Raw genomic sequence first — 57,671 nt, 5'->3', positions numbered from 1 at the left:
GCCGTATACCATAGTTTAAGGTCAGATTCAGTTTTTTGAGCCTGCATTAAAGCTACCGTCCAAAATGCCATTAAAAAACATAACGACATTAATTTCAAGGATTCTGGTTGGTTTTTCATTTGACTTCTTTAAATATCTACACTACAATTTTTATACTATTCAATACCAACCGCCCTAAAACCACCAACTTTGAACTGTTGACTCTTGCCATTTTGGGTAATACTTACAGGAACTTCATTATGTAAATACAGTTTACCATCTTTCAGTTCTAAAACCACATTACCTTTTTCAACTGAAGCAATCACTAAATCTTTTGTTTTCAATTGTGTACCATTGCCCATAAATAGGACTACATTCTCATTTTTCTCTGTACCAATCAATGCATACGTAGCATTTGTACTTACTTCACCATAAGTTGCTGTTTGATTATTGACCGTAGAGAACACCAAATCTTTTCTTCCAGAGGTATGTGTAATATTTAATCCAACAAAACCTTTACTGTTATTTTGGTCTTCAAAACTTGAAATCTTCTCTATACTTTTTCCTTTGGAAGATGTAAAAGGTTCATATACCGACACAAATGGATGCTCCCAAGCCTCGCCATGTTGTCTTGCCGTCAACGTTAAATAAGGGGCTTTATCTACATCATATGGTAAACCGTGGTTACCCTTAAATCCTTTATTAGGTGGTGATTTAATGGAGAATACCTCACGACCTTCTGTACCTTTCATCCAAAGGTTCATGAAAATATCATCTTCACTATCTGGCATATCTATTTTCCATTCGGCTTGATAGTCGTCTTCTAACTTTACGGATTTTTTATCCCACATATAATCTAGCGCGTACAAATGTCCGCCCGCAAAGCCCATTTCCTCACTGGGTAAAAGTGTTAAGGGGTTTCCATCCGCATCCATCACCTTCATGGTCTGACCCAAATTATGGTAGTAATAGTCATGAAATTTATCACCCTTGCGTTGCTTCTTCGAGCGAAAAATATCAACGTAATATCCTGTTTCCTCACCTGTTTTTACAATACTTACCAAACGTGATTGGTCGCTTTGCGTTTCGGGCTCCAAGAAATAGACATCAGAATAGGTAATATCTTTGTAATACCCCTCTTTCTGTCCTGAAATTGGGTATTGTCCCATCAAATCAAATGCATGATAGCTGAGCATTTCGGTATAGGATGATACACCATCTACCATGACCGTATTGTGTGCCGGAAATTGAGAATAAAACTCCAAATACACCGGTTGTAAATAGCCAGCTCCTTTACCTGGATCAGAACCTTGTACCAATCCTTTTCCGTACAATTCCATGTTAATTCCATTTGCATGCATGTGATTTCCCAGTGATGCATTTAAAGAAACCATCATTCCGTTTTTGCCCTTACCCATGCGCTGTACGTGCCAACTTACATTAGGAGCATAAAAGGTTTGGGTAATATAATCGTCCAAATTTCCTTTTTTGTATTTCGGATTGATTTCTAACGGTTTACTGGCAAAGAACGAACTTATATCGGCTCTTTGCTTTTTCTTTTGCCCTGCTTCATTATCCGCAAATAGGCGGTACATTGCGGTAAATTCCTCTTCTAGCTCTACATTATTATTCTTCTGGGCAATACGGATCATATCGTTCATTGGTTCTGAACTCAGCGGACCATAATAACTATCACCAAAGGCAACCGTTTGCCCATTAGGAAATAGATACTGTGGCAGCATTTTTACCGCATCTTCCATTATGGGCATGTATGGTAAAATATTATGATCAAAGGTATTATTGAAGTCTTCTACAAAGTGGGTTAAATCTTTGGTGACACCCATAGAATACCCAGGACACTCTGCCCAAACTCCATTTTCCTTATCATAACCATAATCCATAAATTTGATCAACGACCATTGACGAGCAGAGGTTACGTTCAATATATAATCTATGTAATATTCCCTGCCTTTTTTGTCTTCATAGAACCGGTCATCTTGCAAAACCATTGCAGCTTTCAATATGATTTTTGCTTGGTGTAAATTCCAATTATTCTGCGGTACACCGTTCTTAATGATCTGGTCTGTCCAACGTTTTATGGTTTTATCGTACATGGCAATATGCTGCGGATATTTTGCTTCTATATACGGATGTAAAAAATCATAGAGTTCAGCTATTTCAATCAGAACATTTTCATGTATCACCTGAAAATTAGTAAAACCTACAAGGGTCTGTATGTGACCGTTCAACAAATCTATGGGCTCACTTCTATATGACATGCCCTCCATATATTTATGAAAAACATCGAAGGAGAATTTAGCATACTCCTCTTCATTTTCTAACCAATTGATGAAGGCGGCATCACGTGCAAGACCTATTATTTCTTCGTTTATCGAGTAGATAATTCTACCGGTCTTAGCAGGGTGTACCCACTCAAATGGTTTGCCCTCTTTACTTCTATTGGGCAAATACAATCCCCTTGGGTCATCCATATAAGGCAAAATATCTTCTAAATTAGGTTTACCATAGGGAGTGGTATAATCTCTTGCTCCTACAAAACGAACCGTAGGCACTGGTGCTTCACCATCGGCATGTGAATAATTTACCCCGTTTACATAAATGTTGGTCGCCTTGGTTTTCCAATGCATTTGCAGTCTTGAAACCATCCACTCCGGATCTGATTGATGGCGCTTTACATGAGTATCAATTCGATTATGAATGCCCTGTAACACCTCTTTTGCCCAGGTTTCTTTTTTAATGGTTTTTTGAAGGTCTTTTTTCTCGTCTTGAGTAATATACAACCTTGGATAGCCTTGTTCTAAATTGGTCGGTAGTGGTATCTTTTCAGTACTCTGGGCAAAAGATATTGAGATACATCCTATTAGAACATTGGTACATATTACTGCTCTACTTTTAATTTTCAGCCTTTTTATAATTGTAAACATCATTGGATTTTATTTGGATTTTGAAACCTTAACCACTTCACCTTCACTTTTTATTTCGGGATTTTTGGTACCAGGAAATAAAAGTACTTTCGCTGCAGTTTCATTCTCTAATTTGATATCAGTGGCATGCATGACCGCATTTTTATTGAAGTTGCCATAGCCCTCCCAAACCGATAATTTTATCTCTAAATTTTCTGGTATGTAAGCTGGGTCTGCCGTTTTAATTATTACTTCATGCCCCGTACCATTAATTTTCGCCAATAGATTATTGGCCAAGCCATTTCTGCTATCTAAAATATTCATTTCTACATATGCCCCTTTGGCATCTGTATAGGGTACGCAAAATGCTTCTGCATATTTTGCATCTGCACTGCAATTAATTACTGTATCTGCATTACCTATGTTATATCCGGTAGCTACGCAATTGCGTACTACACAATCAATAATTTTATCGCCAGATGTGCTTAAACCCGTGCAAATACCTCTTCGCATTTGCGTAACCGTACAATTTTTTACTGTTGTATTCAAGGTTTTATGACCGTTGTATTCCGGATACATTCGGATTCCGTCTTCGCTTAAAGAAATAATCTCATTTGGCAGAATTTTGCCATCTCTACCTATAATTGTTCCTTCAACATAACCGGGTTTATGTTCATGTTTTGGCTTTAATGCGTAAAAATCCCTATCAAAAAGATAACCTGAAGTTTCCTTAAGAATGGCATTTGTTGTTCTAAGTAAACCGTCTACATGGCAATCTTCTATCAACGTATTCTCTGCACCTTGTAAAAAGATGGCATGCCCCATGGCTCTCATATGGACTGTACAACCTATTAATTTTGCATTTTTTGCGGGATAACCTACACGAATACCGTTCATTTTTCGAACATCACCCCCACCTAAACCATATAAACTTCCATAGCCCCATGGACTAGATCCTGCCGTACGGATTTCTATATCTTTAAGGGTAACATCATCACCAACTACATTGAATATTTTATTCTTGCTCTGCTTACCTGGTGTATCTCCATAGGTTTCAATATACAAACCTTCAAGCGTGACATTTTTACCAGAAACCTCAATGGCACAATACATGTCATTACCATCATTACTAGATTCTAGATCATTACGACTAAACAATTTTGTATCGACCATAAATCTTGCCCCGGTAAGGTCAAAGTAGCTGTTATTACCTGTAAACTCCATAAACCTAATTTTCTTAGCATCATCTATCTGATAATTGCCTGCTGCCAGTTTTACCTTTACATTGTCCTTATTCAAGTACTTTTTGAATTCAGAAAGTGTTTGTACTTCTATGATCTCCTGTTGGTTATCTACAACATAGATCATAAACGATGTTGTTATCGCAAAAACCGATAATAGAAATAGAACCTTACCTATTAATTTCATGTGTGTATTATTTATTATCTGTTAGTGGTATTACCATATTCCATGTTTTTGTGCCATTACCAAATCCTCCTGGACCATCCATTGTGGCAAAGAAAATATGGGTTGGCTCGCCATCTTCAACTAAAACAAACGGTCTTTCCAACTGACCTTGCTCAATAGTTTGTCCGTTATTCCAAGTTACTTCTCTGGTATATGCCAAGGGATTTTTATCCAATGCCCATTGAATTCCATCTTTAGAATGTGCTAGCACCCCACCATGATACCCATCTGTAATTGCACCCGTCATATCTTTCGCTATCATATGAAAACCATTATCATCGCTCCATACATGTGGGTCTTCCACTTCCCCAAATTTATATGCCGAGAAAAGTGGTTCATTACCAACAACGCTATATTTTTCATCAAAAGAATCTGCCGTAGCCACACCTATAAACTGGTCAGTGTGCGTAATTTTATCTTCTCTATAGCTTCGACCTTTAAATAACAATACCACAGAACCATCTTTTTTAATCAATGGCGAAGGATTTGAAGTAATATAGCTGTAAAAAGAATCTGGTTTTACATCTAAAATTGGAGTGTCTAACCGTTTCCATGGTCCATTTGGACTCTTAGAAGTGGCTAAACCTACCCTTTTACCCCATCTACCGGCTATGCACCATTTGCTATCTAATGTTAGCGCATCTGAATTTTCTTCTGTCAACTCTTCAAACGGATGTGTAGATCCCATATAATAAAGCAAATAATTCTCTTTATATTTCACAATCTTTGGATTATGACAAGACCTACCATCCCAATACTGTGCACCCCTAGCTCCAAGCGCAACATCTTTAAATTCATAAGGACCTTCAGCTGAATCTGAAACGGCATGTACAATTTCAGAAGCGATCATCCACCCAGGATGAAACTTTAAATATTTTGGCCATCTTGAAGCATACATATGATATTTTCCATCTTCTCCCTTTATCACAGAACTTCCCCAAACCCAATAATCTTCCATAATGAGTCCGCCTTCAACTGGTGCTACACCCAATTTATCTAAAATATTGTTTTGGCTATGAACTATAGAAACGAGTAAACAGCATATTACTAAAAGTCTATTTCGCATTATGATATTGGTGTAAATTTGATGGTCAGAATTCCCTCAACACTAGGTTCAGTAAACTCTATTCCAATTTTATAAGCAGGACCACCTTCCCTTAAATGTTCCACTGGTACTTTTTCATCTTTAATGTGAAATTCAAAACCTTTGCCCTTAATCTCGGCTTTTACTTGCTGGTTGGCCGTCTTTAAAATAACGGTTTTACCATCTAAAATTTCATACTCGTTTAAAGTCATTATTGCCGATCCAAAACTAACAGGCTCCGTTGCTACAAAATGATCTTCAATAATAATGGTGCCTTTACCAGACTTATTATTTGTTACCGTCCTTTCCAAGGTTTTTAACATTGGTAATTCATAGGCAGGTAAAATATCCATAACCACCTTATCTATTTGATCACTGAAATCTGTTTCCGTAATAATTCCCTTAAATTCAATTCCGTTAGACTGTAAGGTGTTGTTGACCATGGGTACGGGATGCCCCCAAGAACTTCTGGCTTTATTATCCGGAGAAAAAGATCCTGCCCTATATGATGGCGCACCTATGTCTCCTGCTATAATTTCATCGTTCAATACCAGGCTATATGTACCCACATCACTATGATTGTGATTTTCGGCATTATGACCTGCTTTTAGGGCAATTGAAAATGGAATTTCCTGTTTTCCCCTTGAAATGACCATTCCAAAATCATTGAAGTATGTATGATCAGGTAATTTCGATGGTTTCGATTTTTCAACAACTTGAAACATTTCCGGGTATTGCCAAGCGATCAATTGCTCTGCTGCTTCCTCCATTCTTATTTCGGTCGGTGGAATGGCACCATAATGCTTTGCAGATAAAACATCGGCGAAATTACTACCCTTTCTTGAGATGGATGAAACCCCATCTGAAAACGGAGAACAAACATTTTTCTGAATTTCAAATCCTTCGGGAAAATTGCCAACATTCTCCATTTTTTTCGCATTATTGAAAATAAATAAATCTATACTTCCATTGGTATAATCATGTAATATTTGAGCCAAATACAAATAATGCCCAAAGCCATAACCCCAATATCCCAAACCTTCTGAACAATACCCATCATCACCAAAACCGCTTAAATAATACGCCATGCTATTAAGCGCAGCACCTACAGTTGCCAAACGCTTCTCATAACTTTCTGAACTGGTGATCGTGGTCAACACCGTGCCACTGGTACAAACGGAATTCCAATTACTGGTACTCTTTATCCACTTATTATTCTCATCTAAATACTTTGTACTTTTTAAATAAGAATCCGTAATACGTCTTTGCAACTGTTTATGAATTTCATCTTGTAATGACTTAGGCAATTTATCTTCCAACAAATTTTCAGCCAATGCCAGTACACCCCCAAATTTTCGTGCACCCAAGTCAATGGATATTCGCCTACCTTCTAAAACTCCGTTTTCATCATCATCATGATTAGGGTGCAACCATGATTTCATACTCATTATAGCTTTGCTATACGTCTTGATCTGTGGTAAAAAACGTCCTTCGTTCTCCAGACATTCTGCAAGAATAAAGCGTTCTAAACGATCCATAGTTCTGTAATACCTTGGTTTGTAAATACCCCGGTTACCTTCTTTATTGGCAAGTCTATAAATACTGTCCGTAATGGGTACTTCGGGTTTTTTATCTAAAAGCTCCAATGCCTTCGTCAAGTATTCTTTACCTGAGCTCGTTTCTGCAATACTTTTCCAATACGCCCTATTCGATATTTTAGGCGCTGGCTGAAATGCTTCTCTTGGCATTATTTCTTTAAGCATTGCCAATTGCTTGTCAGTAGGATAAATAGTGTCTTTATCTGCAAGATCCAAATAAGCTTTGATATCCAACTTTTTAACTTTTGTCTTTTCTTGACCCGTACAGGAATTTAAAATGATAAGTGATAAAACCAAAATAAGTGCATATACTATGTGTCGTTTACGTTCTTCCATATTCGCATTAAAAAATTCATATAATCTTGCTGCTTACGCTGAACTACAAGCCCTGTTCTTATAGCATTAGCAATGTTACTTTTTTTACTTAAAAATGGCTTAAATCATAGTTCAATGTGTATAAATTATGATGCGCAACCTTTAATTCATTGCAATTCTGGGAGTATTGCAAACCGGAGATATATTTAATTGTAAACAAATAGATAGGGTACGTCATAGAAGTACCGTCAAATTACATGCTATTTTCTACTGAAAAGTAAAGTTATAGGTAAGTGCCAAAATTGGACTGTTGGATACTTCTAACTGGTAAGAGCCTAAAGGGAATCCCCCGAAAAAATCCTTATCTAAATTACCATCTCGCTGTGAGTAGAATCTACTATACGCGTTTTTCCTTCCGTAGACATTATAAACGGTAAACGTCCAATCTCCCACCCAGCGCGGATTCTTCTTTTTACTATAAGTTACCTTCCATGAAAAATCTAAACGATGGTACGTTGGCAACCGATTATTATTACGTTCCAAAAATATAGGAACATTAATATTTTCAAACTCAAAGACCCCATTTGCAATGGTATATGGCCTACCGGTCTGTCCCGTAAAATTAAAACTTACTGTATTATACTTGTCAGCAATGATATTGACCGAAGCATTAATTATATGAGGTCTATCAAAATCTGAACTAAACCAATTATTATTATTGATCCTGTTTGAAAGATTCTCCTCATCTGACCTTAACAAACTTCTAGACCATGTATAATTTAACCATCCGTTTACATTGCCCACCTTTTTTTTAAAACTCAGTTCTACACCATATGCTTTTCCTTCTACTTGGGCTACACTTTGCTCTATAGATTCTGCCAAAAAGAAATCTGCTCCTGGCCTATAGGTCAAATTGTTTTTAGAACTTCGAAAATAACCTTCTACACCTACCTCAATTTCATTATTTTTTAGGTCTTTATATACTCCAAGTCCATAAGCATTACTACTTTGTGGTTTTATAAAACTATCTGAAGTTTTCCATCTAGATGTTGGTAAGGGCGTTGTACTGTTGTACACATTCTGTAAATACTGATTTGCATTTGCGTAGCTTGCTTTGACAGAAGTACTTTCATCAATCTTAAAATTAACACCCAATCTAGGTTCTAGATTATTGTATGACTTTACTTTTTTACCTTTCTCAATTAAATTACTTTCTATGACCACTTCCCCTGCTTCATCGTAATTATTAAGAACATACGGTCCATTAAACTGAAAATAGTTGTAGCGTAATCCTGCAGATAATGTCAAATTACGTTTAGGTTTCCAATTCGCATTAGCATAGCCCGATAGTTCATAACTGTTTTCTTCAAGAAGATTTACGGGTAATACGCCGTTTGATAAACCAGGATCCAATTCTCCTGGATTAATCTTATAATTATTTAGTTGTACACCCGTATAATAATCCAGCTTATCAGAGACCTTTTTTGATACTTCAGAAATTAGGCTTAAATAATGTATTCCAGATTTATATTCTATTTCATTGGTGTTCTCCAATTCTGGAAAAATGTTTTTTGGCGAATAATTACTTGCAACAAAAATGGTTTTTAAACTTACCTTTTCATTGAAGGTATGTGACCAATTAAGTGTACCGTTCAACGTTTTAAAATCATACTGATTATTTTCAGCATTGATGTTTTCCACCTTCGTAATTAAATCAAGTTGATAAAAATCTTTACTGTAGAATCCCGTGAATGAAATTTGATCTTTTTCTGAAGGTAGGTACAAAAGCTTTATGGTACTATCATAAAACCTAGCTTTTGTATTCTTTAAGCGTTCTGAGAATATGGGCAGTAAAAAATCCGATAATCCGGCACGTATGCCAGCCATGACCATTAATTTATCTTTAACTAGTGGTGTTTCAACGGTTAGTCTACTAGATACCAAACCTACCCCTCCAGATAATTTAAACTTATCTACATACGGATTTCTCACTTTTATATCCAATACGGACGTTGACCTACCGCCATATCTTGCAGGAATATTAGCTCTGTAAATATCCACAGAGGAAAGAGCATCGGGCGTGAAAACAGAAAACAGACCGAATAAATGAGTAGGATTAAATACCGGTGCATAGTCATACAACAATAAATTTTGATCTAAAGACCCTCCTCTCACCGAAATTCCATTACTTATTTCCCCTGAATTATTTACTCCCGGCATTAGGGTTACGCTTCTTAAAACATCAAATTCACCTAAAGCCGCAGGCATTTTTTTTATCTCTTGAGCGTTTAACTGCAATACACCCATTTGTGGTGATTCCAATAATTCGTTTCTTTTTTTCGCCCTTACCACAACTTCCGACAATACTTCATTTTCTTCTTCAAGAAAGACTTCCAAGATCGTATCTTCTTCCAGTACTATATTCTGTAAGTTTTCATTAAAGCCTACATAAGAGATTCTTACCGTATATTCACCTTGTTTTAATTTGATGGTTAACTCACCATTTTCGTTTGATGCTCCTCCGCAAGAACAGGGCATGATAAAAATATTTGCATTAGGCAAAGGTTCATTGGTAAGGCTGTTCTTTAATTTTATTGTTAGGTCAAAATCTTGACCATACACATTCATACTTGTGATGTACAGTGCTAAAAACAGTAGATATGAAAAAGTTATTTTCATACTTCAGTTATTTTTAAATAGATTTTAGAATCTAATTCCATCCTTCTGGTTCCGTATAGGTCAAATAACGAGACTCTTCATAACAAGGTGCTTCATATACCCTACGATCCTTCGGTATTGGAGCGCTTTCGGGTAAAGGAATAATTGAAGGTTCCAATTCGTTTTCTTCAATTCCGTCACGACTCAAAAGAATTCTATTCAACGATGCTGCCGCAACCGTAAACCTTCCTAAAACAACCTCTTCTTCATCGTTTGGGTTAATGATGTTTCCTAATAATGCCGCTGGAGGTGGAGCATTTAACCCATTACTGTCATCAACAATATCCTTTAAAACCGAAAAGTATTTATAGGCTGAAGCAGAAATTGAATACTGTTGAAGCTCTATTAAAATCTTACTCTTATTATATAAAAGCAAATTTGCTACCGGTAACTCAAATGTACTACCGTTTATAAATTCATCTGCCAAGATATTGACCCGATTATTATAGCGTATTTGCCAACAATCAGATTCACAGAAATAGGTAAAATATGGCGGAACATTTTGTGCCCTCTCCGGATCTGTATATTCAACACACATACCATCCCTAAAAAAATTATACTCTGGACAAAAAACACAAATAGTATTCTTTTCAAAGGTTCTATATGTCCAATAGTAATAATTACCTTTTATTGAAGGATCAGTTGCGTTCACAGTAATTTGATGGCCGGGCACAAATTTGCCTTCACTAGCCACAAACTCAAGCTCTTTATCATATGCTACGGTTGAGTTTACAATAGGTACAACATTGGACATTGTTTCTGGTGTAGATATATATTCTGTACCATTTTGCAACCTTACGTATAACTGCCAAGTTTCACCTTCTAACGCAACAAAATCTAGCGGTGGCAAGTAAATTTCATTTTTTACATCTTCAACTAAAACTACTTCTTCATTGGTGCTACTGTTAATGAACCTTACCTCTGCTTTTTCTTCAAAGACATTTACATAACTATTTAAACCGGCATTAAACTCATTTAACCTGTAAATTTTGGCATAAGATGATTTCTCAAAATTGGATACAAATGCCTCAACGGACATAAGTCCATTTTTTATATCAAATTCTGGTGTTGTAGGGTTAGTACATCCTAAAAACAGGATAATTAGACTAACCCCAAATACAATTCTTGATTTCATCTTAACATAACCCTTATGTCATCTAATCCTAGCTTTTAAAACACCATTTAGGTCAATGATCCGTTTAAATAAATTACCTATATCTCTAGTTTTAAAACAATTACCTCTGAATCAGGTTTTTCTGTTGGCAACTCTACAACAATACCATCTGCGGCAGATTGAGTCTTTAATGTTGCCGCATTCGTCAACATAGAAGCGTTCTTAAGCTTAATTGCTTTGTTCAACTTCAACTTTCCATCTTCTGGCCAATTGAAAATGTGTGCGTAAATAACGCCATCTTTTGAGGTATACCTACCCCACTCCGGCATATCAAACGGACTAGCTTTTGCCCCATAAACTGCCTCGCCATTGGCATCTGTCCACTCACCCAATGCTTTTAACCTTCTAATACTTTGTGATGGAAACCTACCGTAACCATCAGGACCAATATTTAATAAGAAGTTCCCCCCTTTTGATACGATATCTACTAATTTTTGAATAAGATCTTCACTACTTTTCCATTTAGTATCGTCTGGTTTGTAGCCCCATGTACCGTTCATGGTCATACAAGCTTCCCAATCTTCAGCAATACCGGTTGCTGGTATCTCTTGTTCAGGTGTACCAAAATCGCCTGCAAAATTACCTTCACGATCCATGCCTTCCATACCTTTTCGTCCTTTGTCCACTCTATTGTTTATAATGGTATTGGGTTGCATTTCACGAATAAATCCGTACATATCCTTACCCATTTCCGTGGTATAATCTGCGATCCAATCACCATCAAACCAAACAATATCAATATCGCCGTAATTGGTAAGCAATTCCTTTACCTGTGGCTTTAGGTAATTTTTATAGTATTGAGGAAACTCTGGATTAACCACGGTTTGGTCTTTTTGGCCTGCATTATAGTTTGGAAATAAATTGCCTTGTGCTTGAGGATGATGCCAATCTACTATGGAATGATATACACCAAATCTAATGCCTTGCTTTCTTGAAGCTTCCGCTAATTCCCTAATAATATCACGTTTAAATGGTGAGGCATCCATAATATCATAATCCGATACTTTTGAATCCCACAGACCAAAACCATCATGATGTTTAGAAGTGATGACAATGTATTTCATACCGGCATCTTTCGCCATTTTCACCCAGTCATCGGCATTAAACAATTCTGGGTTGAACATTGCCGGAAACTTCTCATACTCTTCTATGGTATAATCTAATTTATCCATGGCCCATTCTGCGCCACCGCCTGCAATTTTCTCTCCTCTTTCCCCTCCAATTATTGAGTATGCACCCCAATGTATGAACATACCGAATTTGGCATCACGCCACCATTCCATTCGTTCATCATCAGATAATTGCACCACTTTTTTGGTTTGTGCACAACCCGTATTCATACTAGCTACCAGTACAAATGCCGTTAGTATTTTAGTTAATTTCTTCATGTCGTTGTTGTTTACTTAATTTGATTATTATTTTGTTTGAATTGTTAGTTTTTTCTCTGATTGATTACGCATGACCACTACCTCTAATCTGCCTTTATTTTGATGGTTTTGGTTCATGGTGAAAAAATCTTTTACGGTTGAAATATGTTGCCCCTCTACCGCAATGATCACGTCGCCTTTTTTGAGTCCTTTATTCTGTACCGCGGGACTCTTGTTCCAAACCCCTAAAACGATCACTCCTGCCGCAGAATTTAATCCATATGCAGATTGCTCTTGTTCAGAATCTACACTTTTTAAGCTGTTACGAAGCCATTCTACAGTAGGACTCTTATCTTCCACCAACGTGTTATTGGAATTAAGAACAGGAACTGTAGGAGTCTTCGCCTGTTTCTTTAATGCGGGAATTTGTACTCCAAACTCATTCATTGGAAAATTTTTAAACCCTATTGTCGATGCTAAAGAATCCGCAGTTACGGTAAAATCCAAGATTGAGGGATCTTTAAATTGTGGATCACCATAAGTACTATGAATATCCCTACTATAAATTTGAGATTTCATCATACTTTCTTCATTAGAAAATAAATTATAGTCCAAATCATCTCCCCAGCCCTTTAAACCTACATCTTGATATGCTTTGGCAACAATGTTGTGTTTAAATACATCTAAACTATTGGCAAACCATACATGCGGATGCAGTGAGTTGTTCACCAGAATATTGTTCTCTACAACTCGCTCAAAACCCTCTCTGAGCTTAATACCATTATTTAAACAGAGATTATTGTAAATATGATAATTAGAAGATCCATCGTCCAGATCAATGTCCCAACCGTGATCACATCTAAATCTATTTTGGCGAATGGTCGTTGTTTTTATGGCATCCCAAGTATACATTTTGGGGTGCTCTAAGGTCATGCTATCCATCACTTTTCTATTAGGGTGCCAAAAACGATCGCGCCCCCACGAATTAAAAGACCCATGGTCACTGGTCTCCAGTACGGTATTGAAAACATCATTTTTTTCAATTAAGTGACCGCCCCACGTGCCATCACCAATGTTTATACCTGCCCGTGGTACGTCATAAATACTATTGGAACGTATGGTGATATCCATAGCCATGGCAATTTGTACACCCGCTGTTTGCTTTTCGGTTCTACCGATACGATGAATTAAATTATTCTCTACCAAGCTATTTCTTGGGTATAGTTCATTTATTGGACCGGGTAAAGTATCCATCTCCGAATATGGAACAATTTCACCATATTGAAAAGCCGGTGACCTAACGGCAGAAGGATCACCTATAAAACTAATGGCACTGCCACCGCAATCATAGATATGATTTTCGGTTATTCTCAAGTTAGCATTATACTTACTGGCCAGAATGGCATTACCGCCTAAATCTTTAAGAATACTATTTGTTATGGTACAATTTTCAGTGCCTTCAAAGAACACTACTCCTCCGCGATAAATAGTCCAATCGCTTCGCAATAATGGCTCATACTTTTCCATAAAAGTGCGTTCCGTATGCTGTAAACCAATGTTTGATATAGTAACATTTTTAACCGGATTTTTGGTCGTACCAATAACCTGAATCAAACTTTTTAGGGTAGAGACCTCAACCTTGGCATTTTCCAAATTGATCTTAGTAGTAGGATAATAATATAACTTAGCATTCGCCTTATCTAAAAACCATTCGCCTGGTGCATCTAACTCTTCAAATACATTCTCCACCATACGGTATTCTTCATGTGGCCTTGATGGTCTGTTATTTTGATGCCCGCCCTCCAATTTTGGTGTACCATCTTCGTTCAACCCTATGATTTTATAATGAAACCCGCCCCATCTGCCATTATGTAATACATGAAAATACGCACCAATGGGATTTTTCCACGTAGCTACTTTCTCTTTACCAATAGCATCTGCAGCATGCCCTTGCCAGTACCCTCCATTCTCATCATAATTTGGGTATCTCGCCAATATTTGTGGTTCGCTATCAATGATCAATTGATCAAAACTTAAATTTTGGGGCACTTGTGTTACGTAGATATTTTCATTGAACTTCTGCCATTGTGCCACTAGTTTTCTAGATCCCTTAAGTATAACCTTAGCCGGATGAGCTCCAATTATGGAAAGTCCGTTTAAAGAGCTATCTATCACTATAGGCTTATCCAAATAATATTCACCTTCTAAAAGATTAACGTTTACATGCGTATTCAATGAAGTTGATTTAATTTCTTTCGCTTTTGTCAAAGCATTTGAAATTGTTGTGAAAGGACTGTCCATACTGCCGTCACCGGAAGCATTTACATTGACATCTACATATAAATCAACGGTTTTTTGCTCTGTGGTACATGAATACACAAAAGTTAAAATCAAAAGACAATATTTTCTCATAAATTTTATGTTATTCTATTGTTGGTTTTCCTTTAATATGACCTAAAGAATTTAAAAACTTGTCTGCTTCGTAAGTTGTCTTTTTATAATACTCATCTGTTTTTACTTTAGGATTAAAGAATCCATGACCTTGCCCTTCATAAATAAAAACATCACATCTACTACCTACCGCATCCATTTTTGACTTATACTCTTCTGCCACAGAAACCGGAATTAGATGGTCTTGAGCACCTAAAAACAGTAATGTAGGCGGAGCACCTTTTTCTATATGATGTATAGGCGAAATATCTAGATAGTTTTCACCCATTCTCTCATGCTGAAAACCACCTTCACCCGGACCATTGTCCACTACGGCATTGTACAATATTACTGCGCTTACCTTGGTATCTATTTTTAAATTGTCCGTGCTTTCATTAACACCTGGCAATAAAGCTACTGCCGCGGCTAAATGTCCGCCAGCAGAACCACCTGCCGTAACCATTCTTGTAGTATCTACTTGTAAATTAGCCGCATTCTTCTTTAAATACCTAACTGCAGATTTTGCATCTTTTACGGATTCATATGGTGTGGTACCATGTCTACTTTTTACCCTGTAATCTGCCAATACCGTTACCATGCCCCTTGAAGCAAAATACCCAGCTTGTGCCCTAAACTGGTCTAAGCTACCACCATTCCAACCTCCTCCAAAATAGAATACAATTGTTGGATATGCTTTTGCGGTACTCCAATTATCCGGAGAGTATAACTGCATTTTTAACGTATCGCCATCTACTACCTTATACACTAACTCTTTTAAGTCCTTACCAGGTATGGTTGTACTCCAATTGTTCTGTGCCGTTAAAGGACCACCAATTAAAATGACCAATACGATGAGGCTGCGAGTCAAAATATGATATGCCTTTTTATTTTTCATTATTACTACTTTGAAATTTGATAACAGCTTTTGCGTAACCTTTTGATAATCTAAATTCTAATTGCTCATCATTGACCCAGCTTTTCAATCCTTTACGTGTGTCAATTAACTCATTATCTTCATAGATATATAATATTGCCTCACTACTGTTTTTAGGTTTAGGTATATTCAAAACAACAGGCTGATCGTTCTGCAGTATTATTTCATTTTCTTTAATGTCGAATGAAAAAGTCACTGGGGCACCAGATGCCTGAATTCCCCAATTGTTATGTTCATACCTGTACATACCTGAAAGAAAAATAAAAGAAGGTTGCGCTTTGTTTTCTTCGGTTCTCGTTATGGACAACAATCCTTTTTGATACAGATCACCTTGATCATAAATAACACTTTCATTTTCATTTAGTACAATGTTATCTTGCGTAGCCTCATCTTTAAATTTTACTTGTATCTGTTGAGCAGTGCTATTTTCTATTTTTTCAGCATATTCAACTTCTAAAATAGGATTATCTTCATCTTTACCTAAAGGGTTAAATACCATGGCAAACGGATTCTCCCATGCTTCGGCATTTCGTTGAACGATCAATGTTGGTATTGGTTTGTTCAATAATTCTTTTGGAGAAGTACCACTTGTTATCGCTTTAGACTTGGGCGCCATTGCTGAATAAAGTGTTTGATCGGCACTGCCCTTTACCCAAACTTCCATTAAATCTGAGGTACCAGCTTCTGATGTAAAACTGAAATTAGCCCTAACCGCTTTGGCGGTTGTCAACTTCTTTTTTTCTATGAGATAATCATATGCCTTTAAATCACCTTGATGACTCCCTAAATCTTCGGTATCTTCCAATTTCAAAACCTCTTCATTTGAACTGATCTTTAATTCAGCTCCAAGGTTGTGATAAAAATAATCATGCCTTTGCCCATCACTACCTGGTTTTCTAGACCTAAAAACATCAACGACATAACCGGCTCCTGAAGGACCTTTTATCAACGATGTAAATCGTAATTGCCGAGCCTTGGTTTTAGGTTCAACAAATGAAACATTAGAAAAAGTAACTTGATCAAAAATTGGGGTTTCACCAGTTTTGGGGAAGCTATTTTCCAAATGAAATGGATGATGGCTTCTCATAGGTTCATAATCCGAAATACCATTGACTACCACCGTATTATGTGCCGGCATTCTGGAATAGTATTCTGTATGATCTTTGTGCCAATAACTTGACCCTTTTCCCATATCTGGTGCAAGTACTGACCCCTTGGCAAACAGCTCTATAGATATACCGTTACTATGCGCATGGTTACCATAAGATCCTGTTGTGGCAACCATCATAGCATTTGCTTCACTACCTAGTCTTTGGTTGAACCAACTTACATTTGGTGCATAAAATGTAGGCGAAACCAATGGAAGATCAAATTCATTTTCCTCCTCATTTGGCACCACATTATTAACATAGAAAAATAATTGAAACAAGTCTTTAGCTTCCCTTTTATAATCGCCCTCGTCAATCATATCGTTCAGTAAATTGGCAATTATGTTCCGTTTTTCGTTCGCACCGTATTTCTGATAGTTGGTAATCAATAACTCAAAATTTTCAGCAGGTAATTTTTTATGTGAAGAATCTCCAAATCCAATGGTATGCCCAGAAGGAAACAAATACTGAAAAGATGCCAAAGCTGCTTTTTCAACTATAGGAAAATTAGATAACTCATTGGCATTGGTAAAATGGTCCAAAAGGGTTATTATATTTAATAAGGTAGTAATTACATGCACTGAATAAGATGCAGACTCTGGCCATATACCGTTTTCTTGATCGTAAACCAACAATGATTCCTTTATGGAAATTTGTCTTTCGGTTGATGTATTAAAAGTATGATCTAAGTAATACTCCCTACCCTTACCATTTTTATAATTACTATTTGGTTCTAAAACCAAGGCCACATAAGTAAGAAAACGTGCTTGAAAAAGATTCCAGTTATTATTGGGCACACCATTCTTAATAATTTGATCACCCCATTTTTGAAACACAGCTTCTGCATTTGAAAGGTTTATTTTCTGTGCCTTTAAATGATCATATAAAAAGTCGTACGTGGTAATGAGATGTATCAGTATTTTTTCATGGATAACCTCAAAAGTTGCCAGCCCAGAAAGAAATTGTTGATTGGTATTTGCCAAGTCTATTGGGGCATCTCTGTAGTACATACCCTCAATGTAAGTAGCAAAGACGGGGGTAGCAAAATCTGCATATACCCTATCGCCCGTTAACCAATATAAAAAGGCTGCATCTTCTACTAAAGACATGATCTTGCGGTTAATACCTTCAATGATATGACCAGATTCTTTAGGTACTACCCATTCCCTTTTACCCGTCTTTTTATGTTCTAAATACAGTCCCTTAGGGTTGTCCGTATACGGAGTTATATTTTCTAACGAAGGAGATCTATATTCTGTTGCCCAATCTCTTGTACCAGAAAAACGAACAGTGGGCACAGGTGCCTTACCTTCTGAATGAGCAAAATCACCGCCTTCTAAATACACTTTATCATGCTTGGTTTTCCAGTTCATTTGTAAACGGGACACCAACCATTCCTTATCATTTTTCCAAAGGGCTATATATTTTTGTAACCGTTCTTTTTTACGTGCTACCAATTCCTTTTTCCATGGAACATTTTCAATGGTTTGAAGAAAAACGGCTTTGTTTTGATAGGTTGTATAAATTCTAGGATGAACACTTTTTTGACCATATACCATTACACCCCCAACTATAACAAATGCTATTGTCAACCATATACTTTGGAATATGTTCTGTATGCCTAATTTCATTTTCGTTTTACTTAACCGGAATTATATGCATGGTAAATCCGTTATTAGGTTTTATCTCTAAATCTAAAGTTTCTGTACTTGAAAGCTGCAATTCTTCAATTTTTACTTTTGTACGGGTTTCAACCGTTTCATCATCAGTATATAATTTTGCCTTATAGGTATCCCCTTCCTTTAAAAAACTGAAATCGATTTCCAATTGCTGAGGAGCCGTTCCATTGATTCCGCCTACAAACCATTCCAAGCCTTTTCTTCTTGCCAATACTCCAATCTCCCCTACCTTGGCATGCAACACTTTTGTTTCATCCCACGTTGTGGGTACATTATCAAAAAATTCCAGTTCGGGTTCATTGCCTATATGCTTGGTATCTCCCCATAGACCATCATTTTTCTCTAAAGAAGAAGCAGGCTTGTCATACCAATAAAGCAATTGCAGCGGACTAAATAGACAAACAGTTTTTGCCAACTGAGATGCATGCGAGCCCATTTTATTTACTCTGCTATTATAATAGCAAACCGTATTATCCGCTGCGCCTGCCAACATTCTTGTAAACATGGTGTTAAGTGTCTGCTCATTGGTAGGACTTTCCTCATCACCCTCAATACCTTCCTGTGTCAATAAATTAGGATATGTTCTTGAGAAACCTGTAGGTCTGTATTCATCATGTACATCTACAATAAATCCATATTCAGATGCCTTTTTGATAGCATTATGCAACCAAGCGGTAGCTTCTTGATCCCCAACACGGACAAAGCCAAATTTAATTCCTGAAATACCCCATTTTTTATACAGGGGCAGTATATCATCCAATTGCTTTTCTAAAGCCCTTCTATTGACATATAAGATTATACCAATTCCTTTCTCATCGGCATACTTGGTGATGGCTTCAATATTGAACGGACCTTTGGATCTTTTAGGATCCAAGGTTATGGTCGTAGCGTCTGATTCTTCATACATTTCATTACCGTACCAACCAGCATCGAACAACACGTATTGCATATTGTGTTCCGCAACAAAATCGATCGCCGTCATACCTCCTTCTGTTGTTAGCGTGGCTTCTCTCAATGCCTTTCCCGGGGTTACCCAAGAATCATCTTTTAGTTGATTAGGCTCACTTAAGTTTTGAAGTATATAATTGTTTTCTAATAATTCACCTTCATTTTTTGCCATCATTACCACACGCCATGGCGATTGAAATGGTAGGTGCTTCTTTACTTTAAACACATCATTCTTACGTTCCGAAATTAAAGCCCCCGTGATGGTATCCTGAATTTCTTCTTCCATTTTACCATCTAAAGTTGATAGCACACTGTTATTGGAAGCACCTTTAGAAAAACTTAAACGGGCATAATCTACCAAATTTGCTTCGGCAAGAGCTATTTTGAGGTTTTCATCAATTTCAATTAACAAAGGTCTTTCAATACCCGTTTCTATCTCTGATAACGGAATTTTTTTATACTCGCCTTGTGCTGTTAAAACTCCTTTTTCTCGCTTTGGAGTAGACCACATCATATGGTCTTTCTCAAAATTATAATAAATATTTTCATCTAATTCCAGGGTCTTGATGTCAGCTTGTACAGGAATTTCATAAGCAAAGGCCACACCCTCATCATACGCCCTAGCAATGAAATTGACAAGTGTTTTACCTTTCTTTAGATGGATTTTTATTTCTCGGTAATTATCTGGCACTTCGCTCAATTCTCCAAACCTTGTTGTCCAGCTATTTTCAACATTATTTTCATCGACTCTCAATACGGACCAATCTCCTTTCAAATCAAAATGGTTGGTAGAAATTTCCAATACGGAAGGAAGCAAGACTGGCTTACCTTCATACATAATATCAAATCCCAATCCGTTAGAATGGTCACTATGATAACCGGGGAAAACCGTAAATACATTTTTACCATTTGGTGATGTTACGGTATATTCCGGAACCTTTGAGCATGACAAAATCAATGCAAAAACCAGCAGTAAGCATATTGAAGTTCTATTTATTATAATTGAGTATAAATGCATTATTGGTCGGTTGTATGATTATTAAAAAACTCGTTGAAAAACAACAATTGATACTTAATTGAATTTCTCCAATAGTCCGGATTATGTTTTCCTGGGCGTTCTATATATTCATGCGGAATTTTTCTTTCCATTAATTTTTCGTGTAACCTCTTATTATCCTCGTAGAAGAAATCTTCAGTACCGCAATCTACTTGAAAAACCAACTTCTTATCACTGATCAAATGCACTAAATTGATTACACTATTGTTCTCCCAATGCTCAGGGTTTTCGGCAAAACTGCCCAAACGATCTGGTATTCCCCATTTTAAGGCGTAAGGTCTAATATCTACACCACCACTCATACTAGCGGCAACTCCCCAAACGTCATAGTGTTTAAAAGCTAGGTATAAGGCACCATGACCACCCATACTGTAGCCCGTTATAGCTCTTGCATTTGCATTTTTAACAGTGTTGTATTTATCATCAATTTCAGCGACCAGTTCTTTTGACACATAGGTCTCATATTTGAAAGTAGGGTCTATAGGGCTGTCCAAATACCAACTTTTTACATCTCCATCTGGGCAAACAATAATGATATTATATTGATCAGCATACGCCGTTAACTTTGGTGCTACTTTTAGCCAAGCTTTATAGTCACCGCCAGCACCATGTAATAAATAAACCACTTTATAGGTAGTATTCTTTTTTCCATATCCATTGGGAGTGATGACTACATTTTTAATGTCCTTGTTCATTGCCTTACTGTGTACGATCAATGTATCAACACTTGAAGCCGTAACCATTAAGGCCATATGAAACAGCAATGCCAATAAAAAATATTTCTTGTTTCCCATTCTTCTACAATTTATTTCTTCAATAGTATTTTCTGAAGTTCCTCTAAAGTTTTTCCCTTGGTTTCCGGCATCATAAAAGCAACAAACAATAACTGTAAAACCATCATTGCTGTAAAAAATAAAAACACCGCCCCAGCCCCAATTGATGGGTGACTAAATAAATAGGGTATTAATGAGGGTATCAATGCAGCCAAAACCCAATGCGTGGCACTACCAAAAGATTGACCGGATGCCCTTAAATGATCTGGAAATATTTCAGAAATGAATACCCAAATTACCGCACCCTGCCCTACGGCATGTGCTGCTATAAAAATGAATAAGAATATGGGTACGGCCATACCTGTCCAGTTAAAGAAAAATGCCATAGCCACCAAGCTCAAAGAAACTATATAACCTACAGAACCAAAATACATAAGGGTTTTTCTCCCCAATTTATCTATCAAGAACACTCCTAAAAGCGTAAAAACAAGATTGGTTACCCCTATACCTACACTGCTTAATAAAGCTGTACTTTCTCCTAAACCCGCTTCTTCAAAAATTCTTGGCGCATAATATAAAAAGGCATTTATTCCCGAAAATTGATTAAAAAATGCAATTAAAAAGGCTAAAGTAAGCGGAAAACGATATTTTTTGATAAAAATGGTTTCAGAAGCATCTGGCTTTTCATCAGCGCCTTCGATAGCTTTTAACTGCTCATCGACGTTAATAGTAGGATTGATTATTGCCAACACCTCTTTTGCTTCCTCTAACCTAGATTTTGATAATAACCATCTAGGACTTTTAGGCAATTTCATTGCGAACAAGATGTACAATATGGCCGGTATAGCTTCTACACCAAGCATCCATCGCCAATCATTTTCACCACTACCACTTAATAGGTAATTTGATAAAAAGGCTATTAATATTCCAAATACAATATTAAATTGGTACATAGCTACCAATTTTCCCCTTTCATTTGCCGGTGCAATTTCAGATATATACGCAGGTGCCGCAATGGTAGAAGCGCCTACACCAATACCGCCTATGAACCTAAAAAGTGCAAATATATAAGGGTCGTTGGCCAATGCAGACCCAATTGCGGAAAAGGCAAAAAGGACGCCAATAACAATCAAGGTTTTTTTTCTACCATACTTATTTGTTGGTTTACCACCAAAAATAGCTCCAATTACAGTACCCCAAAGTGCCATACCCATAACCACCCAACCATGAAAAGAATCTGACGATTGCCATAGCTCCTGTAATTTTTTATCCGCACCGGAAATGACCACTACATCAAAGCCAAATAAAAACCCGGCCAAGGCAGCGGTAATGGACCATAAAAGTATTTTTTTATTCATGTTCGTTTATTTCTTAATTCAAAAAAGAAAGACTTTAATACAAGTATTACCTCAATAGTATTTATTCATATTGAGGTATAACCCTAGATAATCGTAGAGATCAGTTCTTATGATTTTGCCAATTGCGATGAATTTTCATCCATTTTCTGCAACCTTAGCAATGCCTCCATAAAATAATAATCAGCATAAATAATAGGAATATCTATTTCAGAATCATGAGGTAAATGACCTGTTGAATGCAATAATAGGGCTTGATTGGTTTCACCGCTATAATAAGGCGCTTCTGATAACAGGTTAATTGTTTTTCTTGCCGCTGTTATATATTTTTTAGAAAGTTCTTCACTAGGTACATACTTTGACAATTCTAACAAACCACATGCAGCAATTGCGGCTGCGGAAGCATCTTTTGGAGCATCTGGTATATTTACATCATCAAAATCCCAATATGGAATACCATCTTGGGGCAATCTATTTAAATAGTGCTCAGATACCTTTATTGCCGTGTCTAAAAATTCTTTTCTGTGTGTTTCTCTATAAGCAACACTAAAACCATAAATACCCCATGCCTGACCTCTTGCCCACATAGATTCATCCGCATAACCCTGATGGGTCTGCCCTTTTAAGAAATCGCCCGTAGTTTCATCAAAAGATCCTACATGATAAATAGCACTATCCTTTCTCACCAGGTTTTTCATTGTTACCAAAGCATGGCTTTCCGCTACATTATAAAGTTCTTGTTTTCCCCCGTTTTTTGCTGCCCAGAACAATAGTTCTAAATTCATCATATTATCTATGATGGTATTGTGCCTAAACTGTGTTTGCGAGGGCCATGATAATATAGAACCTACATTAGGGTTATAAAGGGTAGCTAAAGTGTCTGCCGCGGCTAGCAGTACATTCTTATACTCCTCATTATTGGTCAATCTATAACCATTACCGTAACTGGTATACAACATAAAACCAATATCATGATTTTCTGCCGGGCTATATGCTATACTTTTAAGTGGAGCGGTAAATTTCTCTGCTTGTTCACGAAGCTCTTCATCACCTGAAGCCTCGTAAGCATACCAAATTACTCCTGGCCAAAATCCGCTACACCAATCTTTAACCCCAACCAATTCCCAATTGGTCTGTTCCTTGGGTATATTTCTGGCAAACCCTTGATCTGGAGTCAACACCTTTAATGTTTCTTTTGTTTTTTCTACATTTTGAGACAATATTTTTTTAGTATCAACAACGCTATTCTTCTCTTGGTTAGAACAATTAGTCAGCGTTAAGACAAAAAGTAATAGGAATAATCGATTCATATTTTTCTTAATAATGAGGCAAAAACAGCCTTAGTTTGTAAATGTTTAATTCAGTAGAAATGATTCGGAAATGGAAAATTCCACTGATAAAAATGCTGATGAATTACTGTTAAACAAGTTTATTAAGAATGTCTTTTGAAGTAGATAAACTATCATTCAATCACTATAAAATAGCGTTCAAAATGACCCATAAATCATAGAATATTTGGCTTTTTACATATAGCCCTTATGTTTTTCCATAAAAACCTTCTGCAATTCCCATAAATCAACTTTGTACTTCATAAAAGTGAATTCGCACATATTACCGCACAGTGAAGTGAAATTTGAAACAAGCCTAAAACCGTACAATCAGATACGTTAAAATACCACATAAGATACTGTAAATCAAATTATTATACAATAGTGTTAATAATTTAATATATGTACTTATATAATAGGTATAAATTATTATGCAAAAATTTTAGCTTGTACTGTTGAATCAACAACCAACAAAAAAACTGTTAAAAAAATGTGTTTCAGACAATTTGTGCCTGCCCAAAAAACGGATTTAACCCCTGTTTCAGTAAAAAGGAATATAATTTATAACCATTGAGTAATAATTTATAACCCTTTGCTCCAATTATAATTAACATTGGCTTAACAAATATCAATATGATAATTACTGTATCGGGAAACTGATGAAACGACATTAATTAACTAATTAAATTAACAATCTTATGATTAAACTAATCAAACTTTCTAAATGGAAATTACAGACCATGATACCTTTATTGGTTGGGTTTGTAGTTTTGTGCACAAACCACGCGTTCGCGATTACGGCTAGTAATACTTTGAATAGTGGTGTTGACCTGTTGAACTCAGAACAACAACTTACAATAACGGGTACTATAGTAAGTAGTGATGACGGCATGGGTCTACCTGGTGTTGCCGTTGTCGTTAAAGGCACAACAACAGGTACCGTTACCGATTTTGATGGAAATTATTCTATCAACGTACCTTCTACAGATGCCATTCTTGTTGTTTCCTATTTAGGATTCTTAAAGCAAGAGATTACCGTAGGTTCCAAAACTGTAATCAACGTATCTCTAGAACCAGACACTACTGCATTAGATGAAGTAGTTGTTGTTGGTTATGGTACTGCCAAAAAAGAAACCCTAACCGGTTCTGTAGAACAGGTAAAGGCAGAGGCTTTTGAAGATTTGGCTGTTGGTAGTCCCGCTCTTGCCCTTCAAGGTAGAACTCCCGGTCTTGTTGTTACCCGTACTTCATCTAGACCAGGTGACGAAGGTGTCAACTTCTTAATTAGAGGTGCTTCATCTATTAATGGAATAGAACCTTTAATTGTTATTGACGGTATTCCTTCTATAAACTCATCATCATTTAATGATATGAACCCTAATGACATTGAAAGTATCAGTGTACTAAAAGGTGGATCTGCTTCTGTATATGGTTCTCGTGCTGCTGGTGGTGTTATATTGGTAACTACCAAAAAAGGTAAGGGCAAGATTTCTGTAGATATCAGCACGGTGTCCAGAGTAGGTACCATAGGTATACGCCCACCAACACCAACCATGTCACAGTACGGACAGTTATATGCTGCAGCGGCCCGTGAAGATATTGCATCTGGTAAGCCACCAAGATATTTCTTCTGGAACGACCTTGAAACTGTTGATAGAATCGCTTCTGGTGATGAAGGATATTATGACCTACCCATTAACGGTAATATTTGGTTAGGTAACGCCCCTAGATTTGATGAAATGTTCGGTAACTCTTATTCTAGCCAACATAACATTAGTATCTCTGGTGGTACCGAGACGAGTAACTTTCGTATTTCCGCTGGTTATGATAACAACGTAGGTGGTTTAAAAGTTGCAGATGATAGTTCTGATAGATATAACTTCTCCATGAACTATAGCGCTGATATTAGCGATAGACTTAGTGTAAACACCAATATTACATATTTCAACAACAAATTCTCTGGACCTTCAGGAGGTTTAGGAAGAGAGGCCGCTACCTGGGATGCACCACTTTTCCCAACTTATAATGCAGATGGTCAATATTACGCCAACTTTGGTGGTGATCTTATTACAGGTGACAGAAATGGTGTAGCTCAAGTAATAGATGGTGGTCGTGAAAACAAAACCGTAGAGCAATTTAAAATATCTGCACTGGCAAAATACAAATTTACGGACCATTTAGATTTTACCGGGTCTTATGCCATTAGTAGACAAAATAGTGAATATCAATCTTACTTTGTATCCGTACCTCTTTACAGTTGGGGCGGAAAATTCTCTAACAATATAAATAACACTACCTCTATTCAAGAAGGTACCGGTCCTGACAGAAATGATGGTAACATTACTTATAAGAACTACAAGGGTACCTTAAACTACGCAAACCAATTTGGTGATCACAATATATCTGGACTTTTAGCTATTGAAGCTGAAAAAAACGATGTAAACGAATACTTCATTAAAAGAAACGGTTTTGTTGATTATGGCGTTTATGATATTAATTTAGGAGCTACAGATCAATTGGTGACCACTTCTGGTGGCGGTACATCTTGGGGTTTCTTTGGTTACATTGGCCGTATTAACTATGATTACAAAAGCAAGTACTTATTAGAGGTTCAAGGTAGACGAGATGGATCTTCTAGATTTGCCGAAGGCTCTAAATGGTCTAACTACGGTAGTGTTTCCGGTGGTTGGGTAATTAGTTCAGAAGACTTTTTAAAAGAAAGCAACTTAATTTCCTTTTTAAAGCTTAGAGGTGGTTACGGTGAATTGGGTAGTACTTCTGGTATTGGTGATTTTAGTTACTTATCTACCGTAGGTTTTGGCAATACCGTATTTGGAGAAACAAATGCCGGTCAACAGGCAACTTCTGTTGCTAGTAGCTTATTTAGTAGTAGTACTACTTGGGAGAGAATAGTTACCAAAGAAATTGGAGTTGACTTTAGACTGTTCAACAGTAAGGTTTTTGGTTCTTTTGATTTGTACCAAAAAGAAAATGTAGGTATGTTGGTTAGAGGTATTGAAACATCTGTATTAGGTACGGCAACACCATTTACCAATATTGGAACATTGGAAACCGATGGTTGGGAAGCCATGTTAGGATACCAAGGGAATATTGGCGATTTAGAATTCACAGTTAGTGCTAATATGAGTGATACCAGAAATGAGATTACCCAATACGACGGTGCTCAAACAATTTTTGAGAACTTAAACGATGCTGAAAGCGGAAGAAATATTTTAAATAGACCTATCAACTCTTTCTTCTTATGGGAAACGGATGGTTATTTTGATTCTCAAGCAGAAGTTGATGCTTATTATGCTAGCTTAAATGAAGGTGGAATTTTACCGCTACAAACATCTAATGACGCTTTAAGGCCAGGAGATATGCGTGTTGTAGATTCTAACGGAGATGGTACATTAGATAACGAAGATTTAACCTATAGTGGAGATGCCGCTCCACATTATGTGTACGGATTCAATTTTGACTTAAAGTATAAGAACTTTGATCTTAGTGCCTTCTTTCAAGGAGCTCTTGAGCATAACATTTATAGAACAGGATATTTTGCGCAACCTTTTCAAGCTGAATGGCAAAATCAATCTAACACATGGTTAGGTAGAACTTGGACCGAAGATAATAGAGATGCTGAATTTCCTAGGTTGACCACTCAACGTGGATTATCTGCTTGGAACTACCGTTCTAAAGATCATATCTTACAGAATAATAGATATATGAGATTAAAGTCGCTTATCATAGGGTATACCTTTAGAGATTTAAGCATTGGAAATACACCTATTAATAACTTACGTATCTATTTTTCAGGAAACGATTTGTTCGAGTTAACTAGCGTTAAAGATGGTTACGATCCAGAGTTTCAAGCGAGCTCTAACAATAGTGCATACCCTTTTATGCGTACTTGGGCATTAGGTTTAAAAGTATCGCTCTAATACAATTATAAAAGTAGATTATACATCATAAAATCATATACAGATGAAAAAAATAAAATATATAATAATACCATGTTTAATGGTCTTCTTTACATCTTGTGAGGACGAATTCATTGACCTTGATCCACCTGCATCTATTACAGACCAGGTTTACTATACTGAAGCTGATCATTTTTTAACCGGCTCTAACCAATTCTATACAGACCTAATGACGTGGAGGTATGATCAAGGAATTTATGCTGATCACGGTTCTGATTTGGTAGGATATACCGAAGATAGTGATATGCAAATATATAGTAGAGGTGATACTAGAGCTCCTGAATCTGACGGATACTACTCTACCCCATACTCTACTATTAGAGATATCAATCTTTTATTACAAAGAGCGGAGACTTACGAAGGTGAAGAAAGTATTGTTCCTTATGTGGCTGCCTCTAAGTTTCACAGAGCATACCAGTATTTTAATTTAGTACAGCGTTTTGGCGGTGTTCCTTTGGTTACCAGACCTTTAGATGTTGGTGATGAAGAATTAAACGCTCCTCGCAGTAGCAGATACCAAGTTGTTGCCCAAATTTTAGCGGATTTAGATGATGCTATCGCAGGTTTACCTACGGAGCAAGAAATAGCCTCTGAAGATAAAGGCAAGATCAGTAAATGGGCCGCAATGGCTTTTAAAGCAGATGTTTTATTACACGAAGCTACTTGGATGAAATACGTAGGTACTTCTACCGATGGCGATGGTACAAGTACAGGTGCCGGTAGTGAAGGTTTTAATGCTTCTAACATAGATGTTTATTTACAAGAAGTAGTTACACTTACCAAAACCGTAATGGACCAAGGTGGCTTTGAACTATGGGATTACAATGATGAGTTAGACAACTTAAGTTCCAACTTCCTATTCAACTTAGAAGATGGTGGTTCTAACCCTGCAGGTTTAGACAAGGCTACGAATAAGGAGTTCATATTTTATAACAAATATGATTTCACCTTTAGACAGGCCGGTGACCTTTTAAGCCATGTTTATGAAGGTAGAGTTAAGCCTAGTAGAAAAATGATGGACCTTTTCTTAAGTTCAGATGGATTGCCAATTGACCAATCTCCATTATTTCAAGGTTATGAAAATACACCAGATGAATTTCAAAATAGGGATTACAGAATGAGAGCTTATTTCACGTACCATAAAACCCTTGGTGAAATTCCTCAAAACGGAGATGTATTATTAAACGGCACCAACAATTTTGGCTATTTCAACTCTAAATTCATGAGTTGGAAATGGGGTACGGATGAAGCCTACAGAGCTACAAAAACTGAAGCTTATGACATGCCGTTTATTCGTTTAGCAGAAGTTTATTTAATGTACGCAGAAGCTTTGTATGAATTGAATGGAAGCCTAACCGATGCCCAAATGGATGAATCTATCAACTTGGTCAAAGCTAGAGCTGGTTTACCACCATTAACAAATTCCTTTTTGGCTACCAATAATATGGATATTGAAACCGAAATTAGAAGAGAGCGCACTATAGAGCTTTATGCCGAAGGTGCAACGAGATTTAATGATCTTAAAAGATGGGGTATTGCCGAGGAAGAACTAGGTGAAACTATTTATGGTGCAGTTATAGAAGGTACAGTTTATGAAAACAACCCAGACCTATACACGCCAGGCGGATATGGCTTTGGAGAAGGAGTTACCGAAACAGGCGTGGGCGAAAGAAGAGCGTTGATCGTTCAACCTTCTGCTACACGTAATTTTACAAGAGATAACTATTTATTTCCTATACCTACATCGCAAACAAGTTTAAATGAAAACCTAAACCAGAATCCTGGTTACTAAGATAATTGTGTTGAGTTAGTTTAAAGGCAGTAATACGTAATGTATTGCTGCCTTTTTTTATGCAGAAACTTTCCTTTGAATAAAGTATAAAAAGTAAACATGAATCGGTTTATGGAAATGGAAAAGCATACAATTCATTTATTGATTGCCGTTATACGCTGTCAGTATTTTTGAATCAATAGCACATGAACAAATTAGTTACCTGGTCAATAGGCATGCTAAAAAAAGAATGCAATTATGTTATATGTACAATTGCATTCTTTTTTATTGACCTATTTCAACTTAGATGATCATACATTAATTGTCCTCTTTTACGGGCTCACCTTTATTACCCTCCATATATTCCGTTGGGGTTACATTGAATAATTCTCTAAAGGTTTTACTAAAATAAGCCGTTGAGTTGAAGCCACACATATGGGTAACTTCTTTTATAGAATAGCAATTTTTCTCTAACAGTTCTGCAGCATACCTTAATCTTATTGTCCTTATAAAATGACTAGGATTATTACCTGTTAAGGTATTTATCTTTCTATAAAATTGAGACCTACCAATACCGAGTTCCTTTAATATATCATCTTGCTTAAAATCCTCATCATCAACATTATCCAATACTACCTTTGTTGCCTTATCTAAGAACACCTCATCCATATTATTGGTAGTAACCTCACTTGATGGGAAAATACCGCCAATTTCAGAAAAGCGTTTTCTAAGTCTCTTTTTCGCTTCAATTAGGTTTCTAATTCTTGATTTTAGCACACTGGTAACAAATGGTTTGGATAAATAAGCATCTGCACCATTATCATAACCACTAACCCTGTCTACTTCTAAACTTCTAGCCGTAAGGAGTATGACAGGTATATGACAAGTTTCGAACTCGGTCTTCATCAACCTGCACATTTCAAAACCATCCATTTTTGGCATCATAACATCACTAATGACCAAATCTGGATAACGTTTTTTAACCATTTCTAAGCCCTCTTCCCCATTCTTTGCCTGCAGAACCTTGTATTTGTCTTGCAAATCGTTCTTTAAGTGTTGACGAAGCTCTTTGTTATCCTCAACCAATAAAATAGTTGGTTTTTCAATTTCACTTTCTGTATTAGGATTTGGCAAAATTAGATTTTCATCATCCGCGATATACATTTCATATTCTACAGATTTCATGGAATTGATCAGGAATTCATTTTTTACATTCTCTACTTCAACCGGGGTAGACTTATTATCCAAAGGTAATCTCACCACAAATTTACTACCTACACCATATTCACTTTCCACAAAAATTTCTCCACCATGTTTTTCCACCAGAGCCTGCGTAAAATTCAGCCCTATTCCCGTACCGGACTTAGTTACATCTATATGGTAAAATCTTGAAAAGATGTTTTTAATTTGCTCTTTATCTAAGCCTATTCCCGAATCTGTTACGGTTATTTCAACAAAATCCCCTGTCATTTCCTTTTTAAGAAATAATAGTTTGGACGAGCTTTTTTTCTGGGATACCTTTTTTATTGAAAAGGTGATTTCGCCACCTGCATTGGTAAATTTTATGGCATTTGAAATAAGGTTGGTTATAATTTTTTCAACCTTATCTAAATCGAACAATAAGTCGATACTGTCAGACTCTGATATAAATCTATATTCAATTTCCTTTTTATTGGCAAGACCTACAAACAGTGAAAATATGTCTTCACTAAATTTAACAATGTTTCCTTTTTCGAGCTGAAGGGGTGCCATACCGACATCCATTTTTCTATAATCCAATAATTGATTCACTAAATGCAATAATCTACGGGCACTACGCTGTATTGAAATAGCTGAAGACTTCACCTCGTCCGGATTATAGGAATAATTGGATAATATTTTATCGACCGGATTCATTATTAAGGTCAACGGTGTTCTAAATTCATGGGAAACATTGACAAAGAATTGAAGTTTCAACTGATCCAGTTCATGTTCTTGTGCTTCTTGTACTTTTTGTGTGTAGTATCTCATTATCAAATAAAACAGTAACACACCAAACAATGAATAAAGTAGATAAGCCCACCAGGTTTTCCAAGGTGGCGAAAGAACTTCAAAATTTACGATGGTTGCCTTAGCTTGCTCCCAATTGCCATCTAGAGATGCTTTTACCTCAAAGCCATATTTCCCCGGACTTAGGTTGGCATAGCTCACCTCTCTTTTTGTGCCAATGGTTTCAAAATCGTTATCAAGACCTTGCAACTTATAGGCATATTGTACCCTTTCCGGGTTTTCAAAATGAAGTGCCAAAAAATCGAACGCAACATAATTTTCATCATAGTTCAATTTTAAATTTTCCAACTCTTCTACCCTATCTTCTAATAAAATTCTTTCATTGACCGTATCACCAACAACCACTGGCATATTGTTCAATGTAAACTGGGTAATCTTAGGTTTTAGTGGTGATGAGGGTTTTAATGTAATATCATCTGGGTGAAAAATATTAAATCCGTTTATGCCTCCTATTATAATTCTACCGTCACTGGTTTTCTCAATAGATTTACTTTGATATTCTGGTCCTTGCAACCCATCATGAATATTAAAGTTCTTTAATTGATCTGTTTCCGTATTTAAAAATGAGAGTCCGCTTTTTGTTGTAATCCAAAAATTGTGATTATCATCTTCTTGTACACCAACCACCAAATTATTGGGCAAACCTTCTTTTGAGGTATATGATTTAAGAACATTAAAATCTGAATCTAATTTATAAATACCCGTATCTGCACCCAACCAAATATTTCCTAAATGATCCTCAGAAATATGATTGATAAGGTTGTCTTCAATACCCGGTTTTTTAATCTCATTAAAGGTCAATGTTTCAGGTATTCTTTCTTTGAACTGGTTTAAATCAATATAGTTTAACCCTAATGAAGTGCCAACAAATAACCTATTTCTAGAATCAACGAATAAATAAAATATAAAGTTACTGGCAAGTCCATTTTCCTTACCGGCTACATTTTTAAAGTTATGGAACTTATTGGTTACAGGATCAAAGAGACTTAAACCTTCTGTTCTTAACCCAAGCCATATTCTATTATCATTATCTTCTACCCCTGACCAAACGGAATTTTGACCTATGGTATTGGGGTTAGATTCATTGTGCAAGTAACGTTGAACATTATAACTTTCTGGATCAAATCTATTTACCCCCCCATCTAAAGTACATACCCAGATTTGCCCATTCTTAGACTCAAAAGTGTACAAAATTCTATTAGAACTTATACTGTTACGATTATTGGGGTCATGTGGAAAATGCTGAAAGGTATTGTTTTCTTGATTTAATAGATTTAAACCACCATTATAGGCGCTTATCCATAGGCGCTCCTTAGAATCTTGGAGAACAGATTGAACAATTTTTTCGTTTAGTCCGTTTGGGTTTCCAGGTTGATAGTAATAATGACCAAAAGCGTATTGCGAAGGATCCAATTTACTTATCCCTTTATCATAGCTACCTATCCAATAAATACCATTAAAATCTTCATAAATTTTTGACGGTTTATTATTAGGTAATGAAAATGAATCGGAAAAGTTATTGACTAAATTCTGAATTACTTTTTCTTCGGTCTTATTTAAAATGAACAAGCCATAACCATCTGTTGATGCCCAGATATTACCATCTTTATCTAAATGCATATCACGAATAGCAATATCCGTTTCATCTGTAAATGATATATGGGAAAAGGTGTTCTTGGACCTATTCCAATGAATAATGTTAGAGAGGTTATTTCCTATCCAAAAATCATTGTCAGCATCAACAAATATATTCTTAGGTATATGGTTTAATTCGTAATTAGAAGTGTTCTCAATGAATACACGATCAAAATTATCTTGCTCAGCATTATATCTATTTAAATATTCGCCATTGGTTCCTAACCAAATTTCATTATTTTGATCTTTAAGAATTACATTAACAATATTATTATCCAACGAATTTAAGTTAGAATCATCATTTAGATAATAGTAAAATTTTAATTTAGATACATCTGCATTAAACTCTTCCAGTAATATTTTTATGACACCATTATTGGTAGCTACCCACAAGGCATTCTTTTCTTCATCAAAAAGTAAAGCATTTATAAATTTACGTGGATTGTTAGATAAGGAAAGTTGCTTGTACAGATCTACCCTAAGAAAACTATTCGTTTTTTTATTAAAGTAATTTAAGCCATTGTTAGTACCTATCCATAAATTACCGTCTGCTCCTTCTACAATGGCATTAATTCTATTATTACTAATTGAATTCTGATCATTTAATATTGACTTGTACACTTCAAACTCATACCCATTATACTTATTAAGGCCGTCAATAGTACCAAACCACATAAAACCTTCTGAGTCTTGAAAAATAGTTAAGCAAGTACTGCTCGATAAACCATCAACGGTATCTAAGTTTTCAAACTTAAAATTGTTGAATTGAGCATTGGTAACATAGCTAAGTAAGCCACAAAAAATTAATAAAAGTATCTTCCTTTTCATTATAATCCGATTAAAATATCATCCTTTAGAACTTTATAGCTTATCCTATAGCAGTAAAGAATATTTAACAATCAAAATAGCAAAATTTTAGCTAATTATTGCCGAATTATCAATTAAAATAAGAGTTTATTGGCGTTTAACAAATTATGGAGAAAACAGTATTTTTTTAATTGTGATAGATTACAATTGAAGGTTCTAGATGTAATTATATCTAAAAGGCAATACCGCTTTTTGAACGTATAAAAACAAAAAAAGCCACTGATTTCTCAGTGGCTTCTTGTCGGGGTGGCAGGATTCGAACCTGCGACCTCCGCGTCCCAAACGCGGCGCGATAACCGGGCTACGCTACACCCCGAATTGGTTATCAAAAAATATGTCTCTCAACATACTGTTGCGGAGAGACAGGGATTCGAACCCTGGGTAAGTGTTTCCACCTACGACGATTTAGCAAACCGCTCCTTTCGGCCACTCAGGCACCTCTCCAGTAATTCTTCAATGAACTGTTGCTCTAAATAGCGGATGCAAATGTAGTAAGTATAACTGATTATACACAACAATTTTTACGTTTTTTTTTAATAAAAAAATATCTTGCTGTTACTCAGGATATTCCACACGCAAATGATAAATATTTATAAGCTTCTGTTTGAAGATTTTCTTGATTGTCTCTATTTCTTTGAACGTAATGTCAGCATTCAAAAACTGATTTGCCTTCATTTGACCAGAAATTATTTTGTCGACAAACTCATCTATAATTAAAAATGTTGGATTCTTTAAACTTTTTGATGCTGCTTCTACTGAATCTGCCATCATAAGAATTGCAGTCTCCCTTGAAAAAGGTAAAGGCCCTGGATATCTAAAATCCTCTTCGTTTACATTTTCATCAATTTCTTTTTGCTTCTTATAGAAATAATATACCAAAGTAGTACCATGGTGAGAACGTATAAAATCTATAACTCGATCGGGAATATTATTCTTTCTGGCGATTTCAATGCCTTTTATTACATGATCCACGATAATTCTAGCACTGTCTTTTGGACTAAGTTCATCGTGCGGGTTTACATTGGTTACTTGGTTTTCAGTAAAATAAGTAGGGTCGTTCATCTTACCAATATCGTGATACAATGCCCCTACCCTTACCAGCATGGCATTGGCACCAATTTCATTAGCCGCAGCCTCGGCCAAATTAGCTACCTGTAAAGAGTGATGAAATGTTCCCGGAGCCTTATTACTTAATTCTTTTAATAGTTTGGAATTGGTATCGGAAAGCTCTAATAAGGACACATCGGACACCAATCCAAAAACTTTCTCGTAGATATAGATCAAAGGCTGAACAAACAGCGTAATCATTCCATTTAGAAGAAAAAGACCCAAAGTATACCATTCAATATCACTTAAGTCTCCCTCATGAATGGTATGAAAAGCCAAATAACCTATAATATATATTAATGTAATCTGCCCTACGCTAACAAAAAGGTTAGCCCTTTTGTATAATTCCGACACCGTTAGAATGGTAACTATTCCCGTAATAATCTGAAGAAATATATATTCAAAACTATTAGGCACAACAAAACCAAGAATAAGAATGGTCAAGACATGTACAAATAACCCTAATCTTGCGTCAAAAAAAGTTTTTAGGATTAACGGTAGAATACATAACGGGACAACAAAAACCAATTGATCATTATACTTTATAACCATTGTGGTTACAAATACCATTAATAAAATATTGAAAAATATAAAAGTGACTTTTACGTTGTTTTCATAAACGGTTCTTCTATACTTTTTTAAGAATAAAAATAGCATGATCAATACCAATGCCACTAGAACGGTATAACCTATTAAAATAAAGTAATAATTATTGGCAGTCCACAATTCAGACTCATACTCTGACTTTAAAGACTCTAAAATCTTTAAATTTTCTGGCTCTACCACTTCTCCTTTGGCTATGATCAAACGGCCTTGATCAACGGTACCACGCGTATAAGAAAGTTTTGACAACGCCTCTGCCCTAGCTTTTTGGGTGAGATTATTATCAAAACTTACATTAGGCTCAATAATATCAAAAAATAAGGCTTGTATTTCCTTTTCAAATGCGCTGAAATTATTATCATCAAGTATAGCGCTAACCAGGTTATTGATTTCACTTACCTTTAAAAAATCTGAAACGCGTACTTTACTTGCCTCATTTCCCTTTACCAAATAAATGAAATTACGTTGTACCTGTTTGCCATTATTCTGTAATATTCCCTTTGCATAAACAGAATCTAAAATGACTTGGGCAAAATATTTTAATCGGCTTTTTTGGTTTCTAGTCAGTTCTGTATTTCCCCATTGAGACTCAAATTTATCATCAAACGACTCTCTAACTTTTTCTACTATACCCTCATCATAACTATAGTACGGTAATTGATTATTTTCTATAATTTGCTTTTCCTTAGCTATTTCAGCATCGGTCTTTTGAATAGAAAAATCAAAAGGGGCATACAGGTTTTCAAACTGCCACGGTTTTCCTTTTTGAAACTCATATTTAAATTTACCTCCTTTGGGCAAGAAGAATACTATAAATGCAACCGCAACTACATAGAGTATATATTTGAAAATGAGCGATTGCTGTTTGTAAAGATTATCCAAAAGAAAATTGTATTAGGTTCTTCAAAAATAGAAAATAATAAACTGATAACTAGTAATTGAGATGATATCACTTGGGTTGCTTTAGAATTTAGTAATTTCGTTTCATCTAAATTTAAAAACATGAAAGAGGTAGTTATTGTTTCAGCCGTAAGAACCCCTATAGGTAGTTTTATGGGCGGATTATCCACAATACCAGCTCCAAAATTAGGAGCCATAGCTATTGAAGGTGCTTTAAAAAAAATTGATCTTAGTCCAGATGTAGTAGACGAAGTATTAATGGGCAATGTAGTTCAGGCCGGTACTGGACAAGCACCGGCCAGACAAGCTGCAATATTCGCCGGCATACCAAATAACGTTCCTTGTACAACCATAAATAAAGTTTGTGCTTCGGGCATGAAGGCCGTAATGCAAGGGGCTCAAGCAATTGCTTTGGGTGATGCCGATATTGTAGTTGCGGGCGGAATGGAAAATATGAGTCTTATACCGCATTACGTACATATGAGAACCGGAACAAAATTTGGTCCTTCTACGTTAATAGACGGAATGCAAAAAGATGGCTTAGTTGATGCATATGACCAAAATGCAATGGGCGTGTGTGCAGATGCTTGCGCCACTAAATATGAATTTAGCAGAGAAGATCAAGATGCCTACGCCATTCAATCATACAAAAGATCTTCAGAAGCTTGGGAAAACGGTAAATTCGATAATGAGGTTATTCCCGTAGCTGTTCCGCAAAGACGTGGTGAACCAAAAATGGTTACTAAAGATGAAGAATACTCAAACGTATTTATTGACAAAATACCCAATTTAAGACCGGCATTTTCCAAAGAAGGCACAGTTACCGCTGCCAATGCCTCTACCATTAATGACGGTGCCGCTGCATTAGTCTTAATGAGCAAAGAAAAAGCCATTGAGCTAAATCTTACACCTTTAGCAACAATAAAAAGCTATGCAGATGCAGCGCATGAACCAGAATGGTTTACTACAGCACCGGCAAAAGCATTACCGAAAGCGCTAGCGAAGGCTAATTTAAAATTGGAAGAAATAGATTTCTTTGAATTTAATGAAGCATTCTCCGTAGTTGGACTCGCAAATATGAAAATATTAGGCTTGAACGATAAAAACGTCAATGTAAATGGCGGTGCCGTTTCTCTAGGGCACCCATTAGGATGTTCTGGCGCACGTATATTGATTACATTGCTAAATGTATTGGAGCAAAATAACGCAAAACTAGGTGCTGCAGCCATTTGTAATGGCGGTGGAGGCGCATCGGCAATCATTGTCGAAAGAGCTTAAGCTTTAAATAATATTCATGCAATACGGAATTTGTTTTTTAAGTATTCTACCTGTACGAAGCATGCCCGATGAGGCATCTGAACTGGTAACACAACTTTTGTTCGGGGAACATTACAAGGTTTTAGAATGCAGAAAAAACTGGTCTAGGATAAAAACTGTCTTTGACAAATGTGAAGGTTGGATCATGAATAGCCAACTTATGTTTATACCTGAAGATGAATTCAATGATATTCAAACTAGAAAGGAATTGAAATATGTCTCAGATTTAATTTCTTTTGTTGAAGACCATAATAAAGTTTTAACACCAATTCTAATAGGGTCATGCATACCAGAAATTGCTTCTTTACCCATTACATTCAATGGAACATTTACAAATACAGAACAACCAAAGGAAAAGCTGATAAAAACCGCATTGTTATACCTAAACTCACCCGAACTTAAAGGTGGAAAAACCCCTTTTGGTATAGACAGTGCCGGCTTTGCCCAAATGGTATATAGAATAAACGGCTACCATCTTCTAAGAACGGCAGAAAGCCAATCTAAACAAGGTTCCGCATTAAGTTTTGTTGAAGAAAGTGAGGCTGGAGACTTAGCATTATTTGATAACGCTAATGGGGATATTGACCATGTAGGCATCATAATGGAGGATAATTATGTAATTCATGTAAATGGTAAAGTAAGAGTAGATCGCTTAGACCATACCGGTATTTTCAATAATGACCTTAGAACATATACGCATCAATTAAGAGTCATTAAAAAAGTTGTATAAAAAAAGGCCCTAATTAGGGCCTTTTTCATTTTGCTGTAAGTTAGAATTACTCTCCTAACAACTTCTTTATTCTAGTAAAGTTTTCAGTATCACCCATAGCTCCATAAATATTCTTAAGCTGTGTCATGATATTTTCATTACCAGGGTTGTTCTTCAATGCATCTTCCAAAACATCTGCACCTTGCTTGAACAAGCTATCCTTTTTCTCTTTCAATTCATCATACTTGGCAATATCCGCTCTACTATTACCTAACGAGTTCATTTCATCAATAAGGTTGTTACCTTCATTTACATAGGTTGTAGAAAGATTTAAATATGCATTGGTATATTTAGGATCAAGCTCTATCGCTTTTTTGTAAGATACACGAGCATCTTCATAATTGTCTTGCTCCATGCTAATTACACCAACGTTGTAATGTAAATCTGGATTATCTGGTGCAAGTGCTATTGCCTGAGCCATTAATTCTTTAAACTTATCTTTATTTCCTTGATTGAAATAAAGGTTTGCTTCGTTTAAAATAAGATTTACATCTTCTGGATCATTTTTTCTAGCTGCCTGATATGCTTCTAAAGCTTTTTCATCTTGCCCTAATTGAGTGTAGATCAATGCTGTATTCTTAACAATTTCAGCTTTTTTAGATGGCGTTTTTTCATCCACAGGATTGGTATAAGTACCAGATTTCACCATAAGGTCACGTTGAACTTTATCCATCTCCTCAACTTCACCTGAAGCCGCATTCGTAGCCTTATACACAACACCGCTACCATCATAACCTACTTCTTGTAATTTGTTATAATAATCTAACGCCATTTCATAATGACCACCGTTTACAGCACTACCTGCAGCATAGTACAAGTAAGATGTATCCTTAGGACTCAATGTATAGCTCATATACAACTTCTCAGCCGCTTCTTTAAACTTATTGTTACTGTTATCGCTAACCGCAGAGTTAACCAAATCTGCAGTCAATGCTGCCATATACTGGTTAGTCTCAGAAGAATATTTTTGTTTACCAGAAGCTTCTTCTATCTCAATAACCTTTTTAAAAGAATTCGCAGATTTTTCAAATGCATCATTATCTCCTTTTTTGGCTAAATCGCTATAAATTTTACCTCTTGTAAAGTAATATTGCGCCTGAGTTTTCTCATCAGCTGCAGCAATAGTACCTGAAGCAGCTTCTATAGCAGTTTTGGCTGCTGTAGCATCGCCAGATTTTAATGCCTTTTCCGCAGACTTTATTTCATTCTTTTGAGCAAAACCGACCATAGTAAATGTCAGCGCCGCTACAAGTAATAACCTATTTTTCATTTTTAATATATTAATTATTAGTGTTTATTATTTAAGTTTATTCTTCGGTATCAGGATTATCAATCTCTGTGCCATCTTTTTCTTCAGTATCATCTACTTCAGTTGCACCCTCAGTATTCACTTCAATATCAAGGATTTCAGATTCTTCAAGATCATCTTCATCCTTCATAACCTTAGCAACTGCAGCAATAGAGTCGTTACCTTTAATATTGATCAACCTAACACCTTGTGTAGCTCTTCCCATAACACGTAAATCCTCTACGCTCATACGAATTGCTATTCCAGATTTGTTGATAATCATTAAATCATCAGAGTCGGTAACGTTTTTAATAGCTACAAGTCCGCCCGTTTTATCAGTAACACTAATAGTCTTAACCCCTTTACCTCCTCTATTGGTAACCCTATAATCTTCTATACTAGATCTTTTTCCATAACCTTTTTCAGAAACAACTAAAATTTCTTCCTCAAAATTATGAACCGACACCATACCGATTACTTCGTCTTCATCATTTGCCAAAGTTACACCTCTAACACCAGAAGCATTTCTACCCATTGGTCTAGTTTTACTTTCTTCAAACCTAATTGCCTTACCAGATTTAAGTCCAAGGAATATTTGACTTGTTCCCGTAGTCAACTTAGCTTCTAGCAACTCATCACCATCTCGAACGGTAATGGCATTGATACCATTTTGACGTGGTCTTGAATATTGCTCTAAAGATGTTTTCTTAACCACACCTTTTTTAGTAGCCATAATCACATAATGTGCATTTATGTAATCTTCATCCTTTAAATCTTGCGTACAAATGAACGCCTTTACGCTATCATCCTGTTCTATATTGATCAGGTTCTGAATTGCCCTACCTTTAGACGTTCTACTACCTTCAGGTATTTCAAACACACGCATCCAGAAACATTTTCCTTTTTGCGTAAAGAACAACATATATTGGTGGTTGGTACCAACGAACAAATGCTCTAAGAAATCTTCATTTCTGGTTGAGGATGCTTTTTGACCTACACCACCTCTATTTTGCGTTTTGTACTCGGTCAAAGGAGTTCTCTTGATATAACCTGCGTGAGAAATGGTAATTACCACTTGCTCATCTGGAATCATATCTTCCATGCTAAGATCTCCACCTGCTACATTGATTACAGACCTTCTTTCATCGCCATACTTTTCCTTAACCTCAAGAAGCTCATCTTTGATGATTTGCATTCTTCGCTCCTTTTTATCAAGAATATCTTTTAAATCGGCAATAAGAAGCATAATTTCATCATACTCGGTTCTAAGCTTATCTTGCTCCAGACCTGTCAACTGACGTAAACGCATTTCAACAATGGCCTTGGCTTGAATCTCACTTAATTTAAAGCGTTCAATTAAGTTGTTCCTTGCCTCATCAGCATTATTGGAAGCTCTAATTATTGCAATTACCTCATCTATATTATCAGAAGCAATTATTAAACCTTCTAGTATATGGGCACGATCTTCAGCTTTTTTCAACTCGAACTGAGTACGCCTAACCACTACTTCATGTCTATGCTCAACAAAATGATGTATCATTTCCTTGACATTCAACAACTGCGGCCTACCATTTACCAATGCAATATTATTTACACTAAATGAGGATTGCAATGCCGTATACTTGTACAACATGTTCAATACTATATTAGGAATAGCATCTCTCTTTAAAATGTAAACGATACGCATACCGTTACGGTCAGATTCGTCTCTAATGTTAGAGATACCCTCTATCTTTTTATCATTAACAAGATCGGCAGTTTTCTTGATCATATCTGCCTTGTTCACCTGATAAGGAATCTCTGTAACCACAATACACTCCCTTCCCTGAACCTCTTCAAAGCTAGCCTTTGCACGTATTTTTACACGACCTCTACCTGTATGAAAAGCCTCTTTAACTCCATCATAACCATATATAATACCACCGGTTGGAAAATCTGGTGCTTTAATATGGGTGATCAGCTCGTCTATCTCAATATCATTATTATCAATATAAGCTACCGTACCATCTACTACTTCAGATAAATTGTGAGGAGGCATATTGGTAGCCATACCTACCGCAATACCAGACGCACCGTTCACTAAAAGGTTTGGCACCCTTGTTGGCAAAACCGTAGGTTCTTTTAAAGAATCGTCAAAATTCAATTGATGATCAACCGTTTCTTTATCAATATCAGCCAACATGTCATCTGCAATTTTACGCATACGGGCTTCCGTATAACGCATTGCTGCAGGACTATCACCATCTATTGATCCAAAGTTACCTTGACCATCTACAAGCATGTAGCGTAAACTCCATTCTTGAGCCATACGCACCATGGTATCATATACAGAAGTATCACCATGTGGGTGGTACTTACCTAAAACTTCCCCTACAATACGTGCAGATTTCTTATGTGAGCTATTACTTCTAACTCCTAATTCATGCATTCCGAAAAGAACTCTTCTGTGTACGGGTTTTAATCCGTCCCTAACATCTGGCAGGGCACGTGACACAATGACCGACATTGAGTAATCAATGTAGGCAGATTTCATTTCCTCTTCAATATTTATGGGAATCAATTTTTCACCGTCAGCCATTTTAAAATCTTCTGTTTTTTAATTAGTAAAAAAGCATGCCAATATACTTAAATCCTAGGCGTTTCAAGAATATGTGGATTCAATAATATTAATTTTTATTAACACTTGGCAGAGTTATGTTAATTTTTACTTTATCCGCTAATTTCGTACTTATTAAAGCGGGTTTTAATGGCTTTTACAATAACTTTAACGATTATAGGTACGGTATTTGCCAATGATTGGATGAGATTTAGTAATTTTATAGAAGATAATATAGTATATGGATGATAATTTTTCCCCAAGAGTAAAGGATGTTATTGCTTATAGCAAAGAGGAAGCATTACGACTTGGTCACGATTTTATCGGTACCGAGCACCTCATGCTTGGGCTTCTTAGAGATGGAAACGGGAAGGCCATTAGCATTTTAGATGCTTTAGAAGTCGATTTAGAACACTTACGTAGAAAGGTAGAAATTCTAAGTCCTTCTAACCCTAACGCGAGTGGCGTACAAAAAGACAAAAAGAACTTGCATTTGACAAGACAAGCTGAACGTGCTTTAAAAACAACTTTTTTAGAAGCTAAACTTTTTCAAAGTTCTTCTATAAATACTGCGCACCTTCTACTTTGTATCCTTAGAAATGAAAACGATCCTACAACAAAACTTTTACATAAACTTAAGGTCGATTACGACGGTGTTAAAGAACAGTTTAAATTTATGATTACAAGTGATGACGATATGGTAGATGGCCCAACGGCCGAATCTTTCCCAAGTGACTCTGAAGAGTCCAATGAAGGAAAAGAAAGCACCTTTGGCTCTGCTTCTAATCAAAAAGGTGCCAAAAAATCTAAAACTCCAGTTCTGGATAATTTTGGTAGGGACCTTACACAGATGGCAGAGGAAAACAAACTGGACCCTGTTGTTGGTAGAGAAAAAGAAATTGAAAGGGTTTCGCAAATTCTTAGCCGAAGAAAAAAGAACAATCCACTGTTAATTGGTGAGCCAGGTGTTGGTAAAAGTGCCATTGCAGAGGGTCTTGCCCTTCGAATAATCAATAAAAAAGTTTCAAGAATTCTGTACAATAAAAGAGTGGTAACACTTGACCTTGCTTCTTTGGTTGCCGGGACTAAATACAGAGGACAGTTTGAAGAACGCATGAAAGCGGTCATGAACGAACTTGAAAAGAATGAAGATGTCATTTTATTCATAGATGAAATTCATACTATTGTTGGTGCCGGTGGCGCAACTGGAAGTTTAGATGCTTCAAATATGTTTAAACCTGCATTGGCAAGAGGCGAAATTCAATGTATTGGTGCAACTACTTTAGATGAATACAGACAATATATTGAAAAAGATGGTGCCCTAGAAAGACGTTTTCAAAAGGTTATTGTAGAACCTACTTCTGTTGAAGAAACAGTGGAGATTCTACATAATATTAAAGGTAAATACGAAGACCACCATAATGTAACCTATACTGACGAAGCTATTGAAGCTTGCGTAAAACTTACAAATAGGTACATGACCGATCGTTTTTTACCGGACAAGGCTATCGATGCTTTAGATGAGGCTGGCTCTAGAGTACACATTGTTAATATGGATGTTCCAAAGCAAATTCTTGAATTAGAAAAGAAATTGGAAGATGTTCGTGAACTTAAAAACAGTGTGGTAAAAAAGCAGAAATACGAAGAAGCTGCTAAATTACGTGATGACGAAAAGAGTCTGGAAAAAGAACTTGCCATAGCCCAAGAGCGATGGGAAGATGACAGTAAACTGAACAAAGAGACCGTTAGCGAAGAAAATGTTGCCGATGTTGTTTCAATGATGAGCGGTATACCTGTTAATAGAATAGCGCAAACAGAAAGTAATAAATTAGCTGGTCTACCGGAATTGATCAAATCTAATGTAATTGGTCAAAACGATGCCGTTGCAAAGGTTTCCAAAGCTATTCAGCGTAATAGAGCGGGACTTAAAGATCCCAACAAGCCAATTGGCTCATTTATATTCTTAGGTCAGACCGGTGTTGGTAAAACCCAACTTGCCAAAGTATTGGCAAAAGAACTTTTTGATTCTGAAGACGCTCTTATACGTATTGATATGAGTGAGTATATGGAGAAGTTTGCCATCTCTAGATTGGTAGGTGCCCCTCCAGGATATGTAGGTTATGAAGAAGGTGGTCAACTAACAGAAAAAGTTAGAAGAAAACCGTATTCGGTAATACTATTGGATGAGGTTGAAAAGGCACACCCAGATGTTTTCAATATGCTTTTACAGGTATTGGATGATGGTTTCTTAACAGATAGTTTGGGTCGTAAGATCGACTTTAGAAATACTATCATTATTATGACCTCCAATATTGGAGCTAGACAATTAAAAGATTTTGGACAAGGTGTAGGTTTTGGTACAGCTGCAAAAAAATCTCAGGAAGATGCTCACCAGAAAGGTGTTATTGAAAATGCCTTAAAGAAAGCTTTTGCCCCAGAGTTTTTAAATAGAATTGATGATGTTATTGTATTTAATGCCCTGGAAAGAGAGGACATTCATAAGATCATTGATATAGAACTAGCTAAATTGTTCAAGAGAATCAAGGATATTGGTTACCACTTGAATCTTACCGATGAAGCAAAAGACTATATCGCTGAGAAAGGTTTTGATAAGCAGTATGGTGCAAGACCGTTAAAAAGAGCAATTCAAAAATACATTGAAGATGCCTTAGCGGAAGAAATAGTGAATTCCAAGCTTAAGGAAGGTGACAGTATTTATATTGATCTTGACAAAAAGAGCGAAGAATTGACCATTAAGATTGAAAAAGCCGAGGAAGAGTCTCCTAAAACGTAGATTTTCTCACTTTTACAGTATAAAAAAAGAGCCCTTGTTAGGGCTCTTTTTTCGTACAATACTTTTTAAGTCGTAAGAATAGAAATACAGCCATTCATAGCTATACGCAGTACGAACGATATTTTCGCGTTTAAACTAAAATTTTGCACAAAGATTGTAGTTCACTTTACTTTCGCTCAAGACACACTATATTAATACTGAAAGAATGAAAGTTGGATCTACCAAGAAAAAAGTAATTGTGCGAGAGTACGAATTAGAAACAGGCAAAATTCAGGTTTATGAGAATTACATGGTATCCATCTTTGACGAGGGCGCTACATTAACATTAGAAAGAGCTTACCAAATTATTGGTATAGCTGAAATTCATTTTAGAGATAAGAATTTTGGGTTCATTAGTCTACGTAGGCACTCATTTGCCATTGACCCAACCATTTACAACTACTTAAAACAACTAGACAATCTTAAAGCTTTTGCAATCGTTTCGGTAAAAGAAATCGACATGCATAACTTTAAGATCGAAAAACTGTTTTACAAAAAGCCTATGAAATTCTTCATAGAATTTGATAACGCATTAAAATGGGTTAAAAGAAGGGTAAATTCTTAAGAATTATTGATTGGACTGATTTTCTTCTTCCGTAACGGGTTGTTCTGGCAATTTAAACAAATCCAAATATGCATTTGCCAAATTATCTATAACATCTGAAGCGGTTAAGGACTGAAAACCAGTAGACTCTACGGCTATATCTCCAGATCTGCCATGTAAATAGACCCCAAAGATTGAAGCATCCAGTGCCGGGTAACCTTGCGCCAACAACCCTGTAATTACACCTGTTAACACATCACCTGTTCCTGCTGTAGCCATACCAGGATTACCAGTGGTATTTACATATCCCTTGTCATTATAAACCACAATAGTGTGTGCACCCTTTACAACTACAATACAATTATATTTTTTTGAAAACTCCTTTACTTTTTTCAACTTTTCAAAGTCATCTTTCCAACTGCCGATCAATCGCTCCAACTCTTTTGGATGAGGCGTTAAAATAGTTTTTTCAGGAAGCTCTTTTAACAGTTCTTTCTTTTTAGAAAGTATATTAAGTGCATCTGCATCAATTACCAAGGGAAATTTATTTTGCTCTAAGAAACTTGCAAATGCCTTAATAGACACATCGCTTGTACCCATCCCCATTCCTATCCCTACCACGCTTGGCTCAATATCAAACTTAATTTCAGTAAGTTCTTTTTCTTCAAGATCTGTCAACACCATTATTTCGGGTAATGCGGTCTGCAGTATAGTATAACCAATTCTGGGGACATAGGATGTGACCAACCCGCTACCGGCACAAAGAGCAGCCTTAGACGAAAGACAAACGGAACCTATTTTCCCATAACTTCCTCCAACAATTAATGAATGGCCATAGGTACCCTTATGTCCAAATTTTTCCCTAGGCTTATACAATGTCAATACTTCATTCTTCCCTATTAACTCATATTCCGTTTCGGTTTGCATTAAATACTCAGGATCTAAGCCTATATCCAATACCTCCCATTGTTCAATGAAACCACCAGTTTCCGGCAAAAAGAAAACTAGTTTAGGAGTTTGAAAACTCAATACATAATTAGATTTTATAATAGCATCAAAATTTTCAGGTCCTTGATCAGTGAACAATCCTGAAGGAATATCAATTGAAAGAATAAATGCCTGAGAATTATTTAAGTGCTGAATAACTTTTATCACCCAATCATCAGGTGTTCTATTTAAACCTATTCCAAAAATGCCGTCCACAATGATATCTTCCCTACCTATTGCCGGTAGTTCATCATCAGAATTCATAAAATGCGGCCAAACTTTTCGATCTTTTAATCGATCTAGGTTAATTAAAAAGTCTTTTGACCTCTTTTCACTATAATTGATAACATATACTTCTAAATTATAACCATGATCCACAAGATGTCTGGCCAGCGCAATACCATCGCCCCCGTTATTACCTATTCCACAGAATAAATGAATTTTCACTGGAGCTCCTTGCATACGCAAATGCATCCAATTAAAAAGTTGCAAAGCAGCACGTTCCATTAATTCATTACTACCAATTTCCTCCTTTTTTATAGAAATCTGATCTGCTTTATAAATTTGTTTTGCGCTATATAATTTCATTCTTTATTGTATTTATATCTAAAAAATAACTATTCCGTAAAAAATTGTGGAATGATTTGTTTAAGTTATCAAATGTACTACTTTTGACTTTCAACCATTAGTATTTATGGACTGCTATATAACAGACATAACATTAGATTTCACTTCAGCTACTATTACTTATGGTACAGCTACGGCACGTTTCACCCTTTGGGGTTAAAAACTATATATCTCCGTACCCGTGTTTAATTACACCATATCTTAAATTACAAAGTCAACATTACACATCATGAAAGTTCTAAAATTCGGTGGTTCATCTGTAGCCAAGCCTGAAAATATAGTTAAAATTAAAAATATAATCTCTAAATATAACGACCCTATAATTTTGGTTGTTTCAGCTTTTGGAGGAGTAACAGATTTATTATTGCAAGCCGGTTCTTTGGCATCTGCACAAGATCAGAAATACAAAGAAATACTACATACATTAGAAGAAAGACATTTAGCTACGGTTAAAGAGTTAATTCCCGTTACTACTCAAAGTAAGGTGCTTAGCAAAGTAAAAAGCGAATTCAATGTGCTTGAAACACTACTTGAGGGCGCTTACTTTATTGGAGAAATAACACCTAAATTATCTGACAAAATAGTAAGTTACGGTGAACTTCTTTCTTCATATATCATTAGTGAATATCTAATTAATGAAAAGCTTGATGCCGTTTTTAAGGATAGTAGAGAATTAATAATCACACATAAACTAAACGGTAAAAATGTGGTGAATTTCACCAAAACCAACGCTAATTGCGAGGAATTTTTTAATTCTTCAAAAAAACAGGTTTCAGTTTGCCCAGGTTTTATAGCCACATCAGAAGAAGGCATATCTACTACGTTAGGCCGTGGTGGTTCAGATTATACCGCTGCTATTTATGCTGCTGCGGTAGATGCCGATATATTGGAAATATGGACAGATGTGAGTGGTATGTACACAGCTAACCCAAAAATGGTAAAACAAGCGAAGGCCATTCCGCATATTTCTTATGAAGAAGCAATGGAACTATCGCATTTTGGAGCAAAAGTACTTTATCCTCCAACAATACAGCCCGTTCTATCTAAAGGAATATCCATAGTTATAAAAAACACTTTTAGCCCAGAGGAAAAAGGAACTTTAATAACCAAATCTAAAAACGAAAAAGGTAAAACGGTACGCGGTATTAGCCATATTGGCAACATTGCCCTATTATCTTTAGAAGGTCCAGGTATGGTAGGTATACCAGGAATATCCAAACGTTTTTTCGAAGTACTTTCTCAAGCTGATATAAGTGTTGTTTTAATTACACAAGCATCTTCTGAACATTCTATTTGTGTAGGTATATCTGCCAATGATGTAGAAAAGGCAATTAGTATCGTAAACGAAGCTTTTGAATACGAAATTGAAAGGGGACGCATTAAAACGGTTATTCCTGAAAGTGATTTAGCCATTGTTGCCTTAGTGGGTGATAACATGAAAAGTCACCAAGGTCTAAGCGGTAAAATGTTCAGTACTTTAGGTAAAAACAATGTAAATATTAGAGTAATTGCCCAAGGTGCCTCTGAAAGGAATATTTCTTGCATTATTGACGAAAAAGATGTCAAAAAGGCATTAAACGCTTTGCACGAGGAGTTTTTTGAAGAAAACATTAAACAATTGAACCTATTTGTAATGGGTGTTGGTAATGTTGGAGCTAAATTTTTAGAGCAAATTAGAGAGCAACGTAAATTCCTAAAAGAGAATTTAAAATTGAACATTAGGGTTATTGGAATGTCCAACTCTAGAACAATGCTTTTTGATGAAAAAGGAATTGACCTAAATGATTGGGCTACCAAACTTGCGAATGGAGAAAAAGCGGATAAAGTCAAATTCTTAGCCTTAGTAAATAGTCTAAACTACCGAAATAGTATTTTCGTAGATAACACAGCCAGTGAAGAAGTATCAAAAACCTACAGTGAATATCTGGGCAATAGCATATCTGTAGTTACATGTAATAAAATTGCATGTTCATCTGAATTTGAGAACTATTCACATTTAAAATCCTTAGCCAGAACATATAACGCTCCGTTTTTATTTGAAACCAATGTTGGTGCCGGTTTACCAATAATCGATACTCTTAAACATTTGATTGCTTCTGGTGATAAAATATTGAAAATACAAGCTGTTCTTTCTGGTAGTTTAAACTTTGTTTTCAATAATTTCAATGATCAAACTACTTTTCATGATGTGGTGAAACAGGCTCAGGAAGAGGGTTACACAGAACCTGATCCAAAAATTGATTTAAGTGGTGTTGATGTCATGCGCAAAATTTTGATTTTAGCGCGCGAAAGTGGTAATCAACTAGAAATTAGCGATATAAAAAACAATCCGTTTTTACCCGAAGAAAGTTTAAATACTGACAACAATGAAGACTTTTTTGCCTCTTTAATTAAGCATGAGCCACATTTTCAGTCTTTGTTTTCAAGTGCAAAAAAATCCGATAGCAAGCTTAAGTATGTGGCCCAGTTCGATGATGGAAAAGCAAGTGTAGGATTACAGGAAATACCTAAAGGTCATGATTTCTATAATTTAGAAGGTAGTGATAACATTGTTCTTTTCTACACTGAAAGATACCCTAACCAGCCAATGATAATTAAAGGTGCGGGTGCGGGCGCTGCTGTAACGGCCTCGGGAATATTCGCCGATATTATACGAATAGGTAATTTCTAAATTTCATAACTATAACTTTCATTATGGCTACAAACGAAATTAAAGTATTTTGCCCTGCAACAGTTGCCAACGTTTCATGCGGATTTGATGTGCTTGGTGTCGCCCTAGACTCGGTCGGTGATGAAATGGTGGTTAGAAAAGTGCCTCAAAAAGGTATTAAAATAACAAAACTTACCGGACAAGATTTACCAAAAGAGACATTGAACAATGTGGCAGGAGTTGCTGGTAACGCATTTCTATTAGCCTCTGATTATGACGGCGGATTTGAAATCGAAATAGACAAAAAAATAAAACCTGGCAGTGGTATAGGTAGTAGCGCTGCTAGTTCTGCAGGTGCTGTTTGGGCCATGAACCACTTATTGGGCAACCCCTTTAGCAAAACTGAATTGGTAAAATTTGCCATGGAAGGTGAACGTTTGGCAAGTGATGTAGCCCACGCAGACAATGTGGCTCCTGCCCTATTTGGCGGTTTCACTTTAGTACGCAGCTATAGTCCGCTAGATATCATTGATATACCGGCTCCAACTGAATTATATTTGACCATAATTCATCCGCAGATAGAAATAAAAACTTCAGATTCCAGAAAGATTTTGAAAACAACTATCTCTATGGAAACAGGAATTAAACAATGGGGAAATGTAGGTGGATTAGTAGCCGGACTTTTCAAAAAAGATTATGATTTAATCGGCCGTTCCCTAGAAGATCATATTGTTGAACCAATACGTTCTATTTTAATTCCGGGGTTTGACGAAGTTAAAAAGGTTTCTTTGGAAGCCGGAGCATTAGGATCTGGTATATCTGGATCAGGACCTTCTATTTTTGCATTCAGCAAAGGAAAAGATACCGCTTTAAAAGTAGGTGAGTCCATGAAAAAAGTCTATGATAAAATTGGAATAGACTACGAAATTCATGTCTCTAAAATAAACACCGAAGGCGTAAAAATTTTATAAATAAAAAAGTAGTTTACTACTAACCATTAAACATACTCATCTTGAAATTCTATAGTTTAAACAATACTGCACCCAAAGTTTCTTTTGATACCGCCGTTGTCAATGGTATTGCACCAGATAAAGGCTTATATTTTCCAGAAGAAATAACTCCTCTACCAGCTTCGTTTTTTGAGCATATTGAAAATCTTACCAATGAGGAAATCGCTTTTACGGCTATTCGTCAATTTGTAACAGAAGTTATAACAGATAATGTATTGAAGGATATACTAAAAGAGGTGCTAGACTTCGATTTTCCGGTTATTGACATTACTTCCAACATTGGTACATTAGAACTTTTTCATGGTCCAACCATGGCTTTTAAAGATGTTGGCGCTCGTTTTATGGCACAGTGCCTAGGATATTTTTCTAGAGCATCAAAAAATGAAGTAACCGTACTTGTAGCTACATCGGGCGATACCGGTGGCGCAGTTGCTAATGGTTTTCTAGGCGTAGATGGTGTAAAAGTTGTTATACTGTACCCAAGCGGTAAAGTAAGTGACATTCAAGAAAGACAACTGACTACTTTAGGACAAAATATTACGGCACTAGAGGTAGACGGTATGTTCGATGATTGCCAGGCTATGGTAAAAAATGCATTTTTGGATAAGGAACTCCTTGACAACATGAAATTAACTTCTGCTAACTCCATTAATGTTGCACGTTGGTTACCGCAGTTGTTCTATTTTCTTTTTGCCTACAAACAAGCTAAATCCCAAGGTAAGGAAATCATATTCTCAGTCCCTTCCGGCAATTTCGGGAATATCTGTGCAGGGCTAATGGCACAACGTTTAGGCATGCCGGTAAAACACTTTATCGCAGCTACAAATGTAAATGATACCGTGCCCCAATTTATGCAAACCAAAGAATATTCACCAAAGCCGTCTACAGCTACTATCTCTAATGCTATGGACGTTGGAGACCCAAGTAACTTCATTAGAATTAGACACTTGTTTCAGGATAATTTTGATTTGCTAAAGGACAATCTTTCTGCCTACTCTTTTACAGATAACGAAACAAAGAAAGCCTTAAAAGAGATTAATGATATCAATGGTTATGTTGCCGACCCACATGGTGCCGTAGGTTATTTAGGACTAAAAAAATATCAAGAGCTACATCCTAATACTTATGGCATTTTCTTAGAAACCGCTCACCCGGTCAAGTTTTTAGATATTGTTGAGGAAACCCTTGATGAAAAGCTGGAGATTCCTGCACAAATTAAAAAAGTAATGAATAAAACCAAGGCATCCATTAAAATTGCTAGTTATGAGGAACTTAAAAGTTTTCTTTTAAGCACTTAGAAAATTTCAAGGTTATATTATTTTCTCAATTCCCTGGTCAGCCACATTGGCTTCTATTTATTTTCGATAAATTTGCATCGTCAATATATATAGAAGATGAAAAATACTGCGCTTACTTCAACTCATGAATCTCTTGGTGCCAAAATGGTTCCTTTTGCCGGTTACAACATGCCTGTTTCTTACGAAGGTGTAAATGCTGAACATGAAACTGTTCGTAACGGTGTTGGGGTTTTCGATGTATCACATATGGGCGAATTTTTAATCTCTGGTCCTACTGCCTTAGATTTAATACAAAAAGTAACTTCAAATGATGCATCTAAGTTAACCATAGGCAGAGCTCAATATAGCTGCTTACCAAATGAAAATGGCGGTATTGTTGACGACCTTATTGTATATCGCATAAAAGAAGAACAATATCTTTTAGTCGTAAATGCATCCAATATTGAAAAAGATTGGATGCATATTTCCTCTTATAATGCAGAATTTAAGGCAGATATGAGAGACATATCTGAAGGTTATTCGCTTTTGGCCATACAGGGTCCAAAAGCCGTAGAGGCAATGCAGTCCCTAACCTCCGTGAATTTATCCGATATTAAATTTTATCATTTTGAAGTATCCGATTTTGCTGGAATAGAAAATGTAATCATATCTGCAACGGGCTATACAGGTTCTGGCGGATTTGAAATTTACTGTAAAAATGAAGAAGTAAAACAAATTTGGGACAAAGTTTTTGAAGCTGGGGCCAATTTTGGAATAAAACCAATTGGCTTGGCCGCAAGAGATACCTTAAGATTAGAAATGGGATATTGTCTATATGGAAATGATATTAACGACACTACCTCTCCTTTTGAGGCTGGTTTGGGCTGGATAACCAAATTCACGAAAGACTTTGTTAATTCTGAAGCTTTGCAAAAAGAGAAACAACAGGGTCCTGAACGTAAATTAGTCGCATTTGAATTAGATGAACGTGGCATACCCAGACAAGGCTATGACATTGTTGACGGTAACGGTAAAACCATAGGTGAAGTCACCTCTGGCACTATGTCACCTTCAATGGGAACTGGAATTGGATTAGGCTATGTACCGCCTATTTTCTCCGAAATTGGCAGTAAAATCAACATACAGATCAGAAAAAATGCAATACCTGCCACGATAGTTAAATTACCATTTTACAAAAGTAAATGATAGATTACCAAAGTGTTCTAAATGCAATTAATGAAACCGCATCCAAAGAAAAGGAAAGAGGAAAAATTGCAGATTACATACCGGAATTGGCAAAAGTTGATGTTAACAATTTTGGCATACATCTAATTGACAATCATCAAAATAATTTTTCTGCAGGAGATTCAAATGAACTTTTTTCCATACAGAGTATTTCTAAAGTTTTAACACTCTCAATGGCTTTAGGCCTTATTGGGGAAGATGTTTGGAAACGTGTAGATGTTGAACCTTCTGGCGATCCGTTCAATCATTTGTCCCTATTGGAATTGGAAAATGGTATCCCCAGAAATCCATTAATAAATCCTGGGGCAATCGTTATTGCAGATATTCTAGTTTCTCAATTGAAGAACCCTAAAGATGATTTTTTATCCTTCGTACGCCAAATTGCAAATGACGACACCATAGATTATGATGAAACCGTGGCACTTTCCGAAAAGAAAACAGGATTCCGGAATTTTGCGGCCGCCAATCTTTTGAAGTCATATAAAAATTTAAATAATGATGTTGATGCTGTTTTAGACTTCTATTTTCATCAATGCTCCCTTGCCATGAATTGCGAACAACTAACTCATGTTTTTTATGTATTCATGAATCATGGCAAATGCAGAAGAAACAAAACATTTTTAACCTTATCTCAGGTAAAACGTATTAATGCCATAATGCTTACATGTGGCTTTTATGATGAAGCCGGTGAATTTGCATTTGAAGTTGGGCTACCAGGTAAAAGTGGTGTTGGTGGCGGTATCGTAGCCTTACTACCGAACAAATTTTGCGTAGCAACTTGGTCTCCGGGACTAAACCCTAAAGGGAATTCAAAATTAGGTATGCTTGCGCTGGAAAAATTGACTACAGAAACAGAACTTTCCATTTTTTGAAAATAGATACAAAGAAAATACTGATTATTGGCGCAAGTGGCTTCATAGGTAATGCTATATACAAAGAACTTTGTAATTACTTCGATACTTATGGCACTTATTGTCATGCGGCAAATTCATATTCATCTAACAAACAATTTGTTCAATACAATGTTGAAGAAGATGATATTGTTGAAGTTTTAGAAGAGATAAAGCCTCAAATTATAATTTCTGCCTTGAGAGGAAATTTTGCTGCCTTGGTTATTGCCCATGACCATATGGTCAAGTATGTCGCTGAAGAAAAGTGTAAGCTCTATTTTATTTCATCTGCGAATGTATTTGACGCCTACAGTAAATACCCTTCTTATGAAATGGACAAAACATTATCTGAGAGTGTATATGGCAGACTAAAAATAAAGATTGAAAATATGCTTCTTAGATTGCCAAAAGAAAAAATGGCAATTCTACGGGTCCCTATGGTTTTTGGTAACGCATCGCCAAGAATCAAGGCAATGAAAAAATCTATTATAGAAAATGAATCGGTAGAAGTTTTTCCTAATTTGATATTAAATGTGACGAATGATGATAAGCTTACTCAACAAATTCACTACCTTATTAATAGAAATAAAACGGGTATTTATCACTTAGGCAGTAATGACCTTACCCATCATGAAGATTTTATAAAAGAAATATTAGAACGCGTAGGCAATTTTAACCCTATAATTAAAAGAGTTTATACTACCAATGAGGATAGATATTTAGCCGTACTTCCAAAAACAAATAAGTTACCCAAAAATTTACAATTTACTTTTCAAGATATTATTGACCATCATGTTTTAAATTAAAAACAATTATGAAAGAAATGGAAAAATTTACAGATCAACAAATAGCAGACTATTTAGGTCAACTTGACGGATGGGAGTATGTGGATGGAGCCATAGAAACCACCTTTGAATTTAAAAATTTTAAAGAAGCGTTTTCAGTGATGACACGTATTGCTTTTGAATGTGAGGCTCAAGGCCATCACCCAGATTGGAGCAATGTTTATAACACATTGAACATTCGCTTAAACACCCATGATGCCAATGGTGTCACGGAAAAAGATTTTGTTTTAGCTAGAACTATAGAAGATATTATAGAAAGTGAATTTTAATTAAAACGGTGCACTAAAGAAATTCATTTCAATGATTTCTGAACATTACCCGTTTTTGTACATTTGTTTAAAATAATTTACCATGGGAAGAGCTTTTGAATTTAGAAAAGCACGTAAAATGAAAAGATGGTCGGCAATGTCAAAAGCCTTTACTCGTATAGGTAAAGACATTGTAATGGCCGTAAAAGAAGGTGGACCAGATCCAGACTCCAATTCCAGACTAAGAGCCGTCATACAAAACGCGAAATCTGTCAACATGCCTAAAGACAATGTTGAACGCGCTATAAAAAGAGCTAGTGACAAAAGTCTTGGTGACTATAAGGAAGTTCTTTTTGAAGGGTATGCACCTCACGGCATTGCTGTTTTAGTAGAAACCGCAACTGATAATAATACAAGAACGGTTGCCAATGTTAGAAGTTATTTTAATAAATGTAATGGTAACTTAGGTACTTCTGGCTCTGTTGAATTTATGTTCGACCATACTTGTAATTTTAGAATACCTGCAGAAGGTATTGACCCAGAGGAATTGGAACTGGAATTGATCGATTTTGGAGCAGAAGAAGTCTTTGTTGATGACGATGGAATTCTAATCTACGGACCTTTCGAAAGCTTTGGAGCTTTACAAAAAGAATTGGAAAACCGTGATATAGAAATTTTATCATCTGGATTTGAAAGAATTCCACAAGTCACTAAAAAGTTAAACGAGGAAGAAGCTGCAGACGTAGAAAAGCTCTTAGAAAAACTAGAAGAGGATGATGATGTACAGAATGTATATCATTCAATGGAAGAATAATATTTATCGTTTATAATAAATAAAAAAGGAGACCTTGTCAGGTCTCCTTTTTTTGTTTTTAGGTTAGTCGATAAATCCTATTGCCGTTGGATCAACATTTTCTGTTGGAACTCAACACCTGCTGTATCGGTTGTTTTTACAAAATACACCCCCTCCGGCATATCCCTTACACTTATAGGTAAACCCCTATCGTCGATCGGCCCACCTTTGATGGTCTGAACCAACCTACCCGTTACATCGAATATCCGAATGGTACCTACAGTGGTCGGGAAATCGAAACTTACCGATGTTTCATCAACGGCAGGGTTCGGGTAAACGACCATACCGTTGCCAGGGCTCTCACTCGTTTTGGAGGATATGGACGATACCGGAAGGTACTGTACCAGCGTCGCCTTCGTGGCGGTGGAACTGTCGTCCACATACCCCGAAACGCCACCACGGCCGCGCAAATGGATACTCACGAGATCCGTGCCGCCGTCACTGTACACCTGCACCCGGAGCGCATCCGCCTCGATAGGGTACTGAGCGCCACCGCCCCATT

Annotated in this window: 35 protein-coding genes and 2 tRNA genes (1 of these 37 running past the window's edge); 14 read left to right on the top strand and 23 right to left on the bottom strand. The window is 36.3% G+C overall.

Annotated elements, in window-relative coordinates; all coding sequences use genetic code 11:
• From I600_RS15120 to I600_RS15050, 15 genes are all read right to left on the bottom strand, one after another.
• On the bottom strand, positions 1-119 hold the start of the coding sequence (locus tag I600_RS15120) for a glycoside hydrolase family 95 protein (protein WP_082642990.1). The gene continues 2,404 nt to the left of window position 1, outside the view; only the first 119 of its 2,523 coding nucleotides appear in the window; the start codon lies at positions 117-119; the stop codon falls past the left edge of the window.
• Positions 120-155: 36 nt separating this feature from the next.
• The gene (locus I600_RS15115) at positions 156-2,927 is read right to left on the bottom strand and encodes a hypothetical protein (protein ID WP_209439202.1); all 2,772 of its coding nucleotides are present in this window, start codon (positions 2,925-2,927) and stop codon (positions 156-158) included.
• A gap of 6 nt (positions 2,928-2,933) precedes the next feature.
• Positions 2,934-4,331: a right-handed parallel beta-helix repeat-containing protein gene (locus I600_RS15110; RefSeq protein ID WP_157490910.1), complete on the bottom strand. Its 1,398-nt coding sequence runs from the start codon at positions 4,329-4,331 to the stop codon at positions 2,934-2,936.
• 7 nt (positions 4,332-4,338) lie between these two features.
• Complete coding sequence (locus tag I600_RS15105; protein ID WP_058105395.1) at positions 4,339-5,436, bottom strand: glycoside hydrolase family protein; 1,098 nt, start codon at positions 5,434-5,436, stop codon at positions 4,339-4,341.
• Positions 5,436-7,388 (bottom strand): hypothetical protein, encoded by a 1,953-nt coding sequence (locus I600_RS15100; RefSeq protein WP_058105394.1) that lies wholly within the window; start codon positions 7,386-7,388, stop codon positions 5,436-5,438. Before I600_RS15100 ends, I600_RS15105 begins: the two co-directional genes overlap by 1 nt.
• 246 nt (positions 7,389-7,634) lie before the next feature.
• On the bottom strand, positions 7,635-10,046 hold the full coding sequence (locus I600_RS15095) for a TonB-dependent receptor (RefSeq protein ID WP_082642989.1): 2,412 nt from the start codon (positions 10,044-10,046) through the stop codon (positions 7,635-7,637).
• A gap of 31 nt (positions 10,047-10,077) precedes the next feature.
• On the bottom strand, positions 10,078-11,220 hold the full coding sequence (locus I600_RS15090; RefSeq protein ID WP_058105392.1) for a DUF4249 domain-containing protein: 1,143 nt from the start codon (positions 11,218-11,220) through the stop codon (positions 10,078-10,080).
• A 77-nt stretch (positions 11,221-11,297) separates the two neighbouring features.
• On the bottom strand, positions 11,298-12,647 hold the full coding sequence (locus I600_RS15085; RefSeq protein ID WP_058105391.1) for an alpha-L-fucosidase: 1,350 nt from the start codon (positions 12,645-12,647) through the stop codon (positions 11,298-11,300).
• 27 nt (positions 12,648-12,674) lie between these two features.
• Positions 12,675-15,038 (bottom strand): PDZ domain-containing protein, encoded by a 2,364-nt coding sequence (locus I600_RS15080; RefSeq protein ID WP_058105390.1) that lies wholly within the window; start codon positions 15,036-15,038, stop codon positions 12,675-12,677.
• A 10-nt stretch (positions 15,039-15,048) separates the two neighbouring features.
• Complete coding sequence (locus I600_RS15075; RefSeq protein WP_082642988.1) at positions 15,049-15,951, bottom strand: alpha/beta hydrolase; 903 nt, start codon at positions 15,949-15,951, stop codon at positions 15,049-15,051.
• Positions 15,941-18,769, bottom strand: a complete 2,829-nt coding sequence (locus tag I600_RS15070) for a heparinase II/III domain-containing protein (protein WP_209439201.1) — start codon at positions 18,767-18,769, stop codon at positions 15,941-15,943. Before I600_RS15070 ends, I600_RS15075 begins: the two co-directional genes overlap by 11 nt.
• A 7-nt stretch (positions 18,770-18,776) precedes the next feature.
• Complete coding sequence (locus I600_RS15065; RefSeq protein ID WP_058105389.1) at positions 18,777-20,783, bottom strand: glycoside hydrolase family 97 protein; 2,007 nt, start codon at positions 20,781-20,783, stop codon at positions 18,777-18,779.
• Positions 20,783-21,616 carry an alpha/beta hydrolase gene (locus I600_RS15060; protein WP_058105388.1) on the bottom strand — a complete coding sequence of 278 codons (834 nt, stop codon included), beginning with the start codon at positions 21,614-21,616 and terminating at the stop codon, positions 20,783-20,785. The genes I600_RS15065 and I600_RS15060 overlap by 1 nt, the downstream gene beginning before the upstream one ends.
• A gap of 11 nt (positions 21,617-21,627) precedes the next feature.
• The gene (locus I600_RS15055) at positions 21,628-22,953 is read right to left on the bottom strand and encodes a sugar porter family MFS transporter (protein ID WP_058105387.1); all 1,326 of its coding nucleotides are present in this window, start codon (positions 22,951-22,953) and stop codon (positions 21,628-21,630) included.
• 107 nt (positions 22,954-23,060) lie between these two features.
• A complete protein-coding gene (locus tag I600_RS15050) occupies positions 23,061-24,260 on the bottom strand; it encodes a glycoside hydrolase family 88 protein (RefSeq protein WP_058105386.1) in 1,200 nt (399 codons plus the stop codon).
• A 716-nt stretch (positions 24,261-24,976) separates the two neighbouring features.
• Between I600_RS15050 and I600_RS15045 the strand changes: the two genes are divergently transcribed.
• Together I600_RS15045 and I600_RS15040 are read left to right on the top strand one after the other, a co-directional pair.
• Positions 24,977-28,219, top strand: a complete 3,243-nt coding sequence (locus I600_RS15045) for a SusC/RagA family TonB-linked outer membrane protein (protein WP_058105385.1) — start codon at positions 24,977-24,979, stop codon at positions 28,217-28,219.
• A 43-nt stretch (positions 28,220-28,262) separates the two neighbouring features.
• Entirely contained in the window at positions 28,263-30,050 is a 1,788-nt protein-coding gene (locus tag I600_RS15040; protein WP_058105384.1) for a RagB/SusD family nutrient uptake outer membrane protein, read from the top strand.
• Positions 30,051-30,347: 297 nt separating this feature from the next.
• On the opposite strand, the gene I600_RS15035 is transcribed toward I600_RS15040, so the two are convergent.
• From I600_RS15035 to I600_RS15020, 4 genes are all read right to left on the bottom strand, one after another.
• Complete coding sequence (locus tag I600_RS15035) at positions 30,348-34,541, bottom strand: hybrid sensor histidine kinase/response regulator transcription factor (protein WP_058105383.1); 4,194 nt, start codon at positions 34,539-34,541, stop codon at positions 30,348-30,350.
• Positions 34,542-34,821: 280 nt separating this feature from the next.
• Positions 34,822-34,896: transfer RNA gene (locus tag I600_RS15030), tRNA-Pro, on the bottom strand.
• 39 nt (positions 34,897-34,935) lie between these two features.
• Positions 34,936-35,024 (bottom strand) — tRNA-Ser (locus I600_RS15025).
• Between the two features lie 111 nt (positions 35,025-35,135).
• Entirely contained in the window at positions 35,136-37,172 is a 2,037-nt protein-coding gene (locus tag I600_RS15020; protein WP_058105382.1) for an HD family phosphohydrolase, read from the bottom strand.
• 120 nt (positions 37,173-37,292) lie between these two features.
• Between I600_RS15020 and I600_RS15015 the strand changes: the two genes are divergently transcribed.
• Together I600_RS15015 and I600_RS15010 are read left to right on the top strand one after the other, a co-directional pair.
• Positions 37,293-38,468, top strand: coding sequence for an acetyl-CoA C-acyltransferase (locus I600_RS15015; RefSeq protein WP_058105381.1), 1,176 nt, complete (start codon positions 37,293-37,295; stop codon positions 38,466-38,468).
• 16 nt (positions 38,469-38,484) lie between these two features.
• Positions 38,485-39,237, top strand: a complete 753-nt coding sequence (locus tag I600_RS15010) for a C40 family peptidase (protein ID WP_058105380.1) — start codon at positions 38,485-38,487, stop codon at positions 39,235-39,237.
• Between the two features lie 46 nt (positions 39,238-39,283).
• Here I600_RS15010 and I600_RS15005 read toward each other — a convergent pair whose 3' ends face one another.
• Entirely contained in the window at positions 39,284-40,546 is a 1,263-nt protein-coding gene (locus tag I600_RS15005; RefSeq protein ID WP_058105379.1) for a tetratricopeptide repeat protein, read from the bottom strand.
• Positions 40,547-40,583: 37 nt separating this feature from the next.
• On the bottom strand, positions 40,584-43,142 hold the full coding sequence (gene gyrA / locus I600_RS15000; protein ID WP_058105378.1) for a DNA gyrase subunit A: 2,559 nt from the start codon (positions 43,140-43,142) through the stop codon (positions 40,584-40,586).
• Positions 43,143-43,401: 259 nt separating this feature from the next.
• On the opposite strand from gyrA, the gene I600_RS14995 reads away from it, so the two are divergent.
• Entirely contained in the window at positions 43,402-45,954 is a 2,553-nt protein-coding gene (locus I600_RS14995; RefSeq protein ID WP_058105377.1) for an ATP-dependent Clp protease ATP-binding subunit, read from the top strand.
• Positions 45,955-46,159: 205 nt separating this feature from the next.
• Positions 46,160-46,558, top strand: coding sequence for a hypothetical protein (locus I600_RS14990; RefSeq protein ID WP_058105376.1), 399 nt, complete (start codon positions 46,160-46,162; stop codon positions 46,556-46,558).
• A 3-nt stretch (positions 46,559-46,561) separates the two neighbouring features.
• On the opposite strand, the gene I600_RS14985 is transcribed toward I600_RS14990, so the two are convergent.
• A complete protein-coding gene (locus tag I600_RS14985; RefSeq protein WP_058105375.1) occupies positions 46,562-48,112 on the bottom strand; it encodes a bifunctional ADP-dependent NAD(P)H-hydrate dehydratase/NAD(P)H-hydrate epimerase in 1,551 nt (516 codons plus the stop codon).
• A 268-nt stretch (positions 48,113-48,380) separates the two neighbouring features.
• On the opposite strand from I600_RS14985, the gene thrA reads away from it, so the two are divergent.
• The 8 genes from thrA (at position 48,381) to I600_RS14945 (ending at position 57,130) form a co-directional block, all read left to right on the top strand.
• Positions 48,381-50,822 (top strand): bifunctional aspartate kinase/homoserine dehydrogenase I, encoded by a 2,442-nt coding sequence (gene thrA, locus I600_RS14980; RefSeq protein ID WP_058105374.1) that lies wholly within the window; start codon positions 48,381-48,383, stop codon positions 50,820-50,822.
• Positions 50,823-50,845: 23 nt separating this feature from the next.
• Positions 50,846-51,772, top strand: coding sequence for a homoserine kinase (locus I600_RS14975; protein WP_058105373.1), 927 nt, complete (start codon positions 50,846-50,848; stop codon positions 51,770-51,772).
• A 41-nt stretch (positions 51,773-51,813) separates the two neighbouring features.
• Positions 51,814-53,109 (top strand): threonine synthase, encoded by a 1,296-nt coding sequence (gene thrC, locus I600_RS14970; protein WP_058105372.1) that lies wholly within the window; start codon positions 51,814-51,816, stop codon positions 53,107-53,109.
• Between the two features lie 96 nt (positions 53,110-53,205).
• The gene (gene gcvT / locus I600_RS14965; protein WP_058105371.1) at positions 53,206-54,294 is read left to right on the top strand and encodes a glycine cleavage system aminomethyltransferase GcvT; all 1,089 of its coding nucleotides are present in this window, start codon (positions 53,206-53,208) and stop codon (positions 54,292-54,294) included.
• Positions 54,291-55,205: a glutaminase gene (locus tag I600_RS14960; protein WP_058105370.1), complete on the top strand. Its 915-nt coding sequence runs from the start codon at positions 54,291-54,293 to the stop codon at positions 55,203-55,205. Before gcvT ends, I600_RS14960 begins: the two co-directional genes overlap by 4 nt.
• The gene (locus I600_RS14955) at positions 55,202-56,029 is read left to right on the top strand and encodes a sugar nucleotide-binding protein (RefSeq protein ID WP_058105369.1); all 828 of its coding nucleotides are present in this window, start codon (positions 55,202-55,204) and stop codon (positions 56,027-56,029) included. The genes I600_RS14960 and I600_RS14955 overlap by 4 nt, the downstream gene beginning before the upstream one ends.
• A gap of 17 nt (positions 56,030-56,046) precedes the next feature.
• The gene (locus tag I600_RS14950; protein WP_058105510.1) at positions 56,047-56,337 is read left to right on the top strand and encodes a 4a-hydroxytetrahydrobiopterin dehydratase; all 291 of its coding nucleotides are present in this window, start codon (positions 56,047-56,049) and stop codon (positions 56,335-56,337) included.
• A gap of 82 nt (positions 56,338-56,419) precedes the next feature.
• Entirely contained in the window at positions 56,420-57,130 is a 711-nt protein-coding gene (locus tag I600_RS14945) for a YebC/PmpR family DNA-binding transcriptional regulator (protein WP_058105368.1), read from the top strand.
• A 77-nt stretch (positions 57,131-57,207) separates the two neighbouring features.
• Here I600_RS14945 and I600_RS19430 read toward each other — a convergent pair.
• On the bottom strand, positions 57,208-57,671 hold a 464-nt coding region (locus I600_RS19430), incomplete at its 5' end, for a T9SS type A sorting domain-containing protein (RefSeq protein ID WP_209439200.1).

It is taken from the genome of Maribacter dokdonensis DSW-8, from assembly GCF_001447995.1.
GTDB classification, from domain to species: Bacteria; Bacteroidota; Bacteroidia; order Flavobacteriales; family Flavobacteriaceae; genus Maribacter; species Maribacter dokdonensis.
Note: the sequence above shows the minus strand (reverse complement) of the source record. Positions and strands in the feature narration are given on the sequence as shown.

Bases quoted from the DNA above. Each gene is read 5' to 3' on its own strand.
- I600_RS15115 (WP_209439202.1), bottom strand. From the start codon at position 2,927: ATGATGTTTACAATTATAAAAAGGCTGAAAATTAAAAGTAGAGCAGTA.
- I600_RS15110 (WP_157490910.1), bottom strand. From the start codon at position 4,331: ATGAAATTAATAGGTAAGGTTCTATTTCTATTATCGGTTTTTGCGATA.
- I600_RS15105 (WP_058105395.1), bottom strand. From the start codon at position 5,436: ATGCGAAATAGACTTTTAGTAATATGCTGTTTACTCGTTTCTATAGTT.
- I600_RS15100 (WP_058105394.1), bottom strand. From the start codon at position 7,388: ATGGAAGAACGTAAACGACACATAGTATATGCACTTATTTTGGTTTTA.
- I600_RS15095 (WP_082642989.1), bottom strand. From the start codon at position 10,046: ATGAAAATAACTTTTTCATATCTACTGTTTTTAGCACTGTACATCACA.
- I600_RS15090 (WP_058105392.1), bottom strand. From the start codon at position 11,220: ATGAAATCAAGAATTGTATTTGGGGTTAGTCTAATTATCCTGTTTTTA.
- I600_RS15085 (WP_058105391.1), bottom strand. From the start codon at position 12,647: ATGAAGAAATTAACTAAAATACTAACGGCATTTGTACTGGTAGCTAGT.
- I600_RS15080 (WP_058105390.1), bottom strand. From the start codon at position 15,038: ATGAGAAAATATTGTCTTTTGATTTTAACTTTTGTGTATTCATGTACC.
- I600_RS15075 (WP_082642988.1), bottom strand. From the start codon at position 15,951: ATGAAAAATAAAAAGGCATATCATATTTTGACTCGCAGCCTCATCGTA.
- I600_RS15070 (WP_209439201.1), bottom strand. From the start codon at position 18,769: ATGAAATTAGGCATACAGAACATATTCCAAAGTATATGGTTGACAATA.
- I600_RS15065 (WP_058105389.1), bottom strand. From the start codon at position 20,783: ATGCATTTATACTCAATTATAATAAATAGAACTTCAATATGCTTACTG.
- I600_RS15060 (WP_058105388.1), bottom strand. From the start codon at position 21,616: ATGGGAAACAAGAAATATTTTTTATTGGCATTGCTGTTTCATATGGCC.
- I600_RS15055 (WP_058105387.1), bottom strand. From the start codon at position 22,953: ATGAATAAAAAAATACTTTTATGGTCCATTACCGCTGCCTTGGCCGGG.
- I600_RS15050 (WP_058105386.1), bottom strand. From the start codon at position 24,260: ATGAATCGATTATTCCTATTACTTTTTGTCTTAACGCTGACTAATTGT.
- I600_RS15045 (WP_058105385.1), top strand. From the start codon at position 24,977: ATGATTAAACTAATCAAACTTTCTAAATGGAAATTACAGACCATGATA.
- I600_RS15040 (WP_058105384.1), top strand. From the start codon at position 28,263: ATGAAAAAAATAAAATATATAATAATACCATGTTTAATGGTCTTCTTT.
- I600_RS15035 (WP_058105383.1), bottom strand. From the start codon at position 34,541: ATGAAAAGGAAGATACTTTTATTAATTTTTTGTGGCTTACTTAGCTAT.
- I600_RS15015 (WP_058105381.1), top strand. From the start codon at position 37,293: ATGAAAGAGGTAGTTATTGTTTCAGCCGTAAGAACCCCTATAGGTAGT.
- I600_RS15010 (WP_058105380.1), top strand. From the start codon at position 38,485: ATGCAATACGGAATTTGTTTTTTAAGTATTCTACCTGTACGAAGCATG.
- I600_RS15005 (WP_058105379.1), bottom strand. From the start codon at position 40,546: ATGAAAAATAGGTTATTACTTGTAGCGGCGCTGACATTTACTATGGTC.
- gyrA (WP_058105378.1), bottom strand. From the start codon at position 43,142: ATGGCTGACGGTGAAAAATTGATTCCCATAAATATTGAAGAGGAAATG.
- I600_RS14995 (WP_058105377.1), top strand. From the start codon at position 43,402: ATGGATGATAATTTTTCCCCAAGAGTAAAGGATGTTATTGCTTATAGC.
- I600_RS14990 (WP_058105376.1), top strand. From the start codon at position 46,160: ATGAAAGTTGGATCTACCAAGAAAAAAGTAATTGTGCGAGAGTACGAA.
- I600_RS14985 (WP_058105375.1), bottom strand. From the start codon at position 48,112: ATGAAATTATATAGCGCAAAACAAATTTATAAAGCAGATCAGATTTCT.
- thrA (WP_058105374.1), top strand. From the start codon at position 48,381: ATGAAAGTTCTAAAATTCGGTGGTTCATCTGTAGCCAAGCCTGAAAAT.
- I600_RS14975 (WP_058105373.1), top strand. From the start codon at position 50,846: ATGGCTACAAACGAAATTAAAGTATTTTGCCCTGCAACAGTTGCCAAC.
- gcvT (WP_058105371.1), top strand. From the start codon at position 53,206: ATGAAAAATACTGCGCTTACTTCAACTCATGAATCTCTTGGTGCCAAA.
- I600_RS14960 (WP_058105370.1), top strand. From the start codon at position 54,291: ATGATAGATTACCAAAGTGTTCTAAATGCAATTAATGAAACCGCATCC.
- I600_RS14950 (WP_058105510.1), top strand. From the start codon at position 56,047: ATGGAAAAATTTACAGATCAACAAATAGCAGACTATTTAGGTCAACTT.
- I600_RS14945 (WP_058105368.1), top strand. From the start codon at position 56,420: ATGGGAAGAGCTTTTGAATTTAGAAAAGCACGTAAAATGAAAAGATGG.